Source organism: Alginatibacterium sediminis (assembly GCF_003610775.1).
Classification (GTDB): domain Bacteria; phylum Pseudomonadota; class Gammaproteobacteria; order Enterobacterales; family Celerinatantimonadaceae; genus Alginatibacterium; species Alginatibacterium sediminis.
This window is the reverse complement of sequence record NZ_RAQO01000008.1, coordinates 1-57,671: the sequence shown is the minus strand read 5'-3', so window position 1 is coordinate 57,671 and position 57,671 is coordinate 1. Positions and strand designations below refer to the sequence as shown.

The window sequence follows — 57,671 nt, the reverse complement described above, 5'->3', positions numbered from 1 at the left end:
GTTGCACTGCGCTTTGAATGGCGTATGGCTCTGGGCGCTGTTTTGGCCTTGGCACATGACGTAATTGCTACCTTAGGTTTGTTCTCGCTGCTCGGTATTGAGTTTGACTTAACTGTTGTAGCTGCGCTATTAACGGTTGTTGGTTACTCGCTCAACGATACGATTGTAGTGTCGGACCGTATTCGAGAAAACTTCCGTAAGCTGCGTAAAGGTAGCCCAGAAGAAATCATCGATACATCACTGACCCAAACATTTAACCGAACCATTGTTACCTCTTTAACAACGATTATGGTTTTGATTTCATTGTTCTTCTTAGGGGGTGAAATGATCCATAGCTTTGCAACAGCATTGTTGTTCGGCGTGATCATTGGAACTCATTCTTCAATTTATGTTTCTAGTACTTTGGCTTTAGCGCTTGGCGTGAAAAAAGAAGACTTTATGCCTAAAGAAATTGAAGAAAAAGAAGGTGCGGATCAAGAACCTTTAGTTTAGCCTAGTGCTATGCAATTAAGTTCGCTATAAACAAAAGGCCGCTAATTAGCGGCCTTTTTTGTATTTGATGAAGGATGATCCCATGCAGCACAACCCGCGTTTTTTAGCATTAGTCAATACAGCCAAAGCTCAGATTAACGAGTGCCAAATCAATGATGTAAAACAATGGATGGAACAAGGACAAGCGTTTACATTGATTGATAACCGGGAACAAGACGAATGGCAACGTTCGCATCTACCACAAGCCCACTATCTTGGTCGCGGAGTACTAGAACGGGATATTGAGCAGCAGTTTCCAGACCTAGATACCAAAATCGTTGTTTACTGTGGCGGTGGTTTTCGTTCTGCTTTAAGTGTGCTTAGTTTACAGCAAATGGGCTATAGCAATGTGTGGTCAATGGATGGTGGATTTAGAGCCTGGAAAGAAGCGGGTCTTGAGTTGCTGACCAATTAAAAAAGCCCCGTTGACAGTCAACGAGGCTGAATATTCACACGATAAGGTCTTAAGCTTTAATGATTGACTCAGTAAGGTGAGGGCGAATGTTAGACAACATCGCCTTTAACACTTTAGGATTGGCGCAAATCAAGTTTCCGCTTCGCTCATAGTTAAGACCGCCATTGAAATCACTGATAATTGCACCTGCTTCACGAGCGATCACATCTCCGGCAGCAAAGTCCCAAGGCTTAAGGCCTAGTTCCCAAAAACCATCGTGACGACCGGCGGCTACATAGGCTAGATCAAGTGCTGCAGAGCCTGAACGACGCATATCGCCGCATTCTTGGAATAAAGCGCCGAACATATTTAAGTAAGTTTCGGTGTAGTGTTTTGCTTTGAAAGGGAAGCCCGTCGCTAGGATGGTGCCTTGCAGGTCTTTTGCTTTTGTGGTTCGAAGACGGTAGCCGTTTAGTTGAGCTCCTTTGCCTCGAGACGCGCTAAAGAGTTCATTTCGAATAGGATCATATACAACGCCGTGTTCAATTTTGCCTTTAATTTGCAAAGCAATTGAAACACAAAAGTGGGGTATACCTTTGATAAAATTTGTGGTGCCGTCGAGGGGGTCAATGATCCACTGATGGTCAGCGTCTTTGCCCTGAGTAAGGCCGCTTTCTTCAGCCACAATGGAGTGGTCTGGGAAAGACTTTAGGATGGTTTCAATAATTGCTTTTTCTGCTAGCAAGTCAACTTCACTTACGTAGTCGTTTAAGCCTTTTGTTTGTGTATCCACACCATCAAGATTTTCATAGGCACGAGAAATAACTTTGCCTGCATTGCGCGCAGCACGTACCGCGATATTTAGCATCGGATGCATAATTTGAAACCACCAATTTTAAAAGAACATGTTCAAGCACTGCCTAAAAACTAAACAGTAGACTCTTGTTAGCGGCGGATTATAGACGGCCTCTGATTTTTTTTCAAATCAATTCGTCAGATTGTTTTAAGGCCTATCAGAGCGTGGTAATATGACGGGCTTTTTTCTTAGAGTCCCGATCCATGTTTGATAATGTACAAATTGTTCTTGTTGAAACGTCACACAGTGGCAATATTGGTAGTGCTGCGCGGGCAATGCTGACCATGGGTTTTAAACGCTTAGTTTTAGTCAATCCTGCTGCCGACATAGATGGCAAATCAGTTGCTTTAGCAGCTGGTGCTGGGGTCGTGCTAGAGAATGCCAAAATAGTTGATACTGTGGCCGAGGCCGTTGCTAATAGCAGCTTGGTTATTGGGACTAGTGCACGCAGCCGCACCCTAGATTGGCCGATGCTCGATGGTCGCAGCAGTGGTGAGAAAGTTGCGCAGCAAGGTGATGATGCTGAAGTTTCGATAGTATTTGGACGTGAAGCCAAAGGCCTAAGTAATGAAGAGCTGCAGCTATGTAACTACCATGTATGTTTGCCGGCCAACCCTGATTACACCTCGCTGAATTTAGCCATGGCTGTGCAAATTCTATGTTACGAAATGCGGGTCGCTCTACTTAACAAAGAACAGTATCCGGTTCAGGAGCAAGAGTATCCATTGCACCAAGACCTCGAGAATTTTTATCAACACTTTGAAGAATCCCTTTATCAAACCGGTTTTATCCTCAAATCTCATCCAGGTAAAGTGATGGATAAGTTACGTAGATTGTTTAATCGTATCCGTATGGATAAGCAAGAATTGAATATGATGCGTGGTGTTTTGGCCTCAATTGAACGCACTGCAAAAGGTTTAACTAAACCCTAGTGTTTTACTAGGTTATTTACTTGACTAAATTAGTCGGGTATGTGATATTTCGTCTACAGTATTTGTGGAGAAATAGACGATATGCGGCTTACTTCAAAAGGACGATATGCAGTAACGGCAATGCTAGATGTTGCACTTCATATGGAACATGGGCCAGTGCCTTTGGCTGATATATCTCAGCGACAAGGGATTTCTCTTTCCTATTTAGAGCAACTGTTTTCGCGCCTAAGAAAACAAGGTTTAGTCAGCAGTGTTCGCGGACCAGGTGGTGGCTACCGCTTAGGTTTAGCGGCTGATGATATTGCTATTGGTATGGTTATCTACGCTGTTGACGAGTCAGTAGACGCAACACGCTGTGGCGGTAAAGCCGATTGCCAAGGTGGTAAGCCCTGTTTAACACACTCGCTTTGGAATGATCTAAGCGTCAGAATATCAGAATTTTTAGATGGAATTAGCTTAGGCGAATTGATGCGTGAACGACAGATCGTGAGTATTTCTGCCTCACAAGATCGCATACATGCTAATGAGCACACTCAACGGGTGCAGATTTCGTTATAGCTTTAATTACAATAGATTAAAATGATAACCCGCTAAAGGGTTACGCCACAGTTTGGAGAACGTGCATGAAGTTGCCAATTTATTTCGATTATTCAGCAACCACCCCCGTAGATAAAAGGGTTGCTGAAAAAATGATGCAGTATATGACTAACGATGGTGTGTTCGGTAATCCCGCATCCCGCTCGCATCGCTTTGGTTGGCAGGCCGAGGAAGCAATTGATATCGCTCGAAACCAAATTGCTGATCTAATAAATGCTGATTCGCGTGAAATTGTGTTTACCTCCGGAGCCACAGAAGCAAATAACTTGGCCATTAAAGGAATTGCGCACTTTTATGGAAAAGATAAAAAGCACTTAATTACCTGCAAAACTGAACATAAAGCAGTGCTTGATAGCTTTCGACAGCTTGAGCGTGAAGGTTATGAAGTCACGTATCTGGATCCGCAAAGCAATGGTTTGATTGACCTAGCTGCTTTGGAAGCCGCACTGCGAGAAGATACGGTGTTGGTGTCAATTATGCACGTCAACAACGAAATCGGAGTGATTCAAGATATTCAGGCAATTGGCGAAATGTGTCGGAGTCGGAAAATATTCTTCCATGTCGATGCAGTGCAAAGTGTCGGAAAAATCGACATTGACTTGAAAACAATGCCAGTTGACCTTATGTCATTCTCAGCACACAAAATTTATGGTCCCAAAGGTATTGGTGCGCTTTATGTTCAACGTAAGCCTCGGGTGCGTTTAGAAGCACAAATACATGGTGGTGGACATGAACGTGGAATGCGTTCAGGTACATTACCAACTCATCAAATTGTAGGCATGGGTGAAGCCTTTGCGATAGCCAAACAAGAAATGAAAGCTGAGTCGACGCGTTTACTTGCGTTGAGAAACCGCTTCATGGATGGCATCAAAGATATTGAAGAAACCTATGTGAATGGCGACTTAGAAAAACGTGTTGCTGGCAACATAAATGTCAGTTTCGCTTATGTTGAAGGTGAAAGCCTGATCATGGCGTTGAAAGATTTAGCTGTATCGTCAGGTTCAGCTTGTACTTCTGCAAGCTTAGAGCCGTCGTATGTTCTGCGAGCGCTTGGCTTGAACGATGAGCTTGCGCATAGCTCGATTCGCTTCTCCTTTGGACGTTTTACCACCGAAGAAGAAATCGATTATGCGGTAGGGGTCATTAACCAAGCAATTGAGCGCTTGCGAGCGATGTCTCCGTTATGGGACATGTTTAAAGACGGCGTGGATTTAAGTACTGTGCAATGGGCGCATCACTAAGCAATTTGAAGGAATAATATTATGGCTTACAGCGAAAAAGTAATCGATCACTATGAAAACCCACGTAACGTAGGTGCGTTTGAAGAAGGTGAAGACAAGCACATTGGTACTGGTATGGTAGGTGCTCCCGCTTGTGGTGACGTAATGAAGCTGCAACTTAAAGTAGGCGAAAACGGCATCATTCAAGATGCTAAGTTTAAAACCTATGGTTGTGGTAGTGCAATTGCATCAAGTTCTTTGGTTACCGAATGGGTAAAAGGTAAGTCACTTGATGAAGCGGCAACCCTAAAGAATACCGATATCGCAGAAGAGCTTGCTTTGCCACCAGTTAAAATTCACTGCTCAATACTTGCCGAAGATGCAATTAAAGCGGCAATTGCTGACTACAAAGAAAAGAACGCAAGTTAAGGAGTCCTGATGTCTGTTTCACTCACACAAGCAGCTGCGACGCATGTAGGCGACTACATTGCTAATCGTGGCAAAGGATTAGGTATTCGTCTTGGAGTGAAGACAAGCGGCTGCTCGGGTATGGCATACATACTCGAGTTCGTTGATGAGCTTGATCAAAACGATGAAACGTTTGATAGTTTTGGTGTTAACGTGATTGTGGATAAAAAAAGCTTATCCTTTTTGAGCGGAACTCAGTTGGATTTTGTAAAAGAAGGTTTAAACTCTGGTTTTGTTTTCAACAATCCAAACATCAAAGATGAATGTGGTTGCGGAGAAAGCTTCGCTGTTTAGTACACGGAAATCCTATGAACTATTTCGAGCTGTTTAATCTAGCTCCAAGTTACCTGCCAGAGCCAAAAGCTCTGGCACAAACGTATCGTACGCTTCAAGCACAGCACCACCCTGACCGTTTTGTTACTCAAGACAGCCAAGTCCAGAAGCAATCAATGCAACATGCTGCAATGATAAACGACGCGTATCAGACCTTAAAAAATCCCTTACTATGTGCACAATACATGTTGCAGCTACAAGGTATTGAACTCAAGGACGAGCAGCAAACACTTAATGATATGCCGTTTTTGATGCAGCAGATGCAGTTACGCGAGCAACTTGAAGCGATTGAAGCAAGTGATGACGCAGAGCAACAACTAGAACATTTTGTCGAGAAACTTAAGGGTGAACAACAAAATCTACGACAGGATTTTGTACAGCGCTACCAAAATAATGATTTTATAAGCGCGTCCCATAGTGTTCGAAAAATGAAATTCTTTGTGCGGCTGGAACAACAGTGTGCACAACTTGAAGACCAACTATTAGATGACTAATTATGGCATTATTGCAAATTGCTGAACCCGGCCAATCGGCTGCTCCCCATCAACATAAACGCGGTATCGGTATCGATCTTGGTACGACAAACTCGCTAGTTGCAACCGTACGCAGCGGCGCTGCAACAACTATTGAAGATGATCAAGGGCGAGCTATTTTGCCCTCAATAGTGCATTTTGGTCTACAAGGGCTTGCTGTAGGTTATGACGCAGCAGCCTTCATTGTGAATGATCCTCTAAATACGATTTCGTCTGCAAAACGTCTCATTGGGCGTTCGATGGCAGATGTTAACTTACAACATTTTCCTTACCAGTTTGCTGATGATCAGAGCCCTCACATTCAAACTCGCAGTGGCTTAGTCAATCCGGTAGAAGTCAGTTCCAAAATTTTATCAGTGCTGGCTCAGCGCGCTCAGCTGGCCCTGCAAGATGAAGCTGATGGGGCGGTGATAACCGTACCTGCGTATTTTGATGATGCGCAACGTCAAGGTACTAAAGATGCAGCCAAACTGGCCGGTTTGCATGTGCTGCGTTTGCTCAATGAACCTACCGCTGCCGCAATAGCCTATGGGCTAGATAGCGGAGACGAAGGCTTGATTGCTGTTTATGATTTGGGCGGTGGAACCTTTGATATTTCAGTTTTACGACTATCTAAAGGCATCTTCGAAGTACTGGCAACTGGTGGTGATTCTGCTTTAGGCGGAGATGATTTTGACCACGCTTTAGTTTCCCTAATGCTAAGCAAAGCGAGTTTCGATGGTGAACTTAGCGTCAGCAGTTTGCGCGAATTACAACTTGAAGCAACCCGTGTCAAAATCGCGTTAAGCGCCGAAACAACGATTCAAGTTGAGTTGCAACTTCAAGAGCTATCCATTAACACCAGCATCTCGCGAGCTGAGTTTGAAGCCTTGATCACACCGCTGGTGAAGAAAACACTACGTGCAAGTAAGCGCGCATTGCGCGATGCGCAAGTTGATGTCAGCGAGATAGAGAATGTAGTGATGGTTGGCGGTTCGACTCGTGTGCCTTTGGTGCGTGCTGAAGTTGCTAAGCTGTTTGGCTGCGAGCCACTAACCTCGATAGACCCAGATCAAGTGGTCGCTATTGGCGCGGCTATTCAAGCTGATATATTGGTCGGTAATAAGCCCGATGGTGAATTATTGCTATTAGATGTTACTCCACTCTCTTTGGGCATTGAAACCATGGGAGGGTTGGTTGAGAAGATTATTCCTCGCAACACCACTATCCCGGTTGCTCGTGCTCAAGAATTTACCACGTTTAAAGACGGCCAGACTCAAATGGCTGTCCATGTGCTGCAAGGTGAACGTGAATTGGTTGACGACTGTCGTTCGCTTGCCCGCTTTACGCTAAAAGATATTCCTGCGTTGGCAGCCGGTGCTGCACATATTCGTGTCACATTTCAGATTGATGCCGATGGCTTGTTGTCAGTGACAGCAAAAGAAAAATCATCAGGGGCTAGTGCGAGCGTTGAAGTTAAACCCTCGTATGGACTAGCGGATGAGCAAGTTGCTAAAATGCTGCAAGACTCTATTGAGAATGCGCAACTGGATGTAAACGCCCGCATGCTAAAAGAACAGCAGGTTGATGCCGCTCGTTTAATTGAGAATATGTCGGCTGCTTTGCAGGTCGATGGTGAAAATCTATTAGAGATATCTGAGCGTCAAAGCATTGAAGAAAGCCTGTTAAAATTGCAACAAGTCGCTGGCCAAAGCGATATTAAAGCTATTGAAATGGCTGTTAAAGCCTTGGATCTCGCTTCTCAAGAATTTGCCTCTCGGCGGATGGATCATTCGATTCGACATGCTCTTAAAGGGCAAGCAGTCGATAACTTATAGGATTAAACATGCCAAAAATTGTCTTCTTACCCCATAGTGAGCTTTGTCCAGAAGGGGCTGTTATTGAGGCAAAACCTGGAGAGACCATACTTGATGTTGCGCAGCGAGATGGGATTGATATCGAGCATGCTTGCGAAAAATCGTGTGCATGTACAACTTGTCACATTGTTGTCCGAGAAGGTTTCGATTCTTTGGATGAAAGTAGCGAGCAAGAAGATGACATGCTCGACAAAGCTTGGGGATTAGAACCAGACTCTAGACTTGGCTGTCAGGCGCAAGTAAAAGACCAAGATCTGGTTGTAGAAATACCCAAATACACCATTAACATGGTTAGTGAAAACCACTAAATACAAAACCGCCGAAACCGGCGGTTTTGCGTTATAAGACAGCGTATATTGGAAACTTATGAACTCTCTTCAAGTTAAACTCAGTTTCGAAGCAGCTGGTGCTGCATGGGGCAAAAACGCCTTAGTAAGTATGGATACTGATTGCGCAATTGTGCATTTAGAATCAAACCTGGACCAAGCAGAACGTCTGGACAAATTGCAACAAGCAGGCCGAAAATTAGACGGCCAGGGACTCAAAAGCTTAACGCTTATAGGCGACAATTGGCAGCTAGATGACTGTTGGCGATTTTATTGTGGGTATTTTAATCCTAAGCAAGATAACCAACTCACTGTAGGGTCACAAAATGATCAGTTACAAGGTGATTTTTTAAAGCGCCAACAGTGCATAGACTGGGTTCGTCAGCAAATAAATTTTGGACCTGAAGTCATATTCCCACTTAGCTTGTGTGAGCGTGCAGCCGAACTCATTTCTCAGCAAGCTCCCGATAAGGTAAGTTACCAAATTATAGAGGGACTCGAGCTGCTACAAGCGGGTTGGCTAGGTACATACAATGTTGGTAAAGGTTCAGTGCAAGCACCAGCAATGTTGGTATTGGATTACAATCCCACTGGCGACGAATCAACAGCGATTGCGGCAACACTGGTCGGTAAAGGTATTACCTTTGACTCGGGTGGTTATAGCTTAAAACCCTCTGATGGAATGGCTATTATGAAAAGCGATATGGGCGGAGCTGCTACTCTCAGTGGTGCCTTAGCCCTCGCCATTTCTCAAGGTTTAGAACAGCGAGTTCAGTTAATTTTATGCTGCGCTGAAAACTTGGTGTCAGGAGAGGCCTACAAATTAGGCGAAATTATTGAATATAAGAACGGGGTTCGTGTAGAAGTTCTCAATAGTGACGCGGAAGGTCGATTAGTGCTGGCCGATGGATTGATTAAAGCCTGCGAGTCTAACCCAGGACTAATTATCGACGCGGCGACACTAACCGGTTCAGCAAAAATGGCACTAGGACGAGATTACCATGCTAGTTTTAGTTTTGATGACTCGATGATTGAAAAGCTAGATGCGCACGCAAAGGCTAATCATGAGTCATTCTGGCGTTTACCCTTAGCCAACTTCCACCGAAGCCAAATCAATTCCAACTTCGCTGATATAGCCAATATCCATAGCGGCGAAGGTATGGCTGGAGCGAGCACAGCGGCTGCATTTCTTTCTTATTTTGTTGAAGATTATAAAAACAACTGGATGCATTTAGATTTATCAGCCAGTTATCAAAAGTCTGCGAATGGGATGTGGGCTAGCGGCGGTAAAGGTCATGGCGTACAAACTATTGCTAGCTTGTTATGTGATCTTGGCTAATTTACTATATGCGCTGGTGATGGATAGGCCATCTAAATTGTATAACAGGGAAAGATAAATGACTTTGGAAAGAACTTTTTCAATTTTGAAGCCGGATGCAGTCGCGGCAAATGCGATAGGACAAATCTATACGCGTTTAGAACAATCGCAATTAAAAATTGTTGCTTCAAAAATGCTTCACCTGAGCCCAGAGCAGGCTGCAGGTTTTTATGCCGAGCATGAAGGTAAGTCATTTTACGAACGTTTGGTTAGCTTTATGTGCTCTGGACCCATCATGGTTCAAGTACTTGAAGGTGAAAATGCGGTGACTCGCTATCGTGAAATCATGGGAGCAACTGACCCAGAGCAAGCGGCAGCCGGCACGCTACGTTATGACTATGGCAGCATTATGCCAGCAAATGCAGCACATGGTTCCGATTCAACCGAATCAGCAGCGCGTGAGATTGCATACTTTTTTACGAATGATGAGTTGTGCCCCCGGTAAACTAGCTTTTTCTAGTAGTCTTGGCGCGTAGCTGGAGTCCGCTAGCAATTGGGTATACAATTGCGCGCTTTTTAAAATTTGGCTACATGAGTAGGTTATGAATAACAAAAAAACAAATCTGTTGGATCTTGATCGCGAGGCAATGCGACAGTTTTTCCTCGAAATCGGAGAAAAACCATTTCGTGCTGATCAGGTGATGAAATGGATTTATCATTTTGGTGTTGATAACTTCGACGCGATGAGCAACATAAATAAGGCTTTAAAGCAGAAATTATCTGATAAGGCCTTTATTTCTGCCCCTGAGATATCCAAAGAGCAACGCTCCAGTGACGGAACCATTAAATGGGCGATGCTGGTTGCAGGCCAAGAAATAGAAACTGTTTATATTCCTGACGGCGATAGAGCGACTTTATGCGTTTCATCTCAAGTTGGCTGCGCTCTAAATTGTCATTTCTGTTCAACCGCTCAGCAAGGTTTCAATAGAAACTTAACGGTTAGTGATATTATCGGACAAGTTTGGCGCGCCGCTCAGATCATTGGACCTAGTGCTGTCAGCGAAACTCGTCCCATCACCAATGTGGTGATGATGGGGATGGGAGAGCCTCTTCTAAATTTAAGTAATCTTATTCCAGCACTTAAAATCATGACCGATGACTTTGGCTATGGTTTGAGTAAACGTCGGGTAACGGTGAGTACTTCGGGGGTGGTTCCTGCGCTGGATAAACTTGGCGATGAGATTGATGTGGCGCTCGCGATTTCTTTGCATGCTCCAAACGATAAATTACGTAGCGAGATCATGCCAATCAATGATAAGTATAATATTGAGGCCTTTTTGGCAGGTGTAGAGCGATATATTTCCAAATCCAATGCTAATCGCGGTAGAGTGACTGTAGAATACGTCTTATTGGATCATGTTAATGACTCTATGGATCAAGCGCACGAACTGGCACAGACCTTGAAAAATACGCCGTGTAAAATTAACTTAATCCCGTTCAATCCGTATCCTGGCTCACCATTTATGAAGCCTAGTAACAGCCGTATCGATCGTTTTAGTAAGGTACTTATGGAGTATGACTTAACGGTTGTGGTTCGTAAGACCCGTGGCGATGATATTGACGCCGCTTGTGGTCAGCTGGCTGGCGATGTCATTGATAGAACTAAACGAACTGCTCAAAAACGCATGCAACAACAGAACCTTATTCAAGGTTCAAATTAGATGAAGGATTGTGTTTAGGCAATGAATAAATTTTGGGTACTAGTTGTAGTGGTCTTGCTTTCTGGCTGTGTAACTGAACGTCATGTTGCAGGCGAAGACCGTGCTATTCAAAAAGTTGATAAAAAGGCCGCCGCTAATACACGTGTTAGCTTAGGTTTACGTTACTTGGAGTCAGGGGAGTCAGAAAAAGCCAAGTTAAATCTTGAGATGGCAGAAGAACTTGATCCTAGTTCTGTGTTGGTCTTTTTGGCCCAAGCGCATTTCTACCAAGAAGTTGAACAATTTGACTTAGCTGATGAAGCGTTTAGAAAAGCCTTGAGCATAGAACCCAATAATGGTGATACGTTAAACAATTATGCCGTCATGAATTGTAAGCAAGGTAACTACCAGCAAGCCGACATATTGTTTCAACGCGCGCTAAGTAATAAAGCGTATCTTGGTGTGGGCAATACTAATGAAAATGCTGGCTTATGTGCATTACGTAGCCAAGATTCGGCTAAAGCATTGGTTTACTTCAAAAAAGCATTAGCCTTTGATTCACAACTGTCGCGTTCTATGTTAGGTGTAGCAAAGATTTATATTCAAGAACAGCAGTATGCCTTGGCCAGAGACTATTTGAATCGTCATTCATTGACCAAAGCAGAAAATGCAGAGAGTATATTTGCATGGTTACAACTTGAGAGCGCCAGCGGTAATTTTGCTGAAGAAGCGCGCTTGGGACAAATCCTATTGGGCAAATATCCGAATTCGGAACAAACTAAGCGGTATATTGGTAATGACTACTGAACCTAAAATAGCGACAGAGCAACTCGAGGCATTAGACGCCGACCACAACGATGGATCGGATGAGAATGGTCAAGCGACCGATGCTCCAAGCATAGAGTTAAGCGAAGACATGGAGGTCATGAGCCCTGGACAAATGCTAAAAGAAGCCCGAGAAGAGCTGTCTTTAAGTGTTGATGAGGTCGCAGACCGGCTCAAACTTCGTCGGCAACTCATTATGGATATTGAAGCCGATAACCTTGATGAGAAATTGAACCAAACCTTTGCCAAAGGGTACTTGCGTTCATATGCGCGTCTGGTTGATGTTCCTGAAGATCAAGTGTTTGCGAGTGTTAGTTATTTAGAAAACGTGCAAGAACAACGTTTAGATTTACATACGTTTTCTAAACACAGCAAGCAGCGCAATAGTGAAGGTCGGTTAATGCGCTTCACCTTGATATTAGTGTTGCTAATTGTGGCTGTTGCTGGGTATTGGTGGTGGGACCAAAACAAAGCAACAATTTTAGGCAGCGATATTGACGCCAACACTGAGACTCAATCACAATTGAGCTTGCCGTCAAATTTAAGTAGTGAGCCTTCGGCTACGGAACTTAAAGCAAGTGAGCCCAATTCATCGAGCGAAGAGCCTTCGAGTCAAACATTATCCAAACCTCAAACTGAACCTACGCCTTTGTCTGCTACTGAACCGTCGTCCAATGATTTAAAGTTGGTCGTTGGTGACGAAAACAGGGCGGTGAATAACGAAGCAACTGAAGCTGAACAAAGTGCGATTGAATCTGGAGTGGAGTTAGCATCAGATATCGAGGAGCAAACAGCGGCGGCTTTGTTGGCCCAGCAGAATGCGCAGGGACAAGCAAGTAATCCTCAGTCGAGTAATGCAGCCAGTAACAACCAACTCAATTTCACCTTTGCCCAAGAATGCTGGGTTGAAGTTCGTGATGCCAGTGGTAAACGATTGGTTGTTGGTGTTAAACAGCCGGGTAGTAGTATTGAGCTGAATGGCGAAGCACCCTACAGCGTTGTTCTTGGCACGTCTAAAGGGGTTGAAATCAATTATCTGGGAAACAAGGTCGATCTTTCTCAATTCTCTGATGGAAAAGTTGTCCGTCTAAAAATACCATCAAATTCTTAAGAGTTAGCTAATTCCATGGAACAATTTAACCCGATCAAACGCCGTAAATCCAAGCAGATAATGGTTGGAAACGTAGCCGTTGGCGGTGATGCCCCTATTTCAGTTCAATCAATGACAAATACCAGAACTACTGACATTGACGCGACAGTTGCACAGATACGTGCCATAGAAAAAGTCGGCGGCGATATTGTCAGAGTTTCAGTCCCAACCATGGAAGCGGCTCAAGCCTTCAAAGAAATTAAAGCCCAATCTAATGTGCCTTTGATCGCTGATATTCACTTTGATTATCGCATAGCGTTACAAGCAGCAGATTTTGGAGCTGACTGTCTGCGGATTAATCCTGGGAATATTGGCAACGAAGACCGTATTCGCGCGGTAGTAGACAAAGCTCGCGAGCGGAATATCCCAATACGCATCGGGGTGAATGGCGGTTCACTAGAGCGAGAAATTCAAGAAAAGTATGGCGAACCTACACCAGAAGCCTTACTTGAGTCGGCAATGCGACACGTGGACATATTGGAACGACTAGACTTTGATAACTTCAAAATCAGTGTAAAAGCTTCAGATGTGTTTCTAGCCGTTGGTGCCTATCAATTGCTTGCGAGTCGCATTGATCAACCACTACATCTTGGAATTACTGAAGCTGGGGGATTACGCAGTGGTTCAGTGAAATCTTCAGTAGGTTTGGGAATGTTACTAGCCCAAGGTATCGGCGACACGCTACGAGTGTCGCTTGCGGCCGATCCAGTTGAAGAAATTAAAGTTGGTTTTGACATATTAAAGTCCTTACGGATACGTAGTCGAGGTATCAACTTTATTGCTTGCCCAAGTTGCTCTCGTCAAGAGTTCGATGTTATTGCTACTGTAAATGCTCTTGAACAGCGTCTAGAGGACATTGTTGAGCCAATGGACGTATCTATTATAGGTTGCGTAGTTAACGGGCCTGGAGAAGCGCTGATTTCACATATGGGCATTACCGGCAGTCAGCGTAAGAGTGGCTTTTACGTCGATGGTGTTCGTCAAAAAGAACGCTTTGATAACGATAGAATTGTTGATGAACTCGAAGCAAAAATCCGCTCTCGAATTGCTGTCAAGAACATCAGCTAGCCGCTTTGAATAAAGGCGGCTTGCCAGCAACAACTTTAAAGGGTTTTACCCAGCCCCAGAAAACCCTATAATCCCTTCTTTGCACCCACCAATTTGAGAACTGAGAACAACGTGGCTAAACAAATCCAAGCTATACGTGGCATGAATGACTGTCTTCCTGATCAAACTCCGGCTTGGCAAATGCTTGAGTCTGTAATTCGAAATACGGTTGCTAGTTACGGCTATAGTGAAATACGCATGCCGGTTGTTGAAAGTACCGATTTATTTAAACGCTCGATTGGTGAAGTTACCGATATTGTCGAAAAAGAAATGTATACCTTTGACGATCGTAATGGCGATAGTTTAACGTTGCGACCAGAGGGTACAGCGAGCTGTGTTCGCGCAGCAAACCAAAACGGACTGCTATACAATCAAGAGCAGCGCCTTTGGTATATGGGACCGATGTTCCGACATGAACGTCCGCAGAAAGGACGCTATCGTCAATTCCACCAATTTGGTGTGGAAGCTTTTGGACTAGCGACAGCCGATATTGACGCTGAGATCATTCAGTTATCGGCACGACTTTGGAAGCAACTGGGACTCGCTGAGCACGTTCGATTAGAGATAAACTCACTCGGCTCGAACCAAGCTCGAGCCGTATATCGTGACGCGCTGGTTGCGTTTCTCGAAGCAAATATTGAACATCTTGACGAAGACAGTAAACGGCGTATGCATACCAACCCACTTAGGGTTCTGGATACGAAAAACGAATCGCTTAAAGTGATTCTCCAAGATGCACCGCGTTTGAGTGAATACTTAGATCAAGAAAGCCAAGAGCAATTTAAATTACTTTGCCAATTACTTGATAGCGCGGGTATCGCTTATCAGATTAATGAGTCGCTCGTTCGCGGTTTGGACTACTATAATCGAACTGTCTTTGAATGGGTTACCGACAGCTTAGGCGCGCAAGGTACAGTGTGTGCAGGCGGACGTTACGATGGCTTGGTCGAACAGCTGGGCGGAAAAGCAACACCCGGTGTTGGTTTTGCTCTGGGTATGGAGCGCTTAGTTCTTTTGCTTGAGCATTTTGAACTTTTAGAAAATTTACCTAAGCCAGTCGATGTTTATGTTATCTACAGTGGAGAAGGCACCCAAACAGCCGCGTTCGCATTAGCAGAACAAATTCGTGATAATTTGTTATCCTTGCGTGTTATGGTGCATTGCGGTGGTGGAAACTTCAAAAAACTGTTTAAGAAAGCTGACCGCAGTGGCGCTAAAGTTGCTTTGGTAATTGCAGAAGACGAGTTAAGTAAGCAGCAAGTAACCATTAAGTATTTGCGTGAAGAGCAAGCCCAACAATCTATAGAAATGAGCTCAGTAAGCGAATATCTAGAAACATTATTTTCGAAATAAAGAGGTAGAAAGTGGAAGCCTACACCACAGAAGAACAACAAGTACAAGCGATTAAGGATTGGTGGAAGAAAAACGGTTCGTCCGTTATTTTGGGTACTGTGATTGGTTTGGCTGGCGTATTTGGTTGGCGCTACTATGGCGACTACCAAATTCAGCAAAAAGAAAGTTCTTCTAATGCCTATCAAAACGTAGTGACTGCTGCTGCAAATGACCCAGAGGCTAACTTAGTTGGCCTGCAGGAGTTTGTTGCGAGTGAAACCGCGAGTGTGAATTACCGGGTAATGGCTGCGATAAATTTGGCCAAAACATTGGTTACCCAAGAGCAATATCAATCTGCGCTAGAGCAGCTAGTTTGGGCTGAAGAACAAGCACCGGATGAGCTAAAAGCGCTTATTCAAGTGCGTAGTGCGCGTTTGCAGATGCAGCTAGAACAATACAATGAAGCATTGGCTACATTGGCAAAAGTTTCTGACGAAACCTACACCGCGCAAGTAGCGCAAGTGCAGGGTGATATCTATTTAGCTCAAGGCGAAGTAGAACAGGCACGGCAATACTATCAAACAGCACTAGATGCTGCTGGTGCGCAAGCTGATCCGAGTCTTAGTCTCAAAATAAACGACTTAAGTGTCGAGGAAGATCATGGTTAAAATCCGGACTGGCTTATTATCAGCGAGCTTGCTTTTAGGCCTTAGTGCCTGTTCGCTTTTTAATAGCGAAGAAGACGTTGTTGTCATGGATCCTGTGCCCCAAACAACTAACGAGTTTGAGGCAAAAGTTGTATGGCAAAAGCAAGTTGGTAAGGGAGTTGAGGATTATTATTCTCAATTAAGACCTGAGCTTGCTTATGATAGTGTTTTTGCTGCGGCTCGTTTTGGTCAAGTCCATGGTTACGGACTCGACGGAACGCTACTCTGGAAACAAGATTTATCTAAAGTTGAGAGTAATCAACGTTTTTCTGGAAACACTAATAACGCGCGTCTTTCTGGCGGATTAACAGCAGCTTATCAGAGTGTATTTGTAGGTAGTGAAAATGCAGATGTGTTTTCACTTAGTGCAGAAACCGGTGAGATTCAATGGCAAGCTCGGGTTGATGGCGAAGTTTTAGCGCGCCCTGCAGTTGATGATTCGAATGTAGTGATTTCAACCAGTAATGGATTTCTTATCGCGCTAGATGCTTTCGATGGCAGCGAACGTTGGAAAGTGGAAATTGATCAGCCATCGTTAACATTGCGAAGCAAAGCAGCACCGGTTGTTAGTAATGGTTTAGTTGTTTTAGGTCGAAGTGACGGTAAGTTAGCATTTTATTTACTTGAAAACGGTCGCCAGGTTTTTGAAAGCCGCTTAGCTAATCCGAAAGGTTCAACAGAGATCGACCGCATCGTTGATTTAGATAGTCAACCTATTGTAGAAGGGCCGTTAGTCTATGCTGTGGCCTATAATGGTTCTTTAGTTAATATCGATTTACGCGATGGTCAGGAGCAATGGCGACGCGCATATTCAGCTTTCAGAGATTTATCGATATCTGGCGATGATCTATTTGTTGTTGATGCGGCGGATGTTTTATACAGCGTTGCGGCTAACAATGGTATTGAACGTTGGTCACAGCAACAATTTGGCTATCGTGGTTTAACCCCGGCTGCAGTTGATTACCAGTACGTCGTTGTCGGTGATAGCGAAGGATATCTCTACTGGATTGACCGTGACAGCGGTGTGATTGTTAGTCAGAAACAAATTGATGACGCAGGGCTTTATACCGCTCCTGTTGTCGGTAGTGAAAATATGTATGTGCAAACACGCAGCGGAAAATTGATTGCGTTTGAACGACAATAAGCATTTTGCTTACTAAGCGCTAAGCTTAGAAGTCCAAGAGACATTTGGGCCTTATGCAGATTGGTATGATAATCAGCATCGGGCCTTCTTTTTTTAGTACAGGAAAATTATGTTACCAGTGATAGCGCTTGTAGGGCGCCCAAATGTCGGGAAATCGACTTTATTTAACCGCCTAACCAGAACGCGAGATGCGCTTGTTGCTGATTTTCCAGGTTTAACCCGCGACCGTAAATACGGCCAGGCAAAGATCGAAGAACTTGAGTATTTGGTCATAGATACCGGTGGTATCCATGGTGACGAAGAAGGCATTGACGCAGAAATGGCAAATCAGTCGCTACAAGCAATCGATGAAGCTGATGCGATTTTATTCCTTGTTGATGCGCGAACAGGCGTTAATGCTTCCGATCAAGCTATTGCGCAGCATCTGAGAATGCAAAACAAACAGGTATTTTTAGTTGCGAACAAAACTGATGGTATCGATGCCGATTCAGCGATAGCTGATTTCTATTCATTAGCGCTTGGCGAAGTACATCCGATCGCAGCCGCTCAGGGCCGAGGCGTTAATGTACTAATTGAACTTGCGCTTAAACCCTTTGTAGAAGAGTCAGCCGCAAATGCTTTGGCCTTAGCGGAATCTGGCGAAGCTGAACTTGCCATTGACGAGTTCACTGAAGACGAAGATGAACTTGCGCGACTAGAGCAACAGTTTGCTGATCTACCCATTAAGCTTGGTATTGTTGGACGGCCTAATGTTGGTAAGTCCACGCTAACCAATCGTATATTGGGAGAAGAGCGGGTTGTTGTCTATGATATGCCGGGTACGACACGCGATAGTATCTACATTCCAATGCAACGTGAAGACCAAGACTACGTGTTGATTGATACTGCAGGCGTAAGACGTCGTGGTAAAGTTACTGAAGCCGTTGAAAAGTTTTCGGTTATTAAGACGCTTAAAGCTATTGAAGATGCCAACGTCGTCTTACTTGTATTGGATGCAAAATCTGGGATCTCAGATCAAGATCTTAGTTTACTAGGGTTCATTCTTAATGCTGGTCGAGCTTTAGTTATTGCAGTAAACAAGTGGGATGGTTTGGATCAAGATACCAAAGACACCATTAAATCAGAGCTCGATCGTCGCCTAGGCTTTATTGACTTTGCGAGGGTTCACTTTATATCTGCATTGCATGGCACTGGAGTGGGGCACTTGTATGAGTCTGTTCAAGAAGCCTACAAGAGTGCCACCACTCGTACGTCTACTTCTATGCTTACGCGTATTATGCAGATGGCACAAGAAGATCACCAGCCGCCTCTGGTTCAAGGGCGCCGGGTTAAGCTTCGATACGCGCATGCCGGAGGCTATAATCCGCCACGAATCGTTATTCATGGTAACCAAGTGTTGTCGCTACCCGATTCGTATAAACGCTATTTGATGAATTACTTTAGACGCTCCTTAAAAACTATGGGTACGCCTATCCGTATCGAGTTTAAAGAAGGTACTAATCCATTTTCTGACAAAGTTAAAAAGCTCAGTCTATCTCAGCAACGCCAGCGCAAACGCCTGACGCAGGGCTTTCGTAAGTAAGGTTTAATTATGTTATGTGCCGTATGTCATCTAGAATTAGGTGCTGACTTTAAGTCAGGACTATGCCCACATTGTGACCGCTCGCTACAGGTAGTTGCCCAATGTGATGTCTGCGACCAAGCTCTTGAAGTGATGAAAGCGTGCGGTGCGGTCAACTACTTTTGTAACCATTGTAATACATTGAAATCTAAAAAGAAGATTGTAATGGTAAGCCAAATTCGGCCGGACAGCTAACCGGCAGTTTTTACATCGTATCGAGTATGCTGACAAATACTGTCACTGTACTCGAATTCGGCTCTTGTTCTTCTCATAGATACTAGGGCCAATACCTGGCACAGTCTGAATGTCCTCAATAGCCGCAAACTGTCCTTGAAGTTCTCGATAATCAATAATAGCCTGAGCCTTACTTTGACCGATGCCTTCTAAAGTTTGCAGTTGATCAAGTGTCGCGGCATTTATATTGATGCTCGCGTTGCTCATGTTTTGACTTCCATCGTTATTCTCAGCAGACCACGCGGCAGCGTTTGGCACTAAAAGAAACAGACAGATCCAAAAGCTAAGGGATAATTTGTGCCAATAGATTTTTTTATAAGCAGATTGAGTACTCATGCTTGTATCCTTTTCTAGAGTTGAGTGAATGTTAATAACTAAATTATCATTAACGTAACAAGCATGGCCTATATTGCCGTAAATTCCAGTTATTGATATAAATATTTTTAGTGGTTCAATTATGAAATCTTTGTCGCAACAATTAGTCGAGCTAGAACACTGCTTAAAGCGTCATGGCCATTGGCAATCTCAATCGCCTTCAAAGCTTGATTTGACGAGTCCTACTCCTTTTAGTGCGGATACCTTAAGTCCATGTCAATGGTTGCAGTTTGTATTCATTCCAAAACTCGGCGCTCTTATAGATGACAATAAGCTACCAAGCGCTATGCAACTGAGTCCCTATTTCAGCGAATGCTTCGAACTAAGTTTGAGCGGCAGGGCAGAACTGCTAAAACGTTTAGAGCGATTAGATAGTGAGTTTGGAGTAACGAATGAACGATGAACAGCCCGCTATAGACGAGCTAAAAATCGCATATCAAGATGAACACTATGTATTGGTAGATAAACCAGCTGGTTTGCTAGTTCACAAAAGTTGGATTGCTAAAGAAGCGAAACAGTTTGCATTGCAGATGTTACGCGACCAATTGGGGCAATGGGTTTTCCCGATACATCGCTTGGATAGACCAACCTCGGGTTTGCTTATGTTTGCATTGTCTAAAGAAGCTGCAACAAAAATGAGTTTGGAATTTCAAAACTCAGGGGTTGAGAAAACCTACGTCGCTTTAGTTCGTGGAGTTTTAGTTGGTCGTGACACTATTGATTATCCATTAGTAGAAATACTAGACAAAATGACGGATAGCAAAGCGAAGTCAGATAAGCCCGCTCAAAATGCGGTGACGCGCTATCAAGCGCTGGGGCACTATGAATTGCCCTATAGCACTGGTCGCTATCCAAGTTCGCGTTTTAGTATGATGCGTTTTTGCCCACTTACAGGGCGTAAGCATCAGTTGCGCCGGCATATGCACCATGTTAGTCACCCCATTATCGGTGATACTACCCATGGTGATGGGCGTCAGAATCGATTATTTAGAGATTTGGGGTTTTCTCAATTGTGCTTACGAGCACAGAAACTTAGCTTTACCCACCCTTATACAGAGCAACAAATTAAGGTTGAATTGGAAGACGATGATTATTGGAAGGGTATTAAAGCCTTGCTACAAGATAAAACGTTTATCGTTGAAGGGTAGCTTTTTAGAACTCAATTTCCACGGCAAATTTCCTATCCTGTCGTATTTGATTGGTTAAAAGTTGAAGATTCGCGCAATGTCATGCTGCGATAGCACAACTGAAATGAAGTCTTACACTTTGTTACATTTGTTACCTTTGATCATGTTCCAGATCTCATTTTTTAAACTTGCATCTGTTTAAACTTCTGCTCAGTCAATAAAGGCCGTAACTGTAAAATTTTTCCAGCAGGCTTGGAAATATTGACTACAGTAATGGTATTAAAGTTTTATATCTTTCTAAATTACTAGGAGCAAAATATGACAAGCAGTTTGTTTGCAAACTTGCAGAAAGTCGGTAAGGCACTGATGCTACCCGTATCGGTTCTTCCGGTTGCAGGTATATTATTAGGGGTAGGTGCCGCTGATTTCGGTTGGATGCCATCTATACTTTCGGAGCTAATGGAGCAAGCTGGAGGTAGCGTATTTGGTAACATGGCGTTGCTTTTTGCAATTGGTGTTGCACTTGGTTTTACCAATAATGATGGTGTTTCGGCACTAGCGGCTGTTGTCGGTTACGGCATTATGACAGCAACACTAGGCGTAATGGCTGGTGTTATGGGTGTTGATAAAATCGATACCGGCGTACTTGGTGGTATTTTGGCTGGTGGTGTCGCTGCTTGGGCCTTTAACAAGTTCTTCCGTATTCAGCTTCCAAGCTACTTGGGCTTCTTTGCTGGTAAGCGTTCTGTACCTATTATCACCGGCTTTTGTACGATTGCCCTTGGTGTTGCGCTTGCGTTCATTTGGCCTCCAATTGGAAGCGCTATCGGAGCGTTTTCTCACTGGGCTGCTGAACAAAACCCAACCTTAGCATTTGGTATCTACGGTGTTGTTGAGCGTTCACTCATCCCATTTGGCTTACACCATATTTGGAACGTTCCATTCTTCTTTGAAGCTGGTCAATGTGTAACTTCAAATGGTGAAGTTGCAAACGGTATCTTGACTTGTTATTTGCAAGCTGATGATGCATCTCGCGCTGCAGGCAATGGCTTTGGTCAGCTAGCTGGCGGCTTCATGTTCAAGATGTTTGGTCTTCCTGCTGCTGCTGTAGCAATTTGGCATTCAGCTAAACCTGAGAATCGCGCAAAAGTTGGCGGGATTATGGTTTCAGCTGCGTTGACATCATTCCTAACTGGTATTACAGAACCAATTGAATTCGCGTTCTTGTTTGTTGCACCGGTTCTTTATGGAATTCACGCGCTACTAGCTGGCTCTGCGTATGTTGTAAGTAACATGCTTGGCTTTGTACACGGTACGTCATTCTCTCATGGTCTGATTGACTTCCTAGTGTTGTCTGGTAATGCACAGAAAATGGGACTCATGGTTGTTGTTGGACTTATCTATGCAGCTATCTACTACACCGTATTCCGCGCGGTTATCGCTAAGATGAATCTGAAGACTCCTGGTCGTGAAGATGAAGATGATGAGCAAGAAACAATTATTTCGGCCGATGCTAGTGAAATGTCTGCCAACCTAGTTGCTGCATTTGGTGGTAAAGATAACATCGTAAGCTTGGATGCATGTATTACTCGTTTACGTATTCAAGTAAAAGCTATTGAAAAAGTTGACCAAGCTAAGCTTAAAGCTTTAGGTGCTGCAGGTGTTGTTGTTGCAGGCCAAGGTGTACAGGCTATCTTTGGTACTAAGTCTGATAACCTTAAGACTGATATGGAAAGCTACATCAAAACTATCTAACCCTTAGTTTGAAGTAGCAACAAAAAGAGAGGCTTTAAGCCTCTCTTTTTTATGTCTATTGCCTGCTAGAGCTGCTCTATTTTTGCTTCAATTTCTCTTATTTTCTCAGCCACAACTTTTTCCAAATGTTTGAGGTCGCCTAACACCTGTTTCTTAATATCTATTTCGCGTTGCTCTTTTTTGGTTAACTGGTCAAGTTCTTCTACGATAAACCGCAGGTTACTATTAATCTCAGAAATGGTTCTAAACTCTTGAGTTCCACGGTCAGCTGCTACTTTTTTATGTTGACGGGGAAATTTGAACTTTACGCTTTTGGCAAACAGTTCTCCTGGATGCTTATGAAAGTATACTTTCAAAATGTCATTGTTAACTTCTTGGCGCAATTTATAGCTTTCAATATCTGTTGGGTTGGAAATGCCGATGTTCTGTAAATTCGGATACATGTAGAACTCCTGAGCGTCAAACCGATAAGCGTCGTATCGATTCAGTCAAAGCCACTATATAGAATAGCTATATAGAGGCGAAAATAGGTTTATTCTGAAATTGTTCTATACAAACAAAAGGTCGTTCTCAATTCCTTAGATTATGGTAAGTATTTATACTAATCAACATTGTTTTAACAAATGCATGACGATTGGCACGCGTGAGTTGTGCAGCGCACAGTTTTAGCCTTAAGGAAGCACAAAACTGTTGAGAGTGATGTGGATTGAATTTGGTAATGTCTTAGGGGAATGTTGATAATAACCGGTGAACGAGTGTCACCGGTTGTGGCAAAACAACTTAGTTATGCGCGTGTAGCTCTTCGTTAAGCGCTACTGCACTTTTGTTGGTCAAGCATTCAACCGCGCCACTTTGGCTATTTCGACGAAATAGTAAATCGTGCTTACCCGCTAAGTCGCGAGCCTTGACTAAAGCGACTGTTTGCTTGCTGTCGTCGATAAGAGCAACTTTGGTACCAGCGGTGATGTACAGTCCTGATTCAACGGTACACCTGTCTCCAAGTGGAATGCCAACCCCAGCATTAGCACCGATGAGGCTCTCTTCTCCAATAGCAATAATTATGTTTCCGCCACCAGAAAGCGTGCCCATTGTAGAACAACCGCCACCAAGATCAGATCCTTTTCCAACAAAAACCCCGGCCGAAACGCGGCCTTCAATCATACTGGTTCCGGCTGTTCCTGCATTGAAGTTACAAAAGCCTTCGTGCATAACCGTTGTGCCTTCTCCAATATAAGCACCAAGACGAACCCGCGAGGTTGCTGCGATACGAACGCCGCTAGGAACCACGTAGTCCGCCATTTTTGGAAACTTATCGACCGATGTTACTTGCAGGCTTTCGCCACGTAGACGTGCACTCAGTTGACGCTCAGCAAGTTCTTCAATATCGATGGCACCTTCATTTGTCCAAGCTACGTTTGGAAGTACGGCAAAAATACCGCTTAAGTCTGTCCCATGAGGTTTGACTAGGCGGTGGGATAATAAATGCAGCTTAAGATAGGCTTCAGGGGTAGAAGTAACCGGAGCATCTTGTTCTAAAAGTGTTAGTACGATGGCCTGATTACTGCTTTGCATTGCTTTAGCTGTATTTGCAAGTTCGGTAAGCCCTAAGTTTAGTGCGCTAGACATCAATTGCGCACATTGAGCCGAGTTAAGTTCAATGACCTGGTTTCCACCGGTGTAGTTGAAGCTTTGGCAAAGTGCTAGTACTTCGCTTTTATTAGCGTTGTGCAAGGGTGCTGGGTAGAAAACTTCTAACCATTGTTGCTTTTTGTTCTTGGTACCGGTACCTAAGGCGTAACTAAAAAACTCAGACATGCTGTCTCCGAATGTTGTGTTTTGTTATAAGTTTAATTGACGTTCAAGTTCTGTTTTAAGTAAGCTGCGTTCTTCATCGTTTAGGGCTTCGCGCTCACTATTACTTACACTAAAGAAATCTTCCGCTTTTTCTCCTATCGTAGTGACCTTTGCAGCATGTATCGTAAAATCAAGTTTTTGGAATACAGAGCTGATCCTTGCCAGAAGCCCTGGTTTATCCAGTGCGACCAATTCGAGTAAGGTCCGCTTGCCACGGGTAGGGAGAAATTCAATCTTTGGTTTTACTGAAAACTGCTGCATTTGTCGAGATGTTCGACGCGGTGTTAAATCGATTGGATGGGCGAAATGCAGCATCTTGACCAAGGCTTGACGCACTTGTGCGGCGCGTTGGCCAGTTACTGCTTGCCCATCTGGCTCAAGTACAACAAAGGTATCGATAGCAAATCCGTCCCTGCTAGCCATCACTTGAGCATCTAAAATGGTTAAGTTACGTTGATCTAAAGTGGCAGCAACCGATGCAAACAAGTGATCGATATCTTTACTATGGATAAAGATTTCGGTACCACCTCGAGTCGCTCGTTTACTAATTAAAACTAAAGGTTCTCGAGGCGAGTGCCCCCACAAATGATCACTATGCCAGGTTATTTGTTCGGGGGTATGACGCAGAAAATAGTCGGGACGAAAACGGCTCCAAAGGCTTAGGATTTGCTCTTCTGAATAACCTTTATGCGCTAATAGTGCTTTCGCTTTCAATTTTTTGTCGCGGATCATTCCTCGTAAATCAACCGGTTTTTCTAGGCCTCGTCTAAGCGCTTTTTGGGTTGCATGATAAAGCTCCCCAAGCAAACTACGTTTCCACGAATTCCAAGTATCGTCATTGGTGGCTCGAATATCTGCAACAGTTAAACAAAGCAACATATCAAGTCGGCGTTGGTCACGAACTAGATTTGCAAATTCATGAATAACGTCCGGATCATAAATATCACGGCGTTGGGCTGTTACCGACATAACCAAATGGTTTTGGACTAACCACGCAACCAAGCGCGCTGAGGGTTGACTAAAACCATGAGCAAGACAAAAATCTAAGGCATCAACCGCGCCTAAACTAGAGTGGTCTCCTTGCCTTCCCTTCGCTATGTCATGGAATAAGGCCGCTAGTAACAGAAGATCAGGGCGTTCTAATCGTGGGTAGATCTGATGACATAAGGGATGGTCAGCTGCTGATGCTGCGTTGGAGAAAAAATCAATATTTTTAATCAGGCGATGGGTATGTTCATCAACGGTGAACGCATGAAACAAATCAAATTGCATTTGTCCAACGATGCGACTCCATGCTGGAAAGTAAGCAGACATTACTCCATAGCGGTGCATCAGTGTAAATACGATCCCACTAAATCGTGGATGCTTGATTAGTTTACGAAAAAGACGTCGGCATTCTGGGTCGTCTTGAAGCCAGTGCGTTAGTCGTCGACGTGCTTCACGCAGTTGGCGTAAGGTTGAACTATATACGCCTTCTACTTGTTCATTATCCGCAATATGTAAGAACAGTTGAAGGATCTGTTCGGGTTGATCCAAAAACAGGCGTTTATTGTGAGAAGCTATCAAGTTGCCGCGCAAGTTGAAGTTATCATCGATCGCGCGGACGTCCATGGCTGTATTACCAAGGATTGCTTCGTCAAATAGTTGAAGAAGCATCTCGTTGAGTTCAGTTACACGGCGTACTGTCTGAAAGAAATGCTTCATCAGGCGCTCAACTGGCGCATTAAACTTACCGCTGTAACCTAAACGTTGTGCAACTGAGGTTTGGCGATCAAATAAAAGGCGGTCATCAGCTTTATTTAAGCCTAGATGTAAAGCGAATCGTACCCGCCACAAAAAATCTCGGCAATCTTGTAGTTCCCGACTCTCAGCTAAGGTTAAAAAACCGTGCTTGGCTAACTCATCGATGTCACTGCTACCAAAGTGGCGACCGGCTACCCAGCAAATGGTTTGAATATCTCTTAATCCTCCGAGGTTGCCTTTAATGTCAGGCTCAAGGGAGTAGGCGTTGTCGTTGTGCTGTTGGTGACGTTGTTGCTGTTCCGATTTTTTTGCTTCGAAAAAAGCTGCCGTTGACCAAAACTCGTCGGTGCTTACCGCTAACTGCAATTGAATATAGTGGGTCTCATTACCGGTTAATAGGCGTGATTCTTGCAGGTTGGTCGCTATTGTTATGTCGCTGCTGCCAAGCTCTAAGCACTCTTGTAGTGTGCGCACACTTTGACCAACATCTAAGCGTAAATCCCAAAGTAATGTAATAAATGCCGATAGACTTTCGGCAAGCTTTGGCGGCAGAGCATCTTGAGTAAGAACTAATATGTCAATGTCAGAATGGGGGTGTAATTCGCCGCGTCCATAACCTCCGACGGCAATTAAGCTCAAGCCATCATGTTGGGCCAAACCTAAGTCTTGCCATAACTGGACTAAAAGTAAATCCATTTGTGCAGCTCGGTGCAGGACTAAGTCGTAGACATTTACACCGAGATCAAATTGGTTTTCTGACCATTCTAAATCGTCGCTTAAGAACTGCTTACAATCTTTAATGCTTGGTGTTTGGTAATCCTCCAAACAGGGGGAGTTGATGGACACTTCCATGGTTTAGCAGTTCCTATGACAAAAATTACAACTTTATAGATTACGGATGCGACGCGGTATTTCTTCGTCGTCTCGTAAGGTAAGGACTTCAACACCATCATTGGTTACCAATAAGGTGTGTTCCCATTGTGCTGAATTTTTACCATCATCTGTCGTGGCAGTCCACCCATCGGCTTCGTTTATACTGTTGAATTTTTTACCCAAATTAATCATGGGTTCTATGGTAAAGCACATGCCAGCTTTCATACTTTGATTATCACCGCCGATCATGTCGCGGTAATGCATAATTTGTGGTTCTTCATGAAATTGCGAACCGATGCCATGGCCACAAAAATTCTCGACAATAGAATAACGATAATTACCTTTCTTAAGGTACTTATGAATGGCGTTGCCAATTTCTTTAAATTTAGCACCAGGTTTGACAGTTTTAATTGCGGCATACAAGGCTTGCTGCGTTGCTCGGCAGAGTTTTTTATCGGCCATACTGACTTCACCGATCAGGAACATCTGTGAGGTATCGCCATGATAGCCATCTTTAATCACCGTAATATCGATATTAACAATGTCGCCGTCTATTAAAATGCGCTGATTGTCTGGTATTCCGTGGCAGACAACTTCGTTGACTGACGTACAAATAGACTTAGGAAAACCGTGATAATCCAATGGCGCAGGAATTGCCTGTTGCTCGTTGACGATAAAGTCATGGCAAATTTGGTCAAGCTCTCCAGTACTGACTCCAGGCTTCACATGTTCTTTGATCATGTGTAATACATCTGCTGCCAAGCGGCCAGCAATACGCATTTTTTCAATTTCTTCTTGGGTTTTGATGACCACAGACATAGCGTTTTCTTTACAGGTAGTTGACTAAAGCCGACCAGTGTAACCCAGGCCTAAATGCAATGCCAAGCTTGCGCAACATAGCAAGCCCCAAGAAGTTTCCATTTGTTACTTTATTCGGCTTGGTGGATATGGTATAAAGCGCGCCGAAGCATGAAGTTCTCATGACTTTGAAACTTTACTTTAATCACACACACGTATCATTACCTCGGCCGGGGTGCTAAGGCGTTGCTTTAAACGCTGATAGTCGGACTAGAGGGATGCGTGGAGGCCTAACCCCAAGAGGAAACTAAAAAATGGCAAACGTATCAATGCGCGATATGCTCCAAGCTGGCGTACACTTTGGACACCAAACTCGTTACTGGAACCCAAAAATGAAGCCTTTCATTTTCGGTGCACGTAACAAGGTTCATATCATCAACCTAGAAAAAACTGTTCCTTTGTTCAATGAAGCTATGGGCGTAATTAAGTCTGTTGCATCTAAAAAAGGAAAAATTCTTTTCGTAGGTACTAAGCGCGCTGCTGGTGATGCAGTGAAAGAAGCTGCACTAGGTGCAGACCAATTCTATGTTAATCATCGTTGGTTGGGCGGAATGCTCACTAACTGGAAAACAGTTCGTCAATCGATCAAACGTTTGAAAGAACTTGAAGCACAAAGCCAAGACGGCACTTTCGAGAAATTGACCAAGAAAGAGGCGCTTATGCGTACTCGCGAAATGGAAAAACTTGAGAAAAGCCTTGGCGGTATCAAAAACATGGGCGGCTTGCCTGACGTTCTTTTTGTAATCGATGCTGAACACGAGCACATTGCAATTAAAGAAGCAAATAACCTAGGTATTCCTGTTATTTGTGTTGTTGATACTAACTCTGCTCCTGATGGCGTAGATTACGTTATTCCTGGAAACGACGATGCGATTCGTGCAATTAAATTGTACTTGGGCGCGGCTGCAGCAAACATTGTTGAAGGTCGTCAAGAAGACATCGTTGTTCAAGCTGAAGAAGACGGTTTCGTCGAAGAAGCGGCTGAATAATAAGGGCTTCGCTCCTTAGTAACCAGATACATCTGGATGGTTTACAGGGGGCGCATTTATGGCGCCCCCTGATTTTATTTGCACTCTGACCGAGGAATAAACAATGGCAATTACTGCTGCCCAAGTTAAAGAGCTTCGCGACCGCACTGGCGCAGGCATGATGGATTGTAAAAAAGCACTCACTGAAACCAATGGTGACATTGAGCTTGCGATTGAGAACATGCGCAAGAGCGGCGCTGCTAAAGCGGCTAAGAAAGCTGGTAACATCGCTGCTGACGGTGCAATCATCATCAAGCAAGGCGAAGGCTTTGCTGCTCTTTTGGAAGTCAACTGTCAAACAGACTTCGTAGCAAAAGATGCTAGCTTTAACGAATTCGCAGAAAAAGTAGCCGCTGCGGCAGCTGCTTCTAAAACTGATATCGACACTTTGAAAGCTGATTTTGAAGAAGAGCGTGTTGTACTTGTTGGTAAAATTGGCGAGAACATCTCTATCCGTCGTGTTCAATACCTAGATGGCGCAAATATCGCTTCTTACCGTCATGGTGAGCGTATTGGTGTTGCTGTTTGTGGTGAAGCTGATGCTGAAACTCTGAAGCACGTTGCAATGCACGTTGCTGCTTCGAACCCAGAGTACCTTACTCCTGAAAGCGTACCCGCTGAAGTTGTAGAGAAAGAGAAAAAGCTTCAAATCGAAATCGCAATGAACGAAGGTAAGCCTGCTGAGATCGCTGAGAAAATGGTTACTGGCCGCATGAAGAAATTCACCGGTGAGATATCATTAACGGGTCAAGCATTCATCATGGAGCCAAAGAAAACTGTTGGCGCTATTTTGAAAGAGAAATCGGCTACTGTTTCTGGATTTGTTCGCCTAGAAGTTGGTGAAGGTATCGAGAAAAAAGAAGAAGATTTTGCTGCTGAAGTTGCTGCTCAAATAGCAGCTGCTAAAGGCGCTTAAGACTTTAAAAGGCTGTGGCATTGTCCACAGCCTTTTTGTATCCTATTTTTGGCATTGCGTACGTAAATATAGCAATATGATGGCTTAGCAATTGTATTTCTATATTTAAGACAAGATTATCAACATCGTTCACCATTTCGCACAAGAGAGTCGCTAATATGAGTATTAACCCTAAACCAGCTTATCGTCGTATTTTATTGAAATTATCAGGTGAAGCGCTCATGGGTGATGAGAGCTTCGGGATCGATGCAAAAGTACTTGACCGCATGGCTCTGGAAATCAAAGAATTAATCGAACTGGGTGTCCAAGTGGGGTTAGTTATCGGTGGCGGAAACTTGTTTCGTGGAGAAGGTTTAGCCAAAGCGGGCATGAATCGTGTCGTTGGCGACCATATGGGAATGCTAGCAACCGTTATGAATGGACTTGCGATGCGTGATGCCTTGCATCGAGCTTTTGTGAACGCTCGTCTCATGTCTGCGATTGAACTCAAAGGTGTTTGCGATTCTTACAATTGGGCTGATGCTATTAGCAACTTAAAATCAGGTCGCGTCGTTATTTTCTCCGCAGGCACTGGTAATCCTTTTTTTACAACGGATTCGGCTGCCTGCTTACGCGGAGTTGAAATTGAAGCGGACGTTGTTCTTAAAGGCACCAAAGTTGATGGCGTTTACGATAGCGACCCAGTAAAAAACCCTGATGCAAAGCTGTATACTGAATTAGATTACAATGAAGTTTTAGATAAAGAGCTAAAAGTGATGGATCTAGCCGCTTTCACCCTTGCTAGAGACCATAACTTGCCAATTCGTGTGTTCAATATGAATCGAGCGGGCGCCCTGAAAGATGTGATTATGGGGTCAAACGAAGGCACAACTATTCACCATATTAAAAGCGAAGATTAAACTAAAGGAAGCTGCTGTGATTGATGAAATTAAAGAAGATGCAAAAATTCGCATGGATAAAAGCATCGAAGCGCTAAAAAGCCAGATGACAAAAATCCGTACCGGTAGAGCTCATCCAAGCTTACTAGATGGGATTATGGTTCCTTATTACGGAAGCTCTACGCCTTTGCGCCAGGTCGGTAATGTATCAACAGAAGACTCTCGCACACTTACGGTAACTGTGTTTGATACCACCGCTATTCAAGCTGTAGAAAAAGCAATTATGACCTCTGATTTGGGGCTTAACCCAATGTCAGCCGGCAATGTAATCCGTATTCCCTTGCCTATGCTTACCGAAGAGCGTCGTCGCGATTTAATTAAGTTGGTGAGGGGCGAAGCTGAACAAGGCCGAGTTGCGATTCGAAATATACGTCGCGATGCTAATGGTGATTTTAAAGACTTACTAAAAGAAAAAGAAATTAGTGAAGACGACGATCACCGCGCGCAAGACGATATCCAAAAAATCACCGATGCTGCGGTGAAGCGTATCGATGAAATGCTAAGTACTAAAGAAGCTGAGCTACTTGAAGTTTAAGCCGCAGTTGAGCAAATAGCGTGCTTTAAATCGCTAAACAGCTGAAATTATAGGCGCTCGAGGCGCTTGCTGTTTTCAGCTCCTGCAATGCCGTGTAATATGACACGGCATTTTTGTATCGTAGGCAGAAGAATGACCGAAACTGAGCTGTTGAAAAACCGCGACTTATTACCTAAACATATTGCAATCATCATGGATGGGAATGGGCGCTGGGCGCAGCAACGTGGCAAAATGCGAGTCTCTGGACATCGTGCAGGTGTTAAATCGGTGCGTGCAGCTGTTTCCGTAGCAGCTCGTCTTGAAATTGACGAATTGACCTTGTTTGCATTTAGTTCGGAAAACTGGCGCCGACCAGATGATGAAGTTAGCGGCTTGATGACGCTGTTTTTAACTGTCTTAGAGCGAGAAGTAAAAAAGCTTGACCGCCACGGGGTTCGACTCAGAATAATTGGGGATACCACAGGCTTTAGCCCTAAACTGCAGTTACAAATACAAAAGGCTGAAGCTACAACGGCTTCAAATCAAGGATTACTATTAAATATTGCAGCCAACTACGGTGGGCGCTGGGATGTCAGCAACGCGGTACAAAGCTTAGCCAAGCAAATCGAAAGTGGCGAAATCACCAGTCATGATATTACTGAAGAGACAATCAATCAGCGTATAGACAAATTATCAATGTCTGACGTAGATTTAATGATACGCACCGGTGGAGAGCACCGAATTAGCAACTTTATGCTATGGCAAATGGCGTATGCAGAACTATATTTTTGTGACACGCTTTGGCCTGATTTTGGTGAAGACTGCTTTACTGACGCTATGAGCGCATTTATTAATCGCGAACGTCGATTTGGATGCACAGGCGAGCAAGTGCAGTCGACGGCTGTTTAGTTAAACGAACAAAAAGAGATTTGATTTGTTAAAACAACGAGTATTGACAGCCTTAGTATTGGCCCCGCTAGCTTTAATAGCGATATTCTTTCTACCGATCTGGGGGCTAATCGCCTGCCTAGCAGGGGTGCTACTCATTGCATCACGCGAGTGGTCTCGATTGATCTGCTCTTCGTCATTGATTAATTGGCCCGTCAGCTTGCTGTTGTTTGCGGCTGTCGCCGTAACCTTTGTTTTTATTCCAATTGACCAACTCCATCATAATACTTGGCTCTCTGCGATATTGGATAGTGCCGTGGTGTGGTGGCTAGTGGCAATTATTCTAGTACTTAGCTATCCGCGAAGTGCTAGCCTTTGGAACGCTAGGCCAAGCGTCAAATGGCTGTTTGGCCTAATGAGCCTGTTGTCCTTCTTTTGGTCCATTGTTTATCTACGAGAACTAAATCCGGAAAGCAGTATTGATGGAGCTGGCTGGCTATTGTACGTATTACTCTTAGTTTGGGCCGCAGATACAGGAGCTTACTTTTTTGGAAAGCGTTTCGGTAAGCACAAGTTAGCGAAACAAGTTAGTCCTGGAAAAACGATTGAAGGATTGTTCGGAGGGATGTTGGTCGCTGGAGTTATTGTAGCGATAACGATTTTTAGCTTCGTTGAATTAGATGCTAAACAAATAGCTGTTTTCGTACTTATTTCAATGTTCACAGTGGTTGCTTCGGTGTTTGGTGATTTGGCGGAAAGCATGTTTAAGCGCGAAGCCGGAATTAAAGATAGTGGTAGTATTTTACCCGGGCATGGGGGTATTTTAGACCGAATTGACAGCTTGTGCTCGGCTTTACCAATCTTTGTATTCGGTCACTATCACTGGATCCTCAATTGAAGTCACAACTGGTAATTCTTGGCGCTACTGGCTCGATTGGGCAAAGCACCTTAAAAGTACTAAGGCAGAACCTTGAACAATTCGAATTGTTTGGGGTAAGTGCAAAAAGTAGTAGTGACACACTGCTGAAAATTTGTATAGAGTTTAACCCTCAATATGCGGTCCTACTCGAAGCAAAAGCAGCCCAGCGACTAAAACAAGACTGTGAGCTTGCGGGACTTAGAACCCAAGTTCTGTGCGGTGCTCAAGCTCAGAAAGAATTGGCGTGTGAGCCTGAGGTTAGCCATGTTATGGCTGCAATTGTTGGTGCAGCCGGCTTGGAGCCCACCTTAAGTGCGGTTGAAGCAGGAAAAACTATATTGCTCGCCAATAAAGAGTCGTTGGTGATGTGTGGCAAACTGTTTATGCAGCAAGCGCAGCGCTATGGGGCACAAATATTACCGGTCGACAGTGAACACAATGCCATTTTTCAGTGTCTGCCATCAGCGATTCAAAATAGTTTGGGTTCTTGCGAACTCAAAACTCATGGGGTTAGCAAAATATTGCTTACTGGCTCTGGAGGACCGTTTCGAAATACACCGGTATCAGAGCTGGCGCATGTGACACCTGAACAAGCCATAGCGCATCCAAATTGGGTGATGGGGCCTAAAATTTCGGTAGACTCAGCGACAATGATGAATAAGGGCTTGGAGTATATCGAAGCAAAACGCCTTTTTAACACCGCTAGAGACCAAATTCAGGTTATTGTGCACCCACAATCAATCATTCATTCAATGGTTCAATACCATGACGGCTCTACACTAGCTCAATTAGGGCGCCCAGACATGGCGACACCTATTGCGAACTGTTTAGCATACCCTGAGCGAATTAACGCTGGTGTTGAGGCTTTAGACTTTCTTGAGCTCGGCGAGCTAAGCTTTAAAGCTGCCGACTTTGCACACTACCCATGTTTAAAGCTTGCAATCGACGCTTGCTATTCAGGGCAGGCGGCAACTACAGTGCTTAACGCAAGTAATGAGATAGCGGTGGATGCGTTTTTAAATAAGCGTCTTGCGTATCTACAGATTAGTCAGCTGGTAGATGCCGCGCTGCAGCAAGAGTTCTCCAATACTGAAGTCAATTCACTTGCCGAAATACTTGCTTTAGATCTACAAGCGCGGAACTTTTCTAGCGCTTGGCTTAACAGGATTAATTGATGTTTGAGTTTTTATGGAATACCGCCTTTTTTGTTATAACACTCGGAATACTGGTCACAGTTCATGAGTTTGGACATTTTTGGGTAGCAAGACGTTGTGGCGTTAAAGTGATTCGCTTTGCGGTGGGCTTTGGCAAACCACTTTGGCGTAAAACGGGACAGGATGGAACTGAATATGTTTTAGCGGCTATCCCGCTTGGCGGCTACGTGAAGATGCTCGATGGTCGAGTTGACGATTTAAGCGAAGACGAACAAGAGCTTGCGTTTAACAACAAACCCTTATTGCAGCGCAGTGCGGTTGTAGCTGCCGGGCCAATTGCTAATTTTTTGCTGGCGATATTAGCGTTCTACTTTATGTTTCTTATTGGGGTTCCTACGGTTAAGCCTATTTTGGGTCCCATTGAACCGACGAGTATCGCGGGTCAAGCAGGTTTACAGCAAGGACAGCAACTCGTTGAGATAGAAGGTCAAACGGTTTTGGACTGGGAGATGGTTAATTTCAATTTGGTGCGTCATCTTGGGGGGCAGTCGATTGAGGTGAAAACGCAAGACCCTTCAAGTTCAGTTCTAAAAACTCACCGATTAAGCATTTCACAGTGGGCTCTTGATAGTGATCAGCCTAATCCAATCGCGAGTATCGGTTTAACTGCATTTCAGCCTGACATCTATCTAGAAGTTGCAAACTTGAGTGACGACGGTGCAGCCAAGCAAGCAGGACTAGAGCCGGGTGACCGTCTGTTAAGCATTAACGGCGAAGCACTGCAACATTGGCAAGACTTTGTGGAATGGATTCAAGCCTCTCCAGAAACTAGCTTACAGTTAGAAGTTGGACGTGGTTTAGATACTTTAAGCATCGAGTTAACCCCGAAAACGCGAATGCAAAACGATGTTGCCTTAGGTTATGTTGGCTTGATGCCAAAAATCGATGACTATCCTGAGTCCTATCAATTTTCAATGCAATACGGCGTGTTTGGTTCAGTAGCAAAAGCGTTGGAAAGAACGTGGGACTTAACAAAGCTAACGTTTTCGATGATAGGTAAATTGATTACCGGTGTCGTATCGGTTGATAACTTGAGTGGACCAATATCAATAGCCAAAGGTGCGGGTGCGACAGCGGATTTTGGATTAGTCTATTTCCTAGGATTTATTTCGCTGGTTAGTATCAACCTTGGCATCATTAATTTGTTACCATTACCAGTTCTAGACGGCGGTCATTTGTTCTTTTTTGCCTTAGAAGCGGTACGTGGCAAGCCGGTGAGTGAAAAAATTCAAGAATTTGGTTTCAAAATTGGCGCAGCATTAGTATTTTCTTTAATGGCGCTGGCTATTTTTAACGATTTTATGCGCCTTTAAGGGCTCAGAACTAAAGCAACGGGATTGTTGGTTTATATGTTTAAATTTAAGTATTTAGTTTCAGCAGCGCTGTTGCTGTCGCAATCGCTTATCCATGTACAAGCTGCACAAGAATTTGCAGTTGAAGATATTCGGGTCGAAGGGCTACAGCGAGTATCGCTGGGTGCGGCTTTGCTGCAAATACCAGTTCGGGTTGGTGACACAGTAAGTGACCAAACCATAAGTAACAGTATTAAGCAGTTATATCGCTCGGGTAACTTCGAGAATATCGAAGCCTTACGTGATGGCAATACGCTCATTTTACGGGTTACTGAGCGTCCAACTATTTCCAATATTGCTTATTCAGGCAATAAAGACATTAAACAAGAGCAACTCGAACAAAGCCTAATTGCTTCTGGAATTAGTGTTGGTGAGCCGCTCGATAAAACGCAGTTGAGCAATATCGAGAAAAGCCTCGAAGACTTTTACTACAGCTCGGGTAAATACAGCGCCAAAGTAAGTGCTATTGTAACCCCACTGCCGCGAAACCGAGTTGATCTCACTTTTAACTTCCAAGAAGGTGTCTCTGCTAAGATTGAGCAAATTAATCTAATCGGTAACCGTGATTTCTCCGATGGTGAAATCATTAAACGAATGAGCCTGACTGACTCAGTAGCTTGGTGGAACGTGCTCGGAGACAAAAAGTATCAGAGCCAAAAGTTAGCGGGGGATTTGGAAACCATTCGAAGCTTCTACTTTGACCGTGGTTATGTTCGTTTTGATATTAAGTCAACTCAAGTTGCGCTGACGCCCGATAAAAAAGGCATCTACATCACCATCAATATTGACGAAGGTGAAGTATACAGTATCGATGAAGTCATTCTTAACGGTAACCTACTCGATAAAAGCGAGGAGATGAATGCACTCGTTACTTTGGAACCCGGCGATATGTATAGCGGTGCAGAAGTAACAGCAACCGAAGAAGTTCTATCGCAATATTTAGGTCGTTTTGGCTATGCCTATCCGAAAGTTGATGTCTTCCCTGATATTGATGATGTAACCCGCACGGTTAAACTGAACTTTAATGTTGAGCCCGGCAATCGCTTTTATGTACGCCGTGTTAACTTCAGTGGTAATACGCTAACGAAGGATGAAGTGTTACGTCGCGAAATGCGTCAGATGGAAGGTACCTGGCTATCCAACCGTATGATTGAACAAAGTCGTGGCCGGTTAAATCGACTCGGATATTTTGAATCTGTTGAGGTTGATACAAAGCCCTTACCGGGTAGTGATGACCAAGTTGATGTGGATATCAAGGTCAAAGAGCAAGCATCGGGTGATATCAATGGTGGCTTTGGCTACGGTACCGATTCGGGCTTTAGCTTGTTTGCTGGGATTCAGCAGAACAACTTCTTGGGTACCGGAAATCGTGCTGGATTTAATGTAAACACCAACAAGTACTCAAAGAACGCTAGTCTTAACTTTACAGACCCTTATTTCACGGTGAACGGCGTCAGTCTTGGTGGGCGAGTGTATTACTCTGACTACGAAGCGCAAGAAGATGACGTGGCAGACTATAACAACACCACCCTAGGTGTGCGTTCAACGCTTGGTTTCCCAATTAATGAATATAACCGACTAGATGCTAGCTTAGGTTTGGAAAACAATGTCATCTCGCGTAATAACGAGTATGCCCAGTTGATTGATTTTTGGGATATTTATGCTGAAAACGAAGAAGAAGATGGACGCCTAGGCTTTACTGCCTTGGATTTCACCCTTGGCTGGGATCGCAATACCTTAAACAATGGCACGATGCCTAGTGCGGGTTCAACCCAACGCCTGTCCTCTAAAGCGACAGTTCCTGGTTCTGAACTACAGTTTGTTAAATCTAGTTTCGATACCCGCCACTATTTTCCAATTACTGAAAATCATGATTGGGTAGTGATGCTGCGCGCACGTGCTGCCTATGGTTTTGGCTATGGTCAGACTGGCGATGGCGTCGATCACATTTTACCGTTTTTCGAGAATTATTTTGCCGGTGGTTTTTCAACTATTCGTGGCTTTCGCTCAAACACTGCTGGTCCAAAGGGGATCGAAGTCATTGGCGATGACTACACTGTAACTGATAGTAGTGTCGGTGGTGATGCGATGGCGATTGGTACGGTTGAATTTATTGTACCAACACCTTTCTTGGATGAGTCTTATATTCGACAAGTACGTACCTCATTCCACTTTGATTTTGGTAGTGCCTGGGATACCAAGTTTGACTATGAGAGATACAAAGCACTTTGTACTCAAAACTGCCAAGATCTATATGACTATAGTTCACCGACTAATATCCGTGCGGCAGTAGGCGTATCTGTGCAATGGATTTCACCGATGGGGCCTTTGGTCTTTTCGTTGGCACAACCACTTAAGAAATACCCAGGCGACCGTACTGAAGTATTTTCATTTAATATTGGTAACTCTTTCTAAGCTGTTCATGGGCTAAGATTAAAAAGAACTAGGAGAAAACTGTGAAGAAATTATTATCAGCAGCAGCAATAGCATTAGCATTGTCAACTACCGCAATGCCAGCATTAGCGACTAATGTAGGGGTCGTTGATGTAGCAGAAGTTTTTCAAAATCACCCTAAACGTGAAGGCATAGCCAAGAAACTGAAAGACGAGTTCGAAGGTCGAGCGCGCGAAATTCGTGCGCTAGAAAAAGAAATGCAAACCATGCTTGATAAGCGTGAGAAAGATGGTGCATTGATGAAAAGCTCGGATTTAAGTGCTTTGAATCGCAAGCTTGAATCTAAGCAAAATGATTACACATTCAAGCGTAAAACCTTCGAAGAAGACAACCGTCGTCGTCAAGCAGAAGAACAGCAAAAGCTTATGAAGAGCATTCAAACTGCAGTGACTGCGGTTGCTAAAGCGAAGAAACTAGATTTAGTTATTCCGCTTGATGCCACGGCTTATGTAAAAGACAGTATCGATATCTCTAAAGACGTTATCAAGCGAGTAAAATAACGTGGACTATAGCTTAGGTGAGTTAGCTAGCAAGCTTAATCTCTTGTTAAATGGTGACCCAGAAACACGCATCAGTGGAATTGCATCTATTGAAAATGCGCGTGCAGGGGATATTAGTTTTCTATCCAATCCTAAGCTTGAATCCAAGCTCGATGACTGCATGGCTTCGGCGATTGTGTTAAGCGAAAAGTCAGCCAATAGCTTTAGTGGTAGTTGCTTGATATGCCCTGACCCGTATGTTGCTTTTGCAAAATTAGCACAATTGTTTGACACCACGCCAGCGGTTGCAAAAGGTATTGATGCCAGCGCCAGTATCGCTGGAAATGCAGTGCTAGGCAAAGATGTGTGTTTAGCTGCTAACGTAGTTATTGAGCGCGGCGTGGTTCTAGAAGACGGTGTTAAAATTGGTGCTGGAAGTTTTATCGGTCAAGGCTCTCGCATTGGAAAAGACAGTATCATCTACCCTAATGTTACGCTCTACCATAACTGTAGTTTAGGTCAAAACTGTACTGTGCATAGTAGTACAGTGATTGGTGCAGACGGTTTTGGTTACGCCAACCATCAGGGGGAGTGGATAAAAATCCCTCAGTTAGGTGGTGTTCAAATTGGCGATAAAGTGGAAATTGGTGCCGGTGTAACCATTGACCGTGGAGCCTTAGATAATACGGTTATCGAATCTAATGTTATTATTGATGACCAAGTCCACATTGCTCATAACTGTACTATTGGCAGTGGTACCGCATTAGCTGGAGCTACAGCAATAGCGGGAAGCACTAAAATCGGTCGTTATAATATTATAGGTGGCCGTACAACGATAAATGGTCATATCGAAACTTGCGATCAAGTTACAATTACTGGTAATTCTATGGTGGTACGTTCAATAAAAGAACCGGGCACCTATTCATCTGGTGTTCCAGCCTCTAAGAATCGAGATTGGCGTCGCAACATTTTGCGCGTCGGACAGCTTGATGAAATGTATAAACGTATTAATGCCTTAGAAAAGAAAAATACCAACTAATAAAGCGCCCCAAGGCGTGAGGATTTCACTGTGACAAAAGAATTAAACCGAATAGAAATCAACGAGATCATGGATTTGCTTCCTCACCGCTATCCATTTCTATTGGTTGACCGTGTCCTTGATTTTGAAGAGCATAAGTATCTAAAAGCGGTGAAAAACGTATCGATAAACGAACCCTTTTTCACCGGGCATTTTCCGCAACAACCGGTTTTACCCGGCGTACTCATTCTTGAGTCCTTGGCCCAATGCACCGGTATATTGGCGTTTAAGTCGACCTCAAAACCGGCCGACAACGAGCTTTACTATTTTGCAGGTATCGACAATGCTCGGTTTAAGCAGCCCGTTGGCCCTGGTGATGTATTGCAACTTGAAGTCGAGCTTTTACGTGAACGTCGAGGGATAGGGAAATTTTCGTGCATTGCCAAAGTTGATGATAACGTGGTTGCTAGCGCTGACATTATGTGTGCTCGTCGCGCCATTCAATAGAAGGGGCTTGTCATGCTCAACCCAACAGCGCAAATTCATCCAACAGCAATTATCGAAGGAGAAGTGACACTTGGCGACCAAGTAAAAATTGGTGCCTATACCTTGATTCAAGGTCCGGTTACGATCGGCGATAATTGTGAAATATCATCTCATGTTGTAATTCGTGGCCGAACCACGATCGGTCAAAATAATAGAATTTTTCAGTTTGCTTCGATCGGTGAAGATTGTCAGGATCTTAAATACGCTGGCGAAGACACCAGTTTAGTAATCGGCGATAACAATACATTTCGTGAAAGCGTTACGGTGCACCGCGGTACTATTCAAGATAATTCTATCACTCGTATCGGTAATAATTGTTTATTTATGATTAATGCTCACGTGGCCCATGACTGCATTGTCGGCAATGGCTGCATTTTTGCAAACAATGCTACCCTTGCTGGACATGTAACTATCGGCGATAACGTTATTTTTGGTGGGCAAGCCGCCATTCATCAATTTGGTAAAGTTGGATCTTATGCCTTTATAGGCGGCTGCGCTGCCGTTAACAAAGACGTACCACCATTTGTAATGGTTGTTGGCAACTATGCGCGCCCTGTAGCGGTGAATACCGAAGGATTGCTACGCCGAGGCTTTGCAAAGGATACTATCCGTAGTTTGAGGTCGGCTTATAAAACGCTTTATCGAAGTGGACTGGGCTTAGAGGAAGCGATTACCAAAATTGAATCCGATCTTCCTCAAAGCGAGGCTCTGGGTCAGTTTGTCGCATTCTTACGTGACAACGGTAGAGGTATTGTGCGGTGAGCAATGTTGCTACGCCGCATATTGCTATCGTCGCCGGGGAAGTCTCCGGCGATATTTTAGGTGCTGGTTTAATTAAAGCCCTTAAACAGCAATATCCAAATGCTAGGTTTAGTGGTGTTGCTGGACCGTTGATGATAGAGCAAGGCTGTGAAACGCTCTACCCAATGGATACGCTATCGGTAATGGGCTTGGTGGAAGTATTAGGTCGGATTGTACCAATCTTAAAAATGCGCAGAGCACTTATCCAGCATTATTTGGAAACTCCCCCGGATGTCTTTATTGGCATTGATGCCCCCGATTTTAACTTAGATTTAGAGCTTAAATTACATAGTAATGGTATCAAGACCTTACACTATGTAAGCCCTTCTGTTTGGGCTTGGAAACAAAAGCGTGTTTTCAAAATAAAACAAGCATGCAATAAGATCTTAGTATTTTTGCCCTTCGAAAAAGCATTTTATGATCGCTTTGATGTGCCATGTGATTTTGTTGGGCACACCATGGCTGATGATATCGAATTACATACGCCTAAAACACCTGCTCGACAAAATCTCGGTTTAGATGACAGTCGACCAACACTGGCGTTAATGCCTGGTAGCCGCAAGGCAGAAATCGAGTTGCTGTCGCCAGTATTTCTAGAAACGGTCGAGCGACTTTCCCAGCATTTGCCTGACTTACAAGTTGTCGTTCCTTTAGTAAATGCGAAATGTCGGGCACAATTTGAAGCTATAGTTGCACAATACCCGTCGAATCTTTCTCTTACGCTTGTTGATGGTAATGCGCGGGCTGTTTTAAGTAGTGCTGATGCTGTGCTGTTAGCCTCGGGTACTGCGAGCCTCGAAGCGATGTTGGTAAAAAGACCCATGGTGATTGCTTATCGTTTTAAGCCTCTTACCTATCAGATAGCGAAACGGATTGTTAATGCCAAGTTTGCTGGTCTGCCAAATTTATTGGCTGATGAAATGATTGTTCCTGAGTGCATACAAGACGAATGCAACGCCGAACGTCTCGCGTATGAACTATTACCTTTGTTTACTCAGGATCAAAGCGCGTTGATACAACGCTTCACTCAATTGCATCAACTTATCCGATGTGATGCCGACCAAAAAGCCGCTTCAGCGGTTCGTAATGTTTTGGAATCAAGCAATGACTAAAACTCTTGAGCCCTTTGAGTATCCGCACGGTTTTCAATGCTTTGCTGGAGTTGATGAAGTTGGACGAGGTCCCTTGGTCGGTGATGTAGTGACTGCCGCCGTTATACTTGATCCCAATCAACCTATATCCGGACTCAATGACTCGAAGAAACTAAGCGAGAAACGCCGAGAACAATTGAATATTGAGATAAAAGAAAAATCTTTAGCTTGGTCAATAGGTCGCGCGAGTCCTAAAGAAATTGATAAGCTTAATATTTTGCATGCGACAATGCTGGCTATGCAACGAGCAGTTTTGGGCTTAAAAATAACACCTGATTTTGTGTTAGTTGATGGAAACCGCCTTCCGCAACTCCAACAAGCAGGGCTTGCTGTTGTTAAAGGTGATGGCCGAGTGGCACAAATCAGTGCCGCCTCAATCATTGCTAAAGTCGAGCGCGACAATGATATGTTAGCTCTTGATGCCCTATACCCGCAGTATTTGTTTGCTAAGCATAAAGGTTACCCTACGGCTGCGCATATGGCCTTGATTAAAGAGCACGGCTTAATTGCGCAATATCGTCGAAGTTTTCGACCTGTGCGCGAAATAGCGTTGGCTAGTGGGGAATTAGTGAGTGACTGAATTGACCCTTAACCCCCCCCAATTTGTTCATCTAAGAATTCATTCCGACTACTCGATGGTCGATGGAATGAACAAAGTCAAACCAATCGTTGCCCATTGCCAGCAATTGGGTATGCCAGCGATGGCGATTACCGATCAATGCAATTTTTGTGGTTTGGTTAAATACTATGGTGCTGCCCACAATGCAGGTATAAAACCATTGGTAGGGGCTGATTTTTGGGTTCGAAGTGACTCTTTTGGAGACGAATTATTCCGCTTAGTGTTGCTTGCCAAAAATAATGATGGCTACCAAAACATCACCCGTCTGATTTCAGATGCTTATTTACGCGGTGCAATTGAAGATAAACCGGTCATTGATCTTGATTGGCTAATTAAATATAACAGCGGAATTATCGTGCTGTCTGGAGGGCGAGAGGGCGATGTCGGGAAGGCTTTACTTCGTGGAAAAACCGAAGTAGCGCAAGAATGCATTGAGTTCTACCAGCGTCATTTTAACCATCATTTTTATCTAGAGCTAATACGAACCGGACGTGAGGATGAAGAACGTTATATTCACCTTGCTGTGGAAGTTGCGTTGCAATTTCAGCTGCCGGTGGTTGCAACCAATGAAGTGATGTTTCTAAAACCACAAGACTTTGAAGCACATTCGGTACGAGTCGCTATCCATGATGGTTTTGCCATGGATGACAAACGCCGTCCTCGACGTTATAGCGCACAACAGTATTTACGAACCGAAGCTGAAATGTTGGAATTATTTTCTGATATCCCTGTTGCATTACAAAATAGTGTTGAAATCGCAAAGCGATGTAATGTTACGATTCGCTTAGGAGAGTATTTTTTACCAGATTTTCCAACTAACGGTAAATCAATCGAGGAATTCTTTTGTGATGTATCGCGAGTAGGCCTTGAAGAACGTCTTGAGTTTTTATTCCCAGACCCCCTAGTTCGCGCTGAAAAACGTCCTGCCTATGATGAGCGTCTAGAGATTGAGCTAGGCGTTATCAATAAAATGGGCTTTCCGGGTTACTTCCTGATTGTTATGGAGTTTATCCAATGGTCTAAGGACAATAATATCCCGGTTGGGCCGGGACGTGGTTCAGGTGCTGGGTCTTTAGTGGCCTATGCTCAAAAGATTACCGACCTCGATCCGCTTGAATTTGATTTACTGTTTGAACGATTTTTGAATCCTGAACGGGTTTCTATGCCTGACTTCGATGTCGATTTTTGTATGGACCGTCGTGATGAAGTCATCGAGCACGTAGCTGAACTCTATGGGCGCGACGCTGTATCTCAAATTATCACATTTGGAACCATGGCAGCAAAAGCCGTTGTTCGTGACGTTGGCCGAGTTCAGGGGCAGCCCTTTGGGTTTGTCGACAGAATTAGTAAGTTAATACCCGGCGATCCGGGCATGACCTTGGCCAAAGCGTTTGAAGTTGAACCTCGCTTGCAAGAGATATACGACGCTGACGAAGAAGTACAAGAACTGATCAACATGGCTCGCACTCTAGAAGGGGTTACGCGTAATGCTGGTAAGCATGCCGGGGGTGTTGTTATTTCACCTACCACGATCACTGATTTTGCACCCTTGTATTGTGACGCAGAGGGCAATAACCCGGTTACTCAATTCGATAAGAACGATGTAGAGTATGCCGGACTAGTCAAGTTCGATTTCTTAGGTCTTCGTACACTGACCATTATTCAATGGGCGCTGGATATGCTTAATCCGGTCCTATTGTCTCAGGGTAAAGACCCGATTGATATTGCAAGCATTCCAGTTGATGATCCGGCTAGTTTTAGATTGCTACAAAAGTACCAAACTACCGCGGTATTTCAGCTCGAATCTCGCGGTATGAAGGATTTGATTAAACGGTTACAGCCTGACTGTTTTGAAGACATGATCGCATTGGTGGCTCTATTTCGACCTGGTCCTTTGCAATCAGGCATGGTTGATAACTTTATTGAACGAAAACACGGGCGAGAAGCGGTCTCCTATCCGGATGAAAAATGGCAGCATGACAGTTTACAAGAAATCCTTGAGCCAACTTACGGAATTATTTTGTATCAAGAGCAAGTGATGCAAATTGCTCAAGTACTTGCCGGCTATACGCTTGGTGGCGCCGATATGCTTCGTCGAGCAATGGGTAAGAAAAACGCAGATGAAATGGCTAAGCAGCGCGCCATTTTTAAAGAGGGAGCTATTAACAACAATGTTGATGGCGAACTTGCGATGAAAATTTTTGATTTAGTAGAAAAATTTGCAGGCTATGGCTTTAATAAAAGTCACTCAGCGGCATATGCTTTAGTGTCTTATCAAACGCTTTGGCTTAAAACACATTTTCCTTCTTATTTTATGGCTGCGGTAATGTCGGCAGATATGGACAATACCGACAAGATTGTAACCTTAGTTGACGAGTGTAATAGCACCAATATCCCCATCATTCCGCCAGATGTGAATAGCGGGGAGTATAAATTTTCTGTAAACGAACAACAGCAAATCGTCTATGGGATCGGTGCAATTAAGGGGGTTGGCGAAGGGCCTGTAGAGGCTATTTTAGAGGCCCGTGAAGCGGGGCCGTTTATTGACCTATTTGATTTTTGTAATCGCGTCGATTTAAAACGAATCAACAGACGAGTTCTAGAAAAACTGATCATGGCGGGCGCTCTTGATCAGCTTGGTCCACACCGAGCAGCCTTAATGGCAACCTTAGAAACGGCAATGAAATCTGCTAGCCAACACGCTGCTGCAAGTGCCCGTGGCCAAGAAGATCTGTTCGGTTTAATCGCCAGTAGCGACCAAGAAAGTCGGCCTGACTTTGTAACTATTGATCCGTGGATAGACAGGGTTTGGCTTGAAGGTGAAAAAGAAACTTTAGGACTATACTTAACCGGTCATCCTATAAATCAATATGTGAAAGAGTTTAAATCGTATACCTCCTCACGATTGATTGACTTGCGTCCGAGCAATAAAGATACCATTACCGTTGCTGGCTTAGTGCTATCGTCGAGGGTAATGATGACCAAGCGCGGATCAAAAATGGGCATACTCCAGATTGATGATCGTAGTGCTCGTCTAGATGTCATGCTATTCTCTGAGGCGTTCGAAAAATACCAAGATTTAATCGAGAAAGACCGAATTTTGATTATTCAGGGACAGGTCAGCTTTGATGATTTCTCTGGAGGTCTTAAAATGACCGCGCGAGAAATCATGGACTTAGGTCAAGCTCGCGAGCGCTGGGCAAAACGACTAGTGCTAAATATAAATGAAGATGATACCCATGAGCAATATTGGCAGCGATTCTGTGAAATAATTGAACCGCACCGACATGGAACTTGCCCAGTAGCAATACGCTACCAAGGCAGTAAGGCTAGTGCAGAGTATATACTTGCGAACGATTGGCGGATAACGCCAAGCGAAGAATTATTGGATGGTTTGTCTGAAATGCTTGGACAAGCCAATTTGGCCCTTGAATTTAGTTAATAAGACATTATGAGCCAGAATTTTTTAGATTTTGAACAACCGATCGCTGAACTACAAGCCCAAATAGAAGAACTTCGTTTGGTGAGTGAAGGTGATATTGGCGTAGATTTAGCCGCTGAGATTAGTCAGTTGGAGCAAAAACAGACTGATTTAACCAACAAAATTTTCTCCGACTTAAACCCTTGGCAGGTTGCACAAATTGCGCGACACCCACAGCGTCCCTATACCTTGGATTACTTGAAACTAATCTTTAGCGACTTTGACGAGTTAGCGGGTGACCGATCCTATGCCAACGACGAAGCTATCGTTGGTGGTATGGCGCGTCTCGATGGCCAACCGGTAATGGTAATTGGACAACAAAAAGGCCGAGAAACCAAAGAAAAGGTTCGTCGTAATTTTGGGATGCCCAAGCCTGAAGGTTATCGCAAAGCCTTACGTCTCATGGAAATGGCTGAGCGCTTTAAAATGCCTATCATCACCTTTATCGACACGCCAGGTGCTTATCCTGGTGTTGGCGCTGAAGAACGTGGTCAAAGTGAAGCGATTGCCAAAAACTTGTTAGTGATGGCGGGTTTGAAAGTTCCAGTGATTTGCACGGTGATTGGTGAAGGTGGTTCCGGCGGTGCTTTAGCCATTGGTGTTGGCGACCGTGTCAACATGTTGCAATACAGTACCTACTCAGTTATTTCTCCTGAAGGATGTGCTTCAATCCTTTGGAAGAGTGCCGAGAAGGCTTCAGTGGCTGCTGATGCAATGGGAATTACCTCCGAGCGAATTAAAAACTTAGGTTTAATTGATTCGATTGTTGCTGAGCCATTAGGTGGCGCACACCGAAACATGCAGCAAATGGCTGAAAACCTAAAAGTGAAGTTGTGCGACGATTTAGCTAACTTGAAAACTCTTGAAGTTGACCAATTGCTAGAGCAACGTTATCAACGACTAATGAGTTATGGCTACTGCTAAATCTAACTCCAGTACTTCAGTAGCGGCTTGCAATCAAGCCGCTCATTCACTACAAAGCCATTTCGAAAACCAAGTCCGCAGATTACCCAATAAGCTAACTAAGTTAGTGATTGGCTTCTCTGGTGGACTTGATTCAACTGTTTTACTTAATCTGTGTCACCAAAACGCAATTGCGCTTCAAGCTTTTTCGATCAAAGTTGTCCATGTTGATCATGGGCAAAGTGAAAAGGCCGCGAGATGGGGTGAGTTTTGTCGTGAATTGTGTCAAAGCTATGGTTTTGAGTTTGTTTTAGCAAAAGTTCAAGTAAATAACATGGCGCGTCATAGCTTAGAAGCTTTACTACGAGATGCGCGCTATCAACAACTAGCACTGCATGTTGATCAACACACAGCGCTACTAACCGGACATCATTGCGATGACCAACTTGAAACCTTTGTTCTTAACTTAAAGCGAGGCAGTGGAGTGCTAGGTTTGGCGAGCATGCCGGAGCTGCGAGTTTTTTCTGAGGGTGTATTATTTCGGCCTTTACTTGAGATTAACCGCAGTCAACTTGAAGCTTATGCGCAAACACAGAACTTAGCTTGGGTAGAAGATGAATCTAATACAGACCAAGCGTTTGACCGCAATTATATTCGACATACCTTAAGTCCGCTATTGTTAGCTCGATGGCCTGGTTTTCAAAAATCCTTAACCCGAAGTACTCAACTCTTGCAAGAGAGCCAAGGCTTACTCGACGAACTTGCTCAGCAGGATCTGCTTGAACTTACCAAACGAGGTAAGCGACAAGACGCACTCGAAATAAAACCCTTGCTGCAACTAAGTGTAGCGAGGCGAAATAATGTGTTGCGCTACTGGTTGCATCGCAAGGGTTTAAGCCCTAGCCATGCCTTGTTGGCGCAATTATGGAAACAAATAGCAGCCAAAGCAGATGCTAAATTATCCTTGGATATAGGTAACCATGCTTTAAAACGCTATAACGAGCATTTGTATTTGTACCAATTAGACAGTTTTGAGCCGCAGAATTTAGATTTAGAACCAGCCGATTTTGCCCAAAGCTCCGAGATTGTATTTGGTAAGCAATGCTTATCTTGGAAAGACGGCGGTCATCTGAGAAAACCAAGCTCTGATCTTAAAGTGCAAATTAAGTTTCGGGCGGACTTTGAAAATCCGTCGATGAGAATTGCTGGCCGAGCTGGTTCACGTTCATTAAAGAAGTTACTTCAAGAGTTTGGCGTAGCCCCATGGCTAAGGGCGCAATTACCACTACTTTGCTACGATAATGAAATCGTAGCTATAGCTGATCTAGCAGTGTGTGAAGGCTGGTATATTAAACAGCCGACAGGCCTAGCTTTGTACTTAAACGTTTGTGATCATACATATGTTGATCCGCCGCGTTAAATAAAGCTTCTGCGTTATCGCCGGCATTCCACAAGCTGTATCCAAAACTGGTGCTAAGTTGCAGATTACACAACATATCATCTTGAATTAGGGACTGTGCTAAACGACGTTCTACATTCTGAGCTGATTGTGAGTTGGCTGGGCTAAGTAGTAGCGCAAATTCATCCCCACCAATTCGAAAACAACGGTCGCTGCCTCGAATACATGTTTGGAGAATATTGGCAAAACGAATAAGTACATCATCGCCAATCGCATGACCATGTTGATCATTAATCTGTTTGAAACCATTTAGGTCGAGTAAAGCGAGTACTAAACCTTGGTTCGGCTGACGCTGTTGCTGATCGAGGCTTAAACTTAATATTTCGTCGAAATGCGCTCGATTGCCGATTCCGGTTAAGTAGTCGCTGCGAACTTGTTGTTGAAGACGACGCATATGCAGCGCGTTGCCTAGGTTGGCTTGTAGCAATTTGACCATTTGCGACAACAAGGAGATCTCATAGCTTTCAAAAGGATGATGGCGTTTAAAGGTAAGGTTACCGATTAAAATACCTTTGTCTTCAAGATTGAAACTACGGTAATAGCGGTGACCGTCAGAAAGCTTAACTTCAAAAGTTTGACCTTCCGCTTGGATCTGCATAGCGGAAAAATTGACAATACGATTGCTTTGGCGGCAAAAGTTTTCCAGCATCGGATTTAGCTCAAAACTGAGTTGTAGTGTTTCGAGAATAGCCAGTCGACTTTCGCTGTCTAACTTGGCTTTATCCTTTAACTTCAAACTCTTAAGAGGGTTTAGTTTGTAACTAAAATTGCTAACTTCTAGTAGATCCATATCTTACCTGCTGGCTATCTATGCTTGAAAAACTGACAAATTCTTGCCGTTCTACTCATATATAGTGTGTTAATGCAGGAAACGATCCAACAATTAGCAGATGCAAATATGACTGCCCTAATTTGTTTCTGGCTTAAGAAACTCGAAGATTTCGTTGGCCATTGCTTGGCCGTCAATATACCCGCAGCGCATCAACTCCTGGGTATGGCGCGCCTCAAATAATAGATAGCTGGCAATGCTGGAGCTACTATTTTGGTTGATACCAACCGTTCTTAATATACTTCGCATGGCAAAAGGGAAACACTCGAAATGAGCTTGGGCTATCGCGTCAAAGTCGTGTTGGGGACGAATACTTAAGGTTTCAATTGGCCGAAGCTTCAGCTCATGTTGATGATGAGAGTCCATTTGATCCAAACTAAAGTTTATGCGCTGTAATTGGTCCAAGTCAGAATCTAATGTGTCTGAAAAGATACCGTCTAATAGCTTGCCTGCAATATCAGCACTGTTTGGTGCTCTTGTAAGTTTACTTGATGCGGAAAATTGGCTTTGTGGTTTTAAGTGTATACATAGGATCTTATCGGCACCTAATTGAATCGCAGGACTCAGCGGGCTAGGTTGATGTACAGAACCATCTCCAAAATAGCTTTGATTAACGCGTATCGCCGGAAAAACTATGGGTACAGCTGCACTTGCCATGAGTTGGTTGGTGTTGATTTTTACCCGTTGACTATAGCGAGAGTGACTGTGCCATTGCTTAAGACTGTGATGACCTTGGAAAAACGAAACATTGTTTGTGGTTGCGTAGTCACTAGCGTTAATACTTAGTGCATGTAAGTGACCTTGGTGAACATTTCTTTCTATCCTTGCATAGGGTAAATAAGCATCGAGCAGATCGCGTAAGGGGCGATTGTTAAGTAAGGAAAAGCTGTGTTTGGTGGCATAGTCAGCGCGTAGTCCACGTGTGGCCATACGTAACAATTGAGCGGTCATTCTGATAAAGTCGCTATGATAGACTTGGTGACAATGAAAACGACCCCAGATGGACTCCAGTTTTTTGACTCCAAGGCGAAAGCAACTGGCGTAACATGCTAAAGCAGTTGCGTTGATAGAACCCGCTGAGGTTCCGCAAACGATAGGGAAAGGGATGCCATGATTACGTGGATAGAGTTCGCTAATCGCTTTTAATACGCCAATTTGATAAGCCCCGCGGGCACCTCCGCCGGTTAGCATGATGGCAGCTTTGGGTGCGTTGGGATTGGGTTTATTAATGCGTGTTGTATTCACGTGTTATCCAGGTTATATCGCTAGCTAGTAGTCTATAATTGATGGACTGTCGAAGTATTTCAAGCAAAAAAAAAGCCCACCGAGGTGGGCTTAGTTCAATTTACGATTTAAAACTCATTTTTGAGCATCGTACTCTAAACAAGCTGCGCTAAATGTTCGAATACCGCATCGATAGCTATTTCATGTTTTTCACCGCTGGCTCTATGTTTCACTTCGACAACGCCTTTGTCGATACTGCGATCACCAATGATGATGACATAAGGAACACCGATGAGTTCCATATCAGCAAACATCACACCAGGTCGCTCTTTACGGTCATCAAACAACACGTCGATATTCTGCTCTAGTGCTTGTTGATAGTATTTGTCCGCAAGCTGAGCTACACGGTGCGACTTGTGAAGGTTCATCGGGATGATACCTAAGGCAAATGGAGAAAGTGCTTTGGGTAACTTAAGCCCGTATTCATCGTGGTTTTGTTCTATTGCGGCTGCAACAATGCGTGAAACTCCAATACCATAGCAACCCATTGTCATTACTTTGGTTTTGCCTTGGTCGGTAAGCACTTTAGCATTCATTGATTGTGCATAAACTTCACCCAGCTGGAAAATATGTCCAACTTCAATGCCGCGCTTGATTGATAAATGACCTTTACCACAAGGGCTAGGGTCGCCTTCTACAACATTACGAAGGTCGGCTACTGTTGGTAGCGCTAAATCACGATCCCAGTTAATCCCGAAATAGTGTTTGTCGTCAATATTTGCGCCAGCACCAAAGTCTGACATGACCGCGACACTTCGGTCGATGATTAACGGTAGGTCTAGGTTTATAGGACCTAAAGATCCCGGGGCCGCACCTATAGCTTCGCGAATTTCTTCTTCACTTGCGAATTCTAATGGGCTGGCAACACCGTCTAATTTTTCTGCTTTAATTTCGTTTAATTCGTGGTCACCGCGAACCATTAGGGCTACTAATCGTTGCTGTGCTTCATCATCTGCTTTTACTATTAAGGTTTTTACGGTTTTATCGATAGCCAATCCGTGCTGCTCAACAAGCTCGGCGATAGTTTTAGCATTGGGTGTGTCAACAAGCTCGAGGGTTTGGGCCGCTGCTGCCCGTTCTTGTTGAGGTGCCAATGCTTCGGCTTTCTCAATGTTGGCTGCATAGTCACTCCCATCACTAAACACGATTGCATCTTCGCCGGACTCAGCGAGTACATGAAATTCGTGAGAGGTACTGCCACCAATGCTGCCTGTGTCAGCGATGACTGGGCGATATTCCAAACCTAGACGATCAAAAATGCGGCAGTAAGCATCGAACATTACTTGATAGGTTTTTTCTAAGCATTCATCATCGATATGGAATGAGTAGGCATCTTTCATTAAGAACTCGCGAGATCGCATAACACCAAAGCGTGGTCGAACTTCATCTCGGAACTTAGTTTGGATCTGAAAAAGATTCAACGGCAATTGTTTGTAAGACGAAATCTCTTTACGTACTAGTTCAGTAACCACTTCTTCGTGCGTTGGACCTAAAACAAAATCCCGCTCGTGGCGATCTTGTATCCTTAACAACTCCGGACCAAATTTGTCCCAGCGTCCTGTTTCATGCCATAAATCTGCCGGTTGGACTACAGGCATGCTGATTTCGATTGAGCCCGCGCGGTTCATTTCTTCTCGCACAACTCGTTCAACTTTTTGTAGAACCCGCAAACCACTTGGTAGCCAGGTATATAGTCCCGATGCAAGTTTACGAATCATCCCAGCGCGTAGCATAAGTTGATGAGAAACGATTTCTGCATCGCTAGGCGTTTCTTTCATTGTTGAAAGCAAATACTGAGTGGAACGCATGGTTGTCCTTTTATATATGTTTGAAGGTTTAATTAAGTGGGATTGTAGCAGCAGCTTTCGCTGCTGTCATAGCCTGTTGCTGGGAAACTGGTGTAACAAAGGTTTTTTGCGTCGGTCACCGATTATCTTCGCTGGATTTCCAGCCACAATTGCCCATGGTGGTACAGGTTTAGTCACTACCGCGCCCATTGCGACTACGCTGTGGTCAGAGATCTCGAGCCCATCCACAATACCAACACCCGCACCAATCCAAACGTCTTTACCAATAGTAACCCCAAGTGAGGTATTGTTTTGTTGCCAAATTGGTTTACTCGGCGATAGCCCGTGATTAAAGGCGTATATTTTAACATTATTGGCAATGCGGGTGTCATCACCAATGACTATCCCGGCGCGACCGCCATCAAAGGAGCACTGATGATTTATAGCAACATTAGCCCCAATAGTAACCGGGCCATGAATGAAACAGTCGGCAGCGATAAAGCTATTTTCTCCGATACTTATTAGTCGACCAGGCTCTGCGAAAAGTTCTGCGCTGGGTGCCAAAAAACAATTGTTAGCAAATTCTACGCTTTCTAGTTCAGCTAGTTCGACTTGCAATTGCTGTTGCCATTGCTTTGCCCAAACGTGGTGTTTTGGTTTCAAGCTGTAATAAAGCCAGGGCATCCAGGCTAAACGTTTTTTGTGTTGGCGTTGATAATCAGGCATGAGGGTGTATACCAACAATCAGACAAACGCTTTTCGCTTCATCGGCCTGAACTTGCCAGCGAATATTAAAGTTGAATAGATGTATGCCATATTCACGGACCGTGATTTGCTTGCGATGATAGGCAGGCCTGGGATCTTGACTCAAAACTTCATCTACAACTTGGAAATGGTGCTCTTGTAAATGTAGCGCCTGTGCTTGATTTCGAGCCTCACTAGACCATTGGACGTTTAAACGTGTAGTTGGTGGATCTTGTGCAAACCCACTATGACTATTCTTTGGGTGATCTGCATATTCAATATACGGTTTAATGTCATAGATAGGGGTACCGTCGACAAGATCGCCTCCAATAAACTCTATCGAAGAACCTGTTTCTTTGTCGTTAATTCGCGAGACTTCAAATAGGGATAAACCTAAACCGTTGGGTCTAAATGACGATCGGGTTGCAAACACCCCAAGTTTTTGATTCCCACCTAGACGTGGTGGTCTAACTTTAGTCTTCCAGCCTGCATCTTGATTTTGATGAAATCCAAAGATCAACCAAAAGTGAGAGAATTGCTGAGCACCATCTAAAAATTCTGCACTATCAAACGGCGCATTAAATTCTAGAGTACTTCTTACACTCGTCACTAAATTTGCTTGGCGTGGGATTGCAAACTTCTCTTTATACGGAGAGTGAATAAGTCCTATGGGCTCTAGTGGCTGTTGTAACATGCCTATTGATCGCCATTTTCGATACTGATTGCTTTGGCATAACAGCTAATACTTGCAACGCAATGGGCCTCATCTTCAATGCTTAAACATTTGTGTATAACGATGGCATCGGCGTTTAGATATGATGCTTGTTCGCGAGCGTCATTGCGAGCATCTATTTCCTGTGGTGGCCGGTCATTCGCTTTTTCTTGGCAAGCTATTCCTTCCACAACTCGGATGATTTTATAGTCTTTACCTTCTAGCTCGCTTTGTTGCATAACCGAGACCTTCGCACCAGGCACGTACTGCTTGAAATTCTTTGGGTCTACGTTGGTGTTTACTGAATAATCAGCGCATGCACTAAGCAAGACAATTGAAACTAATGTGAATTTTTTCATTTAGAAACACTTCATCAAATTGATTGTGAAAATGGTAGCAGTTTATCGCACGTATGGCACTAGATGCTGATGGTAGCTTCAAATAAGTTAAGTGCTCGACTGCTCTCAAGTTTATAAGATCAAAGCTTTTGCTTTAGTCTTTGTACAGACGGCCGATAACATATAGCGAGCCCATTTGGTTAGAAATGTCATGGTTGAAATATCTAGGGCTTGTCAGTTTGTTGAAATATCGAGCTAAAATATAATTAAGTTACACGTGCGCATAGCGTAACACCTTTGTTACTTGAGATATTATGCGCAAGTTTGTAAGGTGTAATCGTATCTAAATGTATTGATTTTGTAAAAATCTAACCGTTGCCAGCAAGGAGTGCTCGTGTCTTTAACTAAAAAATTGTTTGCTACATTTGGTTTTATTGTGGCTTTAATGTTATTGGCAGCAGGTTTAGCTAACCAACAACTCAAGCAAATGCGTAACTTAGAAAGTGAAGTATTTGATACCGATCTTGTTGCGATGCACTTTAGTCAGCAATTCCAGCAGCAAGTTTTAACCAGTGTTTCCGCGCTACGTGGTTTTATCATTCTGGGCTCAGAACCTAAATGGGCCGATGAATTTAAAAGTCAGCGTCAACAAGCTATCGCAAAAATCATTGAGCTCGACTCAGAAGTAATTGCATTGTTAGGGGAAGGGGCTGGAGACCAAATTATGTCACAGGTCGCCGAGCTTGATCGACTTCAAATGGATCTAGAGCAACTAAGCCATAATGAAGACAACCTGCCGGCACATGCCTTGATGTTTTATGATGCTGGCCCTTTAGCAGAAGAGGCTTTATATCAGGCTGATTTAGCTATTCAAGAAGAAGCCAACGTTGCTTTTGCCACCAAACAGCGTAAACGCTTGCTAGCAAGTATGTTTGCTGGACGCAGTGAATTTGCTAACGCTTTGATTCAAATGCGCGCCTTTATTGTGAGTGCCGATGCGAGCGAACTTGATAAGTATAATCAGGCGAAGCTACGCTACGAGCAGCGTATGGCCGAAGTGGATCAATTCGCAAAGTTATTTAGAGGTGAACAACAACGCTTGTGGGGGCAGTTTATTGATCTAGCCGCCGCGTTTATTGGTATAAGCGAGGAGATCGTTGAATTGCGTCTTGCTCCCGATTGGAATGTAGCAAACTATCGAATGGAACAAGAGGTGACACCGCTTGTTGAGCAACTTGAACAAAGTACTCAAGCTTGGAACCAAAAGCTGATCGATGGTGTGAGCATTAAACAGCAGCACTTGATTGCTATGGGCGACGACATTACACGACAGCAAATTATAGCCGTTGTTATAGCGGCAATATTGTCTTGCTTTGTTGCAATAGGATTTAGTCGCCGACTACGCACTCAACTTCAATTACTTAGCCAACGGGCCAGTGCTATCGCTAGAGGTGAACTTGCAGGACCACCTCTGGTTGTAAAAGGTAAAGATGAAATTGCTCAATTAACTCAAGCGGTGAACACCATGTCACAACAATTGAGGGAGCTTATCTCTGAAGTTGATCAAGCGGCGCAATCGGTTCACGAGAACAGTTCCAAAGTCAGTTTTTCTAGTAGCGAAATTAGCCAACACTTGCAATCGCAACGGGTGCAAGTTAACGGTGTTTCAGATGCGCTAAATGAGTTATCACTAGCCGCTGCAAATATTGCACAAAGTTCGTCCACTACCGCTGACAGTGCTGCTCAAAGTGGCGACATCGCGCGGCGCGGCGGTGAGGTGGTTACCAATACCATTGAGATTATGAGCCAAGTTAGTAGTGCTGTTAATGAAAGCTCTAAGCAAGTACAGTCATTAAGCAATGCCAGTGAGCAGGTCGACCGTATTGCTGAGGTAATTCTTTCCATTGCAGATCAAACTAACTTGCTGGCACTTAATGCTGCTATTGAAGCTGCGCGCGCAGGCGAGCAAGGGCGTGGTTTCGCTGTTGTAGCAGAAGAAGTTCGGAATCTAGCTGGGCGTACTAGTGACTCTACTGAAGAGATTTCGAAAATTGTTGCACAAATCCAAAAGCTTAGCCGCGAAGCCAATCAAAGCATGGGCAGTAGTGCGCAGCTGGTTGAAAAAGGCAGCTCTGTGGTTAAAGAAGCTGGGGACGCCTTAGAAAAAGTGATTCTTAGTTCTGAGGGGGTCATGCAAGGAGTAACCGAAATAGCGGCTGCAACTGATCAGCAAAGTAGCCTTTCTACACAGACAGTTGAATTGCTTGAGCAGATTTCTGAATTGGCAGAGCGCTCTGACGAGAAGTCCAGACAAAGCCGAAGTTTAATTGACGAACTAGAGAGCCAAAGTAAACAGATGTTAGAACAAACGCATCGCTTTAAACTCTAGATAGATGGGGTACACTATGGCAAGAATAAGTACTCCATATAGAGACATCGCATGAAGCCAACAGTTTTTTTAGATCGCGACGGTGTATTAAACGTCGATACCGGTTATATCGGTCAAGTGGACGACTTTGTGTTTATAGACGGCGCAATTGAAGCCCTACAACAGTTGAAACAGGCCGGATGGCAGTTGGTATTGGTGACTAACCAATCTGGTATTGCTCGCGGCTACTTTAGCGAAGAACAGTTTTTAAGTTTAACAGAGTGGATGGATTGGTCATTGGCTGACCGAGGCGTTGATCTTGACGGTATTTACTATTGTCCTCACCACCCTCAAGGTAGTGTCGTTGAATTCGCTATTGATTGTGAATGCCGTAAGCCCAAAACGGGTATGTTTGAGCAAGCTGCTAAAGAGCTAGATATTGACCTTGAGCAATCATGGATGATCGGTGACAAAGCCAGCGACATTATTGCTGCTGCAAACGCGGGCATTGCACATCGGGTCTTGGTGAAAAGCGATTACGACATTGAAGACAAACAAAAAGCATTGGCGGTAACTGAAGTACTCAGTTTACAAGAAGCTGCCGCATTGATACTTCAAGATTAAACGAATAACTACAAATTACCCACTTGCTGGTGATTTATACCGCGGTTTTAATCAAGTTAAAATTTATTGACTAAAACCGCTTGCCTTTGAAAACTATATCCCTATAATGCAACCCGCTGACACGAGAACTTAAACACTGTGTGTTTTTGTCTGTGCAAGCATAGGGTTTTAGTCTGTTTTTTGAATAGGCTGTTGTTGGAAAAGTTTAAATATTCTAAATGTTTAAGCTTGACTTTAAAAACCCATGGCGTACTATACGCATCCGCTTCGACGAGAAGCCTTCTGGTGTGACCGGAAGTAAAACGTTCTTTAACAATTTAATCATGCAATCTGTGTGGGCACTCGAAGATTGATGACGCAAAAAACTTTGCTTGTCATTATTTAAGAGTTCCATACAGCGACTTTAGCAATAGAGTCAAAAATATGTTAATTCAGTAATATTTGATGAGCCGGTTTTAGTCTTCGGATTAAAACCAAAAAAAACTTTAATTGAAGAGTTTGATCATGGCTCAGATTGAACGCTGGCGGCAGGCCTA

The 57,671-nt window shown here is 43.9% G+C and carries 56 protein-coding genes (1 of these 56 running past the window's edge); 44 read left to right on the top strand and 12 right to left on the bottom strand.

The features are described 5' to 3' along the window. Positions 1-492 carry the 3' portion of a protein translocase subunit SecF gene (gene secF, locus DBZ36_RS14220; RefSeq protein WP_120355628.1) on the top strand. It extends 462 nt beyond the left edge of the window, so the window shows 492 of its 954 coding nt (coding positions 463-954); its start codon lies beyond the left edge, outside the window; its stop codon occupies positions 490-492. Positions 493-574: 82 nt separating this feature from the next. After that, positions 575-946, top strand: a complete 372-nt coding sequence (locus DBZ36_RS14215; protein WP_120355627.1) for a rhodanese-like domain-containing protein — start codon at positions 575-577, stop codon at positions 944-946. A 49-nt stretch (positions 947-995) separates the two neighbouring features. Here the strand turns inward: DBZ36_RS14215 and suhB are convergent, their stop codons facing one another. Next, positions 996-1,802 (bottom strand): inositol-1-monophosphatase, encoded by an 807-nt coding sequence (gene suhB / locus DBZ36_RS14210; RefSeq protein ID WP_120355626.1) that lies wholly within the window; start codon positions 1,800-1,802, stop codon positions 996-998. 182 nt (positions 1,803-1,984) lie between these two features. Between suhB and trmJ the strand changes: the two genes are divergently transcribed. The 19 genes from trmJ (at position 1,985) to DBZ36_RS14115 (ending at position 19,145) form a co-directional block, all read left to right on the top strand. Further along, positions 1,985-2,713 carry a tRNA (cytosine(32)/uridine(32)-2'-O)-methyltransferase TrmJ gene (trmJ, locus tag DBZ36_RS14205; RefSeq protein WP_120355625.1) on the top strand — a complete coding sequence of 243 codons (729 nt, stop codon included), beginning with the start codon at positions 1,985-1,987 and terminating at the stop codon, positions 2,711-2,713. A gap of 81 nt (positions 2,714-2,794) precedes the next feature. Beyond that, the gene (gene iscR, locus DBZ36_RS14200) at positions 2,795-3,271 is read left to right on the top strand and encodes a Fe-S cluster assembly transcriptional regulator IscR (protein ID WP_120355624.1); all 477 of its coding nucleotides are present in this window, start codon (positions 2,795-2,797) and stop codon (positions 3,269-3,271) included. Positions 3,272-3,336: 65 nt separating this feature from the next. Beyond that, positions 3,337-4,551 (top strand): IscS subfamily cysteine desulfurase, encoded by a 1,215-nt coding sequence (locus DBZ36_RS14195; RefSeq protein WP_120355623.1) that lies wholly within the window; start codon positions 3,337-3,339, stop codon positions 4,549-4,551. Positions 4,552-4,572: 21 nt separating this feature from the next. After that, positions 4,573-4,959, top strand: coding sequence for a Fe-S cluster assembly scaffold IscU (gene iscU, locus DBZ36_RS14190; RefSeq protein ID WP_120355622.1), 387 nt, complete (start codon positions 4,573-4,575; stop codon positions 4,957-4,959). Positions 4,960-4,968: 9 nt separating this feature from the next. Beyond that, the gene (gene iscA, locus DBZ36_RS14185) at positions 4,969-5,292 is read left to right on the top strand and encodes an iron-sulfur cluster assembly protein IscA (protein WP_120355621.1); all 324 of its coding nucleotides are present in this window, start codon (positions 4,969-4,971) and stop codon (positions 5,290-5,292) included. A 14-nt stretch (positions 5,293-5,306) separates the two neighbouring features. Then, complete coding sequence (hscB, locus tag DBZ36_RS14180) at positions 5,307-5,825, top strand: Fe-S protein assembly co-chaperone HscB (protein ID WP_120355620.1); 519 nt, start codon at positions 5,307-5,309, stop codon at positions 5,823-5,825. 2 nt (positions 5,826-5,827) lie between these two features. Next, positions 5,828-7,681 (top strand): Fe-S protein assembly chaperone HscA, encoded by a 1,854-nt coding sequence (hscA, locus tag DBZ36_RS14175; protein WP_120355619.1) that lies wholly within the window; start codon positions 5,828-5,830, stop codon positions 7,679-7,681. 8 nt (positions 7,682-7,689) lie between these two features. Continuing rightward, positions 7,690-8,028 carry an ISC system 2Fe-2S type ferredoxin gene (fdx, locus tag DBZ36_RS14170; RefSeq protein WP_120355618.1) on the top strand — a complete coding sequence of 113 codons (339 nt, stop codon included), beginning with the start codon at positions 7,690-7,692 and terminating at the stop codon, positions 8,026-8,028. A 58-nt stretch (positions 8,029-8,086) separates the two neighbouring features. Then, complete coding sequence (gene pepB / locus DBZ36_RS14165; protein ID WP_120355617.1) at positions 8,087-9,385, top strand: aminopeptidase PepB; 1,299 nt, start codon at positions 8,087-8,089, stop codon at positions 9,383-9,385. Between the two features lie 58 nt (positions 9,386-9,443). After that, positions 9,444-9,869 carry a nucleoside-diphosphate kinase gene (gene ndk, locus DBZ36_RS14160; RefSeq protein WP_120355616.1) on the top strand — a complete coding sequence of 142 codons (426 nt, stop codon included), beginning with the start codon at positions 9,444-9,446 and terminating at the stop codon, positions 9,867-9,869. Positions 9,870-9,966: 97 nt separating this feature from the next. Beyond that, a complete protein-coding gene (locus DBZ36_RS14155) occupies positions 9,967-11,085 on the top strand; it encodes a bifunctional tRNA (adenosine(37)-C2)-methyltransferase TrmG/ribosomal RNA large subunit methyltransferase RlmN (RefSeq protein ID WP_120355615.1) in 1,119 nt (372 codons plus the stop codon). Positions 11,086-11,106: 21 nt separating this feature from the next. After that, positions 11,107-11,871, top strand: a complete 765-nt coding sequence (gene pilW / locus DBZ36_RS14150) for a type IV pilus biogenesis/stability protein PilW (RefSeq protein WP_120355614.1) — start codon at positions 11,107-11,109, stop codon at positions 11,869-11,871. Beyond that, positions 11,861-13,000, top strand: a complete 1,140-nt coding sequence (gene rodZ / locus DBZ36_RS14145) for a cytoskeleton protein RodZ (protein ID WP_158589110.1) — start codon at positions 11,861-11,863, stop codon at positions 12,998-13,000. Before pilW ends, rodZ begins: the two co-directional genes overlap by 11 nt. 15 nt (positions 13,001-13,015) lie before the next feature. Further along, positions 13,016-14,107, top strand: coding sequence for a flavodoxin-dependent (E)-4-hydroxy-3-methylbut-2-enyl-diphosphate synthase (gene ispG / locus DBZ36_RS14140; protein ID WP_120355612.1), 1,092 nt, complete (start codon positions 13,016-13,018; stop codon positions 14,105-14,107). A gap of 111 nt (positions 14,108-14,218) precedes the next feature. After that, entirely contained in the window at positions 14,219-15,499 is a 1,281-nt protein-coding gene (hisS, locus tag DBZ36_RS14135) for a histidine--tRNA ligase (protein WP_120355611.1), read from the top strand. A gap of 11 nt (positions 15,500-15,510) precedes the next feature. Next, complete coding sequence (locus DBZ36_RS14130; RefSeq protein WP_120355610.1) at positions 15,511-16,146, top strand: YfgM family protein; 636 nt, start codon at positions 15,511-15,513, stop codon at positions 16,144-16,146. Further along, positions 16,139-17,329 (top strand): outer membrane protein assembly factor BamB, encoded by a 1,191-nt coding sequence (gene bamB / locus DBZ36_RS14125; RefSeq protein ID WP_120355609.1) that lies wholly within the window; start codon positions 16,139-16,141, stop codon positions 17,327-17,329. The genes DBZ36_RS14130 and bamB overlap by 8 nt, the downstream gene beginning before the upstream one ends. A gap of 109 nt (positions 17,330-17,438) precedes the next feature. Next, positions 17,439-18,911, top strand: a complete 1,473-nt coding sequence (gene der, locus DBZ36_RS14120; protein ID WP_120355608.1) for a ribosome biogenesis GTPase Der — start codon at positions 17,439-17,441, stop codon at positions 18,909-18,911. Positions 18,912-18,920: 9 nt separating this feature from the next. Further along, on the top strand, positions 18,921-19,145 hold the full coding sequence (locus DBZ36_RS14115) for a zinc ribbon domain-containing protein (protein ID WP_120355607.1): 225 nt from the start codon (positions 18,921-18,923) through the stop codon (positions 19,143-19,145). 42 nt (positions 19,146-19,187) lie between these two features. Here the strand turns inward: DBZ36_RS14115 and DBZ36_RS14110 are convergent, their stop codons facing one another. Continuing rightward, positions 19,188-19,520, bottom strand: a complete 333-nt coding sequence (locus tag DBZ36_RS14110; RefSeq protein ID WP_120355606.1) for a ComEA family DNA-binding protein — start codon at positions 19,518-19,520, stop codon at positions 19,188-19,190. Positions 19,521-19,641: 121 nt separating this feature from the next. Between DBZ36_RS14110 and DBZ36_RS14105 the strand changes: the two genes are divergently transcribed. The 3 genes from DBZ36_RS14105 (at position 19,642) to ptsG (ending at position 22,441) form a co-directional block, all read left to right on the top strand. Continuing rightward, positions 19,642-19,962 carry a YqcC family protein gene (locus DBZ36_RS14105; RefSeq protein WP_120355605.1) on the top strand — a complete coding sequence of 107 codons (321 nt, stop codon included), beginning with the start codon at positions 19,642-19,644 and terminating at the stop codon, positions 19,960-19,962. Next, a complete protein-coding gene (locus tag DBZ36_RS14100; protein ID WP_120355604.1) occupies positions 19,952-20,707 on the top strand; it encodes a pseudouridine synthase in 756 nt (251 codons plus the stop codon). The genes DBZ36_RS14105 and DBZ36_RS14100 overlap by 11 nt, the downstream gene beginning before the upstream one ends. A 297-nt stretch (positions 20,708-21,004) precedes the next feature. After that, the gene (ptsG, locus tag DBZ36_RS14095) at positions 21,005-22,441 is read left to right on the top strand and encodes a PTS glucose transporter subunit IIBC (protein WP_120355603.1); all 1,437 of its coding nucleotides are present in this window, start codon (positions 21,005-21,007) and stop codon (positions 22,439-22,441) included. Between the two features lie 65 nt (positions 22,442-22,506). Here the strand turns inward: ptsG and DBZ36_RS14090 are convergent, their stop codons facing one another. The 4 genes from DBZ36_RS14090 to map all read right to left on the bottom strand — a co-directional run bounded on the left by DBZ36_RS14090 (position 22,507) and on the right by map (position 27,730). Continuing rightward, positions 22,507-22,884: a DUF3461 family protein gene (locus DBZ36_RS14090; protein ID WP_120355602.1), complete on the bottom strand. Its 378-nt coding sequence runs from the start codon at positions 22,882-22,884 to the stop codon at positions 22,507-22,509. Between the two features lie 337 nt (positions 22,885-23,221). After that, a complete protein-coding gene (gene dapD, locus DBZ36_RS14085; RefSeq protein WP_120355601.1) occupies positions 23,222-24,256 on the bottom strand; it encodes a 2,3,4,5-tetrahydropyridine-2,6-dicarboxylate N-succinyltransferase in 1,035 nt (344 codons plus the stop codon). Positions 24,257-24,280: 24 nt separating this feature from the next. Further along, the gene (gene glnD, locus DBZ36_RS14080; protein ID WP_120355600.1) at positions 24,281-26,890 is read right to left on the bottom strand and encodes a [protein-PII] uridylyltransferase; all 2,610 of its coding nucleotides are present in this window, start codon (positions 26,888-26,890) and stop codon (positions 24,281-24,283) included. Between the two features lie 33 nt (positions 26,891-26,923). Continuing rightward, a complete protein-coding gene (gene map, locus DBZ36_RS14075; protein ID WP_120355599.1) occupies positions 26,924-27,730 on the bottom strand; it encodes a type I methionyl aminopeptidase in 807 nt (268 codons plus the stop codon). Between the two features lie 293 nt (positions 27,731-28,023). Between map and rpsB the strand changes: the two genes are divergently transcribed. From rpsB to tilS, 18 genes are all read left to right on the top strand, one after another. Then, positions 28,024-28,758: a 30S ribosomal protein S2 gene (rpsB, locus tag DBZ36_RS14070; protein ID WP_120355598.1), complete on the top strand. Its 735-nt coding sequence runs from the start codon at positions 28,024-28,026 to the stop codon at positions 28,756-28,758. Between the two features lie 103 nt (positions 28,759-28,861). After that, positions 28,862-29,713 carry a translation elongation factor Ts gene (tsf, locus tag DBZ36_RS14065; protein WP_120355597.1) on the top strand — a complete coding sequence of 284 codons (852 nt, stop codon included), beginning with the start codon at positions 28,862-28,864 and terminating at the stop codon, positions 29,711-29,713. Positions 29,714-29,871: 158 nt separating this feature from the next. Next, a complete protein-coding gene (gene pyrH, locus DBZ36_RS14060; protein WP_120355596.1) occupies positions 29,872-30,612 on the top strand; it encodes a UMP kinase in 741 nt (246 codons plus the stop codon). Positions 30,613-30,628: 16 nt separating this feature from the next. Next, positions 30,629-31,186: a ribosome recycling factor gene (gene frr / locus DBZ36_RS14055; RefSeq protein ID WP_120355595.1), complete on the top strand. Its 558-nt coding sequence runs from the start codon at positions 30,629-30,631 to the stop codon at positions 31,184-31,186. 132 nt (positions 31,187-31,318) lie between these two features. Next, complete coding sequence (uppS, locus tag DBZ36_RS14050; RefSeq protein WP_120355594.1) at positions 31,319-32,074, top strand: polyprenyl diphosphate synthase; 756 nt, start codon at positions 31,319-31,321, stop codon at positions 32,072-32,074. A 25-nt stretch (positions 32,075-32,099) separates the two neighbouring features. Beyond that, positions 32,100-32,951, top strand: coding sequence for a CDP-archaeol synthase (locus DBZ36_RS14045; RefSeq protein ID WP_120355593.1), 852 nt, complete (start codon positions 32,100-32,102; stop codon positions 32,949-32,951). Next, a complete protein-coding gene (gene ispC, locus DBZ36_RS14040; protein ID WP_120355592.1) occupies positions 32,948-34,147 on the top strand; it encodes a 1-deoxy-D-xylulose-5-phosphate reductoisomerase in 1,200 nt (399 codons plus the stop codon). Before DBZ36_RS14045 ends, ispC begins: the two co-directional genes overlap by 4 nt. After that, positions 34,147-35,499 (top strand): sigma E protease regulator RseP, encoded by a 1,353-nt coding sequence (rseP, locus tag DBZ36_RS14035; RefSeq protein WP_120355591.1) that lies wholly within the window; start codon positions 34,147-34,149, stop codon positions 35,497-35,499. Before ispC ends, rseP begins: the two co-directional genes overlap by 1 nt. A gap of 36 nt (positions 35,500-35,535) precedes the next feature. Further along, positions 35,536-37,953 (top strand): outer membrane protein assembly factor BamA, encoded by a 2,418-nt coding sequence (gene bamA / locus DBZ36_RS14030; RefSeq protein WP_120356022.1) that lies wholly within the window; start codon positions 35,536-35,538, stop codon positions 37,951-37,953. A 41-nt stretch (positions 37,954-37,994) separates the two neighbouring features. Further along, positions 37,995-38,492, top strand: a complete 498-nt coding sequence (locus DBZ36_RS14025; RefSeq protein ID WP_120355590.1) for an OmpH family outer membrane protein — start codon at positions 37,995-37,997, stop codon at positions 38,490-38,492. Position 38,493: 1 nt separating this feature from the next. Continuing rightward, positions 38,494-39,510, top strand: a complete 1,017-nt coding sequence (gene lpxD / locus DBZ36_RS14020; protein WP_120355589.1) for a UDP-3-O-(3-hydroxymyristoyl)glucosamine N-acyltransferase — start codon at positions 38,494-38,496, stop codon at positions 39,508-39,510. A gap of 30 nt (positions 39,511-39,540) precedes the next feature. Beyond that, positions 39,541-39,996 (top strand): 3-hydroxyacyl-ACP dehydratase FabZ, encoded by a 456-nt coding sequence (fabZ, locus tag DBZ36_RS14015; protein ID WP_120355588.1) that lies wholly within the window; start codon positions 39,541-39,543, stop codon positions 39,994-39,996. A 12-nt stretch (positions 39,997-40,008) separates the two neighbouring features. Continuing rightward, positions 40,009-40,797, top strand: a complete 789-nt coding sequence (lpxA, locus tag DBZ36_RS14010) for an acyl-ACP--UDP-N-acetylglucosamine O-acyltransferase (RefSeq protein ID WP_120355587.1) — start codon at positions 40,009-40,011, stop codon at positions 40,795-40,797. Further along, a complete protein-coding gene (lpxB, locus tag DBZ36_RS14005) occupies positions 40,794-41,948 on the top strand; it encodes a lipid-A-disaccharide synthase (RefSeq protein WP_120355586.1) in 1,155 nt (384 codons plus the stop codon). Before lpxA ends, lpxB begins: the two co-directional genes overlap by 4 nt. After that, positions 41,941-42,567 carry a ribonuclease HII gene (rnhB, locus tag DBZ36_RS14000; protein ID WP_120355585.1) on the top strand — a complete coding sequence of 209 codons (627 nt, stop codon included), beginning with the start codon at positions 41,941-41,943 and terminating at the stop codon, positions 42,565-42,567. The genes lpxB and rnhB overlap by 8 nt, the downstream gene beginning before the upstream one ends. Positions 42,568-42,634: 67 nt before the next feature. Beyond that, positions 42,635-46,048, top strand: a complete 3,414-nt coding sequence (dnaE, locus tag DBZ36_RS13995) for a DNA polymerase III subunit alpha (RefSeq protein WP_233558146.1) — start codon at positions 42,635-42,637, stop codon at positions 46,046-46,048. Positions 46,049-46,057: 9 nt separating this feature from the next. Continuing rightward, on the top strand, positions 46,058-47,011 hold the full coding sequence (gene accA / locus DBZ36_RS13990) for an acetyl-CoA carboxylase carboxyl transferase subunit alpha (protein ID WP_120355584.1): 954 nt from the start codon (positions 46,058-46,060) through the stop codon (positions 47,009-47,011). Then, the gene (gene tilS / locus DBZ36_RS13985) at positions 46,998-48,410 is read left to right on the top strand and encodes a tRNA lysidine(34) synthetase TilS (RefSeq protein ID WP_120355583.1); all 1,413 of its coding nucleotides are present in this window, start codon (positions 46,998-47,000) and stop codon (positions 48,408-48,410) included. Before accA ends, tilS begins: the two co-directional genes overlap by 14 nt. Here tilS and DBZ36_RS13980 read toward each other — a convergent pair. The 6 genes from DBZ36_RS13980 to rcsF form a co-directional block, all read right to left on the bottom strand. Beyond that, the gene (locus DBZ36_RS13980; RefSeq protein ID WP_120355582.1) at positions 48,340-49,239 is read right to left on the bottom strand and encodes a GGDEF domain-containing protein; all 900 of its coding nucleotides are present in this window, start codon (positions 49,237-49,239) and stop codon (positions 48,340-48,342) included. The genes tilS and DBZ36_RS13980 overlap by 71 nt on opposite strands. A 117-nt stretch (positions 49,240-49,356) precedes the next feature. Then, on the bottom strand, positions 49,357-50,523 hold the full coding sequence (locus tag DBZ36_RS13975; protein WP_233558145.1) for a patatin-like phospholipase family protein: 1,167 nt from the start codon (positions 50,521-50,523) through the stop codon (positions 49,357-49,359). 134 nt (positions 50,524-50,657) lie between these two features. Beyond that, entirely contained in the window at positions 50,658-52,370 is a 1,713-nt protein-coding gene (locus DBZ36_RS13970; protein WP_120355581.1) for a proline--tRNA ligase, read from the bottom strand. 66 nt (positions 52,371-52,436) lie between these two features. After that, positions 52,437-53,075: an acyltransferase gene (locus DBZ36_RS13965; RefSeq protein ID WP_120355580.1), complete on the bottom strand. Its 639-nt coding sequence runs from the start codon at positions 53,073-53,075 to the stop codon at positions 52,437-52,439. Next, positions 53,068-53,787 (bottom strand): tRNA (N6-threonylcarbamoyladenosine(37)-N6)-methyltransferase TrmO, encoded by a 720-nt coding sequence (gene tsaA / locus DBZ36_RS13960; RefSeq protein WP_120355579.1) that lies wholly within the window; start codon positions 53,785-53,787, stop codon positions 53,068-53,070. The genes DBZ36_RS13965 and tsaA overlap by 8 nt, the downstream gene beginning before the upstream one ends. 2 nt (positions 53,788-53,789) lie before the next feature. Beyond that, a complete protein-coding gene (gene rcsF, locus DBZ36_RS13955; RefSeq protein ID WP_120355578.1) occupies positions 53,790-54,164 on the bottom strand; it encodes an Rcs stress response system protein RcsF in 375 nt (124 codons plus the stop codon). A gap of 373 nt (positions 54,165-54,537) precedes the next feature. Here rcsF and DBZ36_RS20530 point away from each other — a divergent pair, with 373 nt between their 5' ends. Both DBZ36_RS20530 and gmhB read left to right on the top strand, forming a co-directional pair. Then, positions 54,538-56,532: a methyl-accepting chemotaxis protein gene (locus tag DBZ36_RS20530; protein ID WP_120355577.1), complete on the top strand. Its 1,995-nt coding sequence runs from the start codon at positions 54,538-54,540 to the stop codon at positions 56,530-56,532. Positions 56,533-56,583: 51 nt separating this feature from the next. Beyond that, on the top strand, positions 56,584-57,135 hold the full coding sequence (gene gmhB, locus DBZ36_RS13945) for a D-glycero-beta-D-manno-heptose 1,7-bisphosphate 7-phosphatase (RefSeq protein ID WP_120355576.1): 552 nt from the start codon (positions 56,584-56,586) through the stop codon (positions 57,133-57,135). Positions 57,136-57,671: the final 536 nt, after the last annotated feature.

Excerpts from the sequence above, each read along its gene's own strand:
- dapD (WP_120355601.1), bottom strand. The coding sequence starts at position 24,256 with ATGTCTGAGTTTTTTAGTTACGCCTTAGGTACCGGTACCAAGAACAAA.
- iscA (WP_120355621.1), top strand. The coding sequence starts at position 4,969 with ATGTCTGTTTCACTCACACAAGCAGCTGCGACGCATGTAGGCGACTAC.
- ispG (WP_120355612.1), top strand. The coding sequence starts at position 13,016 with ATGGAACAATTTAACCCGATCAAACGCCGTAAATCCAAGCAGATAATG.
- dnaE (WP_233558146.1), top strand. The coding sequence starts at position 42,635 with ATGAACAAAGTCAAACCAATCGTTGCCCATTGCCAGCAATTGGGTATG.
- DBZ36_RS14215 (WP_120355627.1), top strand. The coding sequence starts at position 575 with ATGCAGCACAACCCGCGTTTTTTAGCATTAGTCAATACAGCCAAAGCT.
- hscA (WP_120355619.1), top strand. The coding sequence starts at position 5,828 with ATGGCATTATTGCAAATTGCTGAACCCGGCCAATCGGCTGCTCCCCAT.
- iscU (WP_120355622.1), top strand. The coding sequence starts at position 4,573 with ATGGCTTACAGCGAAAAAGTAATCGATCACTATGAAAACCCACGTAAC.
- pepB (WP_120355617.1), top strand. The coding sequence starts at position 8,087 with ATGAACTCTCTTCAAGTTAAACTCAGTTTCGAAGCAGCTGGTGCTGCA.
- accA (WP_120355584.1), top strand. The coding sequence starts at position 46,058 with ATGAGCCAGAATTTTTTAGATTTTGAACAACCGATCGCTGAACTACAA.
- rseP (WP_120355591.1), top strand. The coding sequence starts at position 34,147 with ATGTTTGAGTTTTTATGGAATACCGCCTTTTTTGTTATAACACTCGGA.
- DBZ36_RS13965 (WP_120355580.1), bottom strand. The coding sequence starts at position 53,075 with ATGCCTGATTATCAACGCCAACACAAAAAACGTTTAGCCTGGATGCCC.
- DBZ36_RS13970 (WP_120355581.1), bottom strand. The coding sequence starts at position 52,370 with ATGCGTTCCACTCAGTATTTGCTTTCAACAATGAAAGAAACGCCTAGC.
- der (WP_120355608.1), top strand. The coding sequence starts at position 17,439 with ATGTTACCAGTGATAGCGCTTGTAGGGCGCCCAAATGTCGGGAAATCG.
- pyrH (WP_120355596.1), top strand. The coding sequence starts at position 29,872 with ATGAGTATTAACCCTAAACCAGCTTATCGTCGTATTTTATTGAAATTA.
- lpxA (WP_120355587.1), top strand. The coding sequence starts at position 40,009 with ATGCTCAACCCAACAGCGCAAATTCATCCAACAGCAATTATCGAAGGA.
- tilS (WP_120355583.1), top strand. The coding sequence starts at position 46,998 with ATGGCTACTGCTAAATCTAACTCCAGTACTTCAGTAGCGGCTTGCAAT.
- map (WP_120355599.1), bottom strand. The coding sequence starts at position 27,730 with ATGTCTGTGGTCATCAAAACCCAAGAAGAAATTGAAAAAATGCGTATT.
- bamA (WP_120356022.1), top strand. The coding sequence starts at position 35,536 with ATGTTTAAATTTAAGTATTTAGTTTCAGCAGCGCTGTTGCTGTCGCAA.
- hscB (WP_120355620.1), top strand. The coding sequence starts at position 5,307 with ATGAACTATTTCGAGCTGTTTAATCTAGCTCCAAGTTACCTGCCAGAG.
- ptsG (WP_120355603.1), top strand. The coding sequence starts at position 21,005 with ATGACAAGCAGTTTGTTTGCAAACTTGCAGAAAGTCGGTAAGGCACTG.
- rodZ (WP_158589110.1), top strand. The coding sequence starts at position 11,861 with ATGACTACTGAACCTAAAATAGCGACAGAGCAACTCGAGGCATTAGAC.
- DBZ36_RS14110 (WP_120355606.1), bottom strand. The coding sequence starts at position 19,520 with ATGAGTACTCAATCTGCTTATAAAAAAATCTATTGGCACAAATTATCC.
- DBZ36_RS14155 (WP_120355615.1), top strand. The coding sequence starts at position 9,967 with ATGAATAACAAAAAAACAAATCTGTTGGATCTTGATCGCGAGGCAATG.
- DBZ36_RS14195 (WP_120355623.1), top strand. The coding sequence starts at position 3,337 with ATGAAGTTGCCAATTTATTTCGATTATTCAGCAACCACCCCCGTAGAT.
- ndk (WP_120355616.1), top strand. The coding sequence starts at position 9,444 with ATGACTTTGGAAAGAACTTTTTCAATTTTGAAGCCGGATGCAGTCGCG.
- tsaA (WP_120355579.1), bottom strand. The coding sequence starts at position 53,787 with ATGTTACAACAGCCACTAGAGCCCATAGGACTTATTCACTCTCCGTAT.
- trmJ (WP_120355625.1), top strand. The coding sequence starts at position 1,985 with ATGTTTGATAATGTACAAATTGTTCTTGTTGAAACGTCACACAGTGGC.
- bamB (WP_120355609.1), top strand. The coding sequence starts at position 16,139 with ATGGTTAAAATCCGGACTGGCTTATTATCAGCGAGCTTGCTTTTAGGC.
- rpsB (WP_120355598.1), top strand. The coding sequence starts at position 28,024 with ATGGCAAACGTATCAATGCGCGATATGCTCCAAGCTGGCGTACACTTT.
- DBZ36_RS14100 (WP_120355604.1), top strand. The coding sequence starts at position 19,952 with ATGAACGATGAACAGCCCGCTATAGACGAGCTAAAAATCGCATATCAA.
- rnhB (WP_120355585.1), top strand. The coding sequence starts at position 41,941 with ATGACTAAAACTCTTGAGCCCTTTGAGTATCCGCACGGTTTTCAATGC.
- suhB (WP_120355626.1), bottom strand. The coding sequence starts at position 1,802 with ATGCATCCGATGCTAAATATCGCGGTACGTGCTGCGCGCAATGCAGGC.
- iscR (WP_120355624.1), top strand. The coding sequence starts at position 2,795 with ATGCGGCTTACTTCAAAAGGACGATATGCAGTAACGGCAATGCTAGAT.
- DBZ36_RS14090 (WP_120355602.1), bottom strand. The coding sequence starts at position 22,884 with ATGTATCCGAATTTACAGAACATCGGCATTTCCAACCCAACAGATATT.
- glnD (WP_120355600.1), bottom strand. The coding sequence starts at position 26,890 with ATGGAAGTGTCCATCAACTCCCCCTGTTTGGAGGATTACCAAACACCA.
- DBZ36_RS13980 (WP_120355582.1), bottom strand. The coding sequence starts at position 49,239 with ATGGATCTACTAGAAGTTAGCAATTTTAGTTACAAACTAAACCCTCTT.
- DBZ36_RS14105 (WP_120355605.1), top strand. The coding sequence starts at position 19,642 with ATGAAATCTTTGTCGCAACAATTAGTCGAGCTAGAACACTGCTTAAAG.
- pilW (WP_120355614.1), top strand. The coding sequence starts at position 11,107 with ATGAATAAATTTTGGGTACTAGTTGTAGTGGTCTTGCTTTCTGGCTGT.
- fdx (WP_120355618.1), top strand. The coding sequence starts at position 7,690 with ATGCCAAAAATTGTCTTCTTACCCCATAGTGAGCTTTGTCCAGAAGGG.
- DBZ36_RS14115 (WP_120355607.1), top strand. The coding sequence starts at position 18,921 with ATGTTATGTGCCGTATGTCATCTAGAATTAGGTGCTGACTTTAAGTCA.
- tsf (WP_120355597.1), top strand. The coding sequence starts at position 28,862 with ATGGCAATTACTGCTGCCCAAGTTAAAGAGCTTCGCGACCGCACTGGC.
- rcsF (WP_120355578.1), bottom strand. The coding sequence starts at position 54,164 with ATGAAAAAATTCACATTAGTTTCAATTGTCTTGCTTAGTGCATGCGCT.
- gmhB (WP_120355576.1), top strand. The coding sequence starts at position 56,584 with ATGAAGCCAACAGTTTTTTTAGATCGCGACGGTGTATTAAACGTCGAT.
- uppS (WP_120355594.1), top strand. The coding sequence starts at position 31,319 with ATGACCGAAACTGAGCTGTTGAAAAACCGCGACTTATTACCTAAACAT.